General features: G+C 30.5%; 56 protein-coding genes (2 of these 56 cut by a window edge). 28 read left to right on the top strand and 28 right to left on the bottom strand.

The features are described from left to right. The 5 genes from IFB02_RS13910 to IFB02_RS13890 all read right to left on the bottom strand — a co-directional run. Positions 1-231, bottom strand: partial view of an IMPACT family protein gene (locus IFB02_RS13910; RefSeq protein ID WP_106688972.1) — the start only. Its footprint begins 387 nt before the window's first position; 231 of the gene's 618 nt are visible here — the first part of the coding sequence; it begins with the start codon at positions 229-231; the stop codon falls past the left edge of the window. 3 nt (positions 232-234) lie between these two features. After that, positions 235-1098, bottom strand: coding sequence for an EamA family transporter (locus IFB02_RS13905; RefSeq protein WP_106688971.1), 864 nt, complete (start codon positions 1096-1098; stop codon positions 235-237). 123 nt (positions 1099-1221) lie between these two features. After that, positions 1222-1833: an HAD-IA family hydrolase gene (locus IFB02_RS13900; RefSeq protein WP_106688970.1), complete on the bottom strand. Its 612-nt coding sequence runs from the start codon at positions 1831-1833 to the stop codon at positions 1222-1224. Between the two features lie 3 nt (positions 1834-1836). Continuing rightward, positions 1837-2823 (bottom strand): bifunctional diaminohydroxyphosphoribosylaminopyrimidine deaminase/5-amino-6-(5-phosphoribosylamino)uracil reductase RibD, encoded by a 987-nt coding sequence (gene ribD, locus IFB02_RS13895; RefSeq protein ID WP_223878851.1) that lies wholly within the window; start codon positions 2821-2823, stop codon positions 1837-1839. A 1-nt stretch (position 2824) separates the two neighbouring features. After that, positions 2825-3280 carry an LEA type 2 family protein gene (locus IFB02_RS13890; protein WP_106688969.1) on the bottom strand — a complete coding sequence of 152 codons (456 nt, stop codon included), beginning with the start codon at positions 3278-3280 and terminating at the stop codon, positions 2825-2827. Between the two features lie 65 nt (positions 3281-3345). Here IFB02_RS13890 and IFB02_RS13885 point away from each other — a divergent pair, with 65 nt between their 5' ends. The 5 genes from IFB02_RS13885 (at position 3346) to IFB02_RS13865 (ending at position 9358) form a co-directional block, all read left to right on the top strand. Next, positions 3346-3837, top strand: a complete 492-nt coding sequence (locus IFB02_RS13885) for a GNAT family N-acetyltransferase (RefSeq protein ID WP_106688968.1) — start codon at positions 3346-3348, stop codon at positions 3835-3837. A 7-nt stretch (positions 3838-3844) separates the two neighbouring features. Then, complete coding sequence (gene prmC, locus IFB02_RS13880; protein WP_106688967.1) at positions 3845-4735, top strand: peptide chain release factor N(5)-glutamine methyltransferase; 891 nt, start codon at positions 3845-3847, stop codon at positions 4733-4735. 23 nt (positions 4736-4758) lie between these two features. Continuing rightward, positions 4759-6390, top strand: a complete 1632-nt coding sequence (locus IFB02_RS13875) for a hypothetical protein (RefSeq protein WP_106688966.1) — start codon at positions 4759-4761, stop codon at positions 6388-6390. 5 nt (positions 6391-6395) lie between these two features. Further along, positions 6396-8390, top strand: a complete 1995-nt coding sequence (gene ligA, locus IFB02_RS13870) for an NAD-dependent DNA ligase LigA (RefSeq protein WP_106688965.1) — start codon at positions 6396-6398, stop codon at positions 8388-8390. 251 nt (positions 8391-8641) lie between these two features. After that, complete coding sequence (locus IFB02_RS13865; protein ID WP_106688964.1) at positions 8642-9358, top strand: hypothetical protein; 717 nt, start codon at positions 8642-8644, stop codon at positions 9356-9358. Here IFB02_RS13865 and IFB02_RS13860 read toward each other — a convergent pair. Both IFB02_RS13860 and IFB02_RS13855 read right to left on the bottom strand, forming a co-directional pair. Further along, a complete protein-coding gene (locus tag IFB02_RS13860; protein ID WP_106688963.1) occupies positions 9348-10262 on the bottom strand; it encodes a bifunctional metallophosphatase/5'-nucleotidase in 915 nt (304 codons plus the stop codon). The two genes, IFB02_RS13865 and IFB02_RS13860, sit on opposite strands and share 11 nt — an antisense overlap. A 1-nt stretch (position 10263) precedes the next feature. Then, entirely contained in the window at positions 10264-11019 is a 756-nt protein-coding gene (locus IFB02_RS13855) for a 5'-nucleotidase C-terminal domain-containing protein (RefSeq protein WP_106688962.1), read from the bottom strand. A 71-nt stretch (positions 11020-11090) separates the two neighbouring features. Between IFB02_RS13855 and IFB02_RS13850 the strand changes: the two genes are divergently transcribed. The 15 genes from IFB02_RS13850 to IFB02_RS13780 all read left to right on the top strand — a co-directional run bounded on the left by IFB02_RS13850 (position 11091) and on the right by IFB02_RS13780 (position 27203). Then, positions 11091-11606 carry a DUF6913 domain-containing protein gene (locus tag IFB02_RS13850; RefSeq protein WP_106688961.1) on the top strand — a complete coding sequence of 172 codons (516 nt, stop codon included), beginning with the start codon at positions 11091-11093 and terminating at the stop codon, positions 11604-11606. A 2-nt stretch (positions 11607-11608) separates the two neighbouring features. Beyond that, positions 11609-12487 carry a 4-hydroxy-tetrahydrodipicolinate synthase gene (gene dapA, locus IFB02_RS13845; RefSeq protein WP_106688960.1) on the top strand — a complete coding sequence of 293 codons (879 nt, stop codon included), beginning with the start codon at positions 11609-11611 and terminating at the stop codon, positions 12485-12487. Beyond that, on the top strand, positions 12488-13411 hold the full coding sequence (locus tag IFB02_RS13840; RefSeq protein ID WP_106688959.1) for an ion channel: 924 nt from the start codon (positions 12488-12490) through the stop codon (positions 13409-13411). A 108-nt stretch (positions 13412-13519) separates the two neighbouring features. Beyond that, positions 13520-14320, top strand: coding sequence for an outer membrane protein assembly factor BamD (locus IFB02_RS13835; RefSeq protein ID WP_106688958.1), 801 nt, complete (start codon positions 13520-13522; stop codon positions 14318-14320). 4 nt (positions 14321-14324) lie between these two features. Next, entirely contained in the window at positions 14325-14654 is a 330-nt protein-coding gene (locus IFB02_RS13830; protein ID WP_106688957.1) for a DNA-directed RNA polymerase subunit omega, read from the top strand. 4 nt (positions 14655-14658) lie between these two features. Then, positions 14659-15870 (top strand): bifunctional phosphopantothenoylcysteine decarboxylase/phosphopantothenate--cysteine ligase CoaBC, encoded by a 1212-nt coding sequence (coaBC, locus tag IFB02_RS13825; protein WP_106688956.1) that lies wholly within the window; start codon positions 14659-14661, stop codon positions 15868-15870. After that, positions 15863-16750, top strand: coding sequence for a type IX secretion system protein PorD (gene porD / locus IFB02_RS13820; protein ID WP_106688955.1), 888 nt, complete (start codon positions 15863-15865; stop codon positions 16748-16750). Before coaBC ends, porD begins: the two co-directional genes overlap by 8 nt. Before the next feature lie 38 nt (positions 16751-16788). Next, entirely contained in the window at positions 16789-18441 is a 1653-nt protein-coding gene (gene recN, locus IFB02_RS13815; protein WP_191072878.1) for a DNA repair protein RecN, read from the top strand. Positions 18442-18511: 70 nt separating this feature from the next. Next, positions 18512-19333 (top strand): enoyl-ACP reductase FabI, encoded by an 822-nt coding sequence (locus IFB02_RS13810; RefSeq protein ID WP_106688953.1) that lies wholly within the window; start codon positions 18512-18514, stop codon positions 19331-19333. Between the two features lie 199 nt (positions 19334-19532). After that, positions 19533-22223: a T9SS type A sorting domain-containing protein gene (locus IFB02_RS13805; protein ID WP_191072877.1), complete on the top strand. Its 2691-nt coding sequence runs from the start codon at positions 19533-19535 to the stop codon at positions 22221-22223. A 70-nt stretch (positions 22224-22293) separates the two neighbouring features. Then, positions 22294-23295, top strand: a complete 1002-nt coding sequence (locus IFB02_RS13800) for a glycosyltransferase (protein WP_191072876.1) — start codon at positions 22294-22296, stop codon at positions 23293-23295. A gap of 2 nt (positions 23296-23297) precedes the next feature. After that, positions 23298-24260 (top strand): YbbR-like domain-containing protein, encoded by a 963-nt coding sequence (locus IFB02_RS13795; RefSeq protein WP_191072875.1) that lies wholly within the window; start codon positions 23298-23300, stop codon positions 24258-24260. Then, the gene (gene coaE, locus IFB02_RS13790; protein ID WP_106688949.1) at positions 24257-24853 is read left to right on the top strand and encodes a dephospho-CoA kinase; all 597 of its coding nucleotides are present in this window, start codon (positions 24257-24259) and stop codon (positions 24851-24853) included. Before IFB02_RS13795 ends, coaE begins: the two co-directional genes overlap by 4 nt. Positions 24854-24959: 106 nt before the next feature. Further along, entirely contained in the window at positions 24960-26489 is a 1530-nt protein-coding gene (locus IFB02_RS13785; RefSeq protein WP_223878850.1) for a sensor histidine kinase, read from the top strand. A 6-nt stretch (positions 26490-26495) separates the two neighbouring features. Continuing rightward, positions 26496-27203: a response regulator transcription factor gene (locus IFB02_RS13780; RefSeq protein WP_106688947.1), complete on the top strand. Its 708-nt coding sequence runs from the start codon at positions 26496-26498 to the stop codon at positions 27201-27203. Positions 27204-27249: 46 nt separating this feature from the next. On the opposite strand, the gene IFB02_RS13775 is transcribed toward IFB02_RS13780, so the two are convergent. From IFB02_RS13775 to IFB02_RS13735, 9 genes are all read right to left on the bottom strand, one after another. Beyond that, positions 27250-27765 (bottom strand): GNAT family N-acetyltransferase, encoded by a 516-nt coding sequence (locus IFB02_RS13775; protein WP_106688946.1) that lies wholly within the window; start codon positions 27763-27765, stop codon positions 27250-27252. Beyond that, positions 27755-28675, bottom strand: a complete 921-nt coding sequence (gene miaA / locus IFB02_RS13770; protein WP_370520725.1) for a tRNA (adenosine(37)-N6)-dimethylallyltransferase MiaA — start codon at positions 28673-28675, stop codon at positions 27755-27757. The genes IFB02_RS13775 and miaA overlap by 11 nt, the downstream gene beginning before the upstream one ends. Then, the gene (locus IFB02_RS13765) at positions 28675-29532 is read right to left on the bottom strand and encodes an ion transporter (protein WP_106688944.1); all 858 of its coding nucleotides are present in this window, start codon (positions 29530-29532) and stop codon (positions 28675-28677) included. Before IFB02_RS13765 ends, miaA begins: the two co-directional genes overlap by 1 nt. A gap of 12 nt (positions 29533-29544) precedes the next feature. Further along, positions 29545-31512 (bottom strand): DUF3857 domain-containing protein, encoded by a 1968-nt coding sequence (locus tag IFB02_RS13760; RefSeq protein WP_106688943.1) that lies wholly within the window; start codon positions 31510-31512, stop codon positions 29545-29547. Then, a complete protein-coding gene (locus IFB02_RS13755; RefSeq protein WP_106688942.1) occupies positions 31509-32873 on the bottom strand; it encodes an exonuclease domain-containing protein in 1365 nt (454 codons plus the stop codon). Before IFB02_RS13755 ends, IFB02_RS13760 begins: the two co-directional genes overlap by 4 nt. Before the next feature lie 15 nt (positions 32874-32888). Next, positions 32889-33560 (bottom strand): YggS family pyridoxal phosphate-dependent enzyme, encoded by a 672-nt coding sequence (locus IFB02_RS13750; protein ID WP_106688941.1) that lies wholly within the window; start codon positions 33558-33560, stop codon positions 32889-32891. A 13-nt stretch (positions 33561-33573) separates the two neighbouring features. Further along, a complete protein-coding gene (locus IFB02_RS13745; RefSeq protein WP_106688940.1) occupies positions 33574-34812 on the bottom strand; it encodes a DUF1015 domain-containing protein in 1239 nt (412 codons plus the stop codon). A 68-nt stretch (positions 34813-34880) separates the two neighbouring features. After that, entirely contained in the window at positions 34881-35768 is an 888-nt protein-coding gene (locus IFB02_RS13740) for a 3-hydroxybutyryl-CoA dehydrogenase (RefSeq protein WP_106688939.1), read from the bottom strand. 56 nt (positions 35769-35824) lie between these two features. Then, a complete protein-coding gene (locus IFB02_RS13735) occupies positions 35825-36784 on the bottom strand; it encodes a Gfo/Idh/MocA family protein (protein ID WP_106688938.1) in 960 nt (319 codons plus the stop codon). A 161-nt stretch (positions 36785-36945) separates the two neighbouring features. Here IFB02_RS13735 and IFB02_RS13730 point away from each other — a divergent pair, with 161 nt between their 5' ends. Beyond that, positions 36946-37587 (top strand): protein-L-isoaspartate(D-aspartate) O-methyltransferase, encoded by a 642-nt coding sequence (locus IFB02_RS13730; protein WP_106688937.1) that lies wholly within the window; start codon positions 36946-36948, stop codon positions 37585-37587. 44 nt (positions 37588-37631) lie between these two features. Here the strand turns inward: IFB02_RS13730 and IFB02_RS13725 are convergent, their stop codons facing one another. From IFB02_RS13725 to deoC, 6 genes are all read right to left on the bottom strand, one after another. Then, positions 37632-38591 (bottom strand): MAE_28990/MAE_18760 family HEPN-like nuclease, encoded by a 960-nt coding sequence (locus tag IFB02_RS13725; protein ID WP_106688936.1) that lies wholly within the window; start codon positions 38589-38591, stop codon positions 37632-37634. A 129-nt stretch (positions 38592-38720) separates the two neighbouring features. Beyond that, positions 38721-41186, bottom strand: coding sequence for a DUF5686 and carboxypeptidase regulatory-like domain-containing protein (locus IFB02_RS13720; protein ID WP_106688935.1), 2466 nt, complete (start codon positions 41184-41186; stop codon positions 38721-38723). A gap of 104 nt (positions 41187-41290) precedes the next feature. Continuing rightward, on the bottom strand, positions 41291-41749 hold the full coding sequence (gene smpB, locus IFB02_RS13715; RefSeq protein WP_106688934.1) for an SsrA-binding protein SmpB: 459 nt from the start codon (positions 41747-41749) through the stop codon (positions 41291-41293). A gap of 13 nt (positions 41750-41762) precedes the next feature. Then, on the bottom strand, positions 41763-42305 hold the full coding sequence (locus tag IFB02_RS13710) for a SixA phosphatase family protein (protein ID WP_106688933.1): 543 nt from the start codon (positions 42303-42305) through the stop codon (positions 41763-41765). Between the two features lie 10 nt (positions 42306-42315). After that, the gene (gene deoD, locus IFB02_RS13705; protein WP_106688932.1) at positions 42316-43014 is read right to left on the bottom strand and encodes a purine-nucleoside phosphorylase; all 699 of its coding nucleotides are present in this window, start codon (positions 43012-43014) and stop codon (positions 42316-42318) included. A 57-nt stretch (positions 43015-43071) separates the two neighbouring features. Next, positions 43072-43743, bottom strand: coding sequence for a deoxyribose-phosphate aldolase (gene deoC, locus IFB02_RS13700; RefSeq protein WP_106688931.1), 672 nt, complete (start codon positions 43741-43743; stop codon positions 43072-43074). 170 nt (positions 43744-43913) lie between these two features. Between deoC and IFB02_RS13695 the strand changes: the two genes are divergently transcribed. Both IFB02_RS13695 and mqo read left to right on the top strand, forming a co-directional pair. Then, positions 43914-44453 carry a hypothetical protein gene (locus tag IFB02_RS13695; RefSeq protein ID WP_191072874.1) on the top strand — a complete coding sequence of 180 codons (540 nt, stop codon included), beginning with the start codon at positions 43914-43916 and terminating at the stop codon, positions 44451-44453. Positions 44454-44554: 101 nt separating this feature from the next. Then, positions 44555-46036, top strand: coding sequence for a malate dehydrogenase (quinone) (gene mqo, locus IFB02_RS13690; RefSeq protein WP_191072873.1), 1482 nt, complete (start codon positions 44555-44557; stop codon positions 46034-46036). Between the two features lie 2 nt (positions 46037-46038). Here the strand turns inward: mqo and IFB02_RS13685 are convergent, their stop codons facing one another. Both IFB02_RS13685 and clpB read right to left on the bottom strand, forming a co-directional pair. After that, positions 46039-46434 (bottom strand): hypothetical protein, encoded by a 396-nt coding sequence (locus tag IFB02_RS13685; RefSeq protein WP_191072872.1) that lies wholly within the window; start codon positions 46432-46434, stop codon positions 46039-46041. A gap of 213 nt (positions 46435-46647) precedes the next feature. Then, on the bottom strand, positions 46648-49254 hold the full coding sequence (gene clpB / locus IFB02_RS13680) for an ATP-dependent chaperone ClpB (RefSeq protein ID WP_191072871.1): 2607 nt from the start codon (positions 49252-49254) through the stop codon (positions 46648-46650). A 186-nt stretch (positions 49255-49440) separates the two neighbouring features. Between clpB and ytxJ the strand changes: the two genes are divergently transcribed. From ytxJ to IFB02_RS13665, 3 genes are read left to right on the top strand one after another with little or no spacing between them, the layout of a single operon-like run. Continuing rightward, positions 49441-49821, top strand: a complete 381-nt coding sequence (gene ytxJ / locus IFB02_RS13675) for a bacillithiol system redox-active protein YtxJ (RefSeq protein WP_191072870.1) — start codon at positions 49441-49443, stop codon at positions 49819-49821. A gap of 11 nt (positions 49822-49832) precedes the next feature. Continuing rightward, on the top strand, positions 49833-50336 hold the full coding sequence (locus tag IFB02_RS13670; protein ID WP_191072869.1) for a DUF3124 domain-containing protein: 504 nt from the start codon (positions 49833-49835) through the stop codon (positions 50334-50336). A gap of 2 nt (positions 50337-50338) precedes the next feature. Continuing rightward, positions 50339-50944, top strand: a complete 606-nt coding sequence (locus IFB02_RS13665) for a MarC family protein (protein WP_191072868.1) — start codon at positions 50339-50341, stop codon at positions 50942-50944. Positions 50945-50977: 33 nt separating this feature from the next. Here the strand turns inward: IFB02_RS13665 and IFB02_RS13660 are convergent, their stop codons facing one another. Together IFB02_RS13660 and fahA are read right to left on the bottom strand one after the other, a co-directional pair. After that, positions 50978-52159, bottom strand: coding sequence for a hypothetical protein (locus IFB02_RS13660; RefSeq protein ID WP_106688924.1), 1182 nt, complete (start codon positions 52157-52159; stop codon positions 50978-50980). A 119-nt stretch (positions 52160-52278) separates the two neighbouring features. Continuing rightward, complete coding sequence (gene fahA, locus IFB02_RS13655) at positions 52279-53571, bottom strand: fumarylacetoacetase (protein ID WP_106688923.1); 1293 nt, start codon at positions 53569-53571, stop codon at positions 52279-52281. A 110-nt stretch (positions 53572-53681) separates the two neighbouring features. Between fahA and glyA the strand changes: the two genes are divergently transcribed. Beyond that, positions 53682-54953, top strand: coding sequence for a serine hydroxymethyltransferase (gene glyA / locus IFB02_RS13650; RefSeq protein WP_106688922.1), 1272 nt, complete (start codon positions 53682-53684; stop codon positions 54951-54953). Positions 54954-55055: 102 nt separating this feature from the next. Next, positions 55056-55889: a TIR domain-containing protein gene (locus IFB02_RS13645; RefSeq protein WP_106688921.1), complete on the top strand. Its 834-nt coding sequence runs from the start codon at positions 55056-55058 to the stop codon at positions 55887-55889. 7 nt (positions 55890-55896) lie between these two features. On the opposite strand, the gene IFB02_RS13640 is transcribed toward IFB02_RS13645, so the two are convergent. Both IFB02_RS13640 and IFB02_RS13635 read right to left on the bottom strand, forming a co-directional pair. Continuing rightward, on the bottom strand, positions 55897-57453 hold the full coding sequence (locus IFB02_RS13640) for a hypothetical protein (protein WP_191072867.1): 1557 nt from the start codon (positions 57451-57453) through the stop codon (positions 55897-55899). 207 nt (positions 57454-57660) lie between these two features. Next, positions 57661-57671, bottom strand: the 3' portion of a protein-coding gene (locus IFB02_RS13635) for an acyl-CoA thioesterase (RefSeq protein WP_106688919.1). 370 nt of this gene lie beyond the right edge of the window; only the last 11 of its 381 coding nucleotides appear in the window; the start codon falls outside the window, past its right edge — the gene reads right to left on this strand; its stop codon occupies positions 57661-57663.

The raw sequence follows: 57671 nt of genomic DNA, 5'->3' as shown, positions 1-57671 counted from the left end.
TTCGCCATCATCATTGGCGCGGTATATTAAATTAGGTTCTTCAAATCCAATTTGGTACGCATAGCACCAATGTCTTGCACTGTGATGTTGCTTTTTTAGATCTTCGATGTGTGCTTTAACTTCATCTTCATTTTTTACAGGAAATGCATACCCAAAAAACTTAGAGTTTTTGTCTTTAAAAAGTACTTCGTCATTTGGTTTTACAATGGTTTTGTAAGTATCGTTTTCCATAAATTAAGCTAAAGTCACTAATATAATAGATATAATTGCAATAGCAATCCCTGACCAATTTTTTATAGATAATTTCTCTTTAAAAAATAGCAATCCAACTAAGGTTGAAAGCATTACAATAGCTACATTATTAACAGTGAAAATGGTCGAACTTTCAAAATTTTCGGCATCTAAAGCTTTTAATAACATGTAAATAGAGTAGTAGTTTACTATACCTAAAATAAATCCAGAAAGGATTGCTTTTTTATCAAAAGTGAATTGTTTTTGTATCGCTTTCGCGGAAATAAATCCAACACCAATTAATCCAGCCATCATAAATATACATGCCGAAAATATTGGGATATCGCCATCTGGAATAAAATTAGTTTCGATATATTTTATGGATGTATCAATAACGCCAGATCCAAAAAATAACAATAACGGAAGCCAAAGTCCTTTTAATGCAAAACCAGTTTCGCTACGTTTTTTAACCGACGCTAAATACACAGCAACTAATGCTAATAAAATACCAACCGCTTTTTGTAAACCTAAACTTTCATTATAAGCAAAAAGTCCAAAAATTATGGGAATGATCACACTCATTTTACTAGCAACAGACGCAACTGAAATTCCGTTACGTTGCGCTGTTAAAGCCATAACGTTAAAAATTGAAATAAATAAAACGCCTAAACCAATTGCGCCATAAAACCATTTGGATTGTATAATGTTTTGAGTATCTATTGGCTGACTGTAACTAATAACACCTAAGCTAAACGCAGTAAAGTAATTAAATACAATAGTTTGCAGTGTATTTATTTTATACTTACCAACTAAAGTAAAAATGATAAATATTAATGTAGAAGCTAGTATGCTAAGCAGTAAGTACATTTATTTATATTGAATATTTTAAACAAAAATATAATAATGCGTCAGTTCGAGTAATTTTGAGGTACGAAAAATTGTATCGTGAACTAAGAGGTTATAAAAATTCACTCTAACTGACGAATTTTATTAAAATAACTCCTTTTTAATTGTAAAAATATCAACAATATCTTCGGTAGCTGGATTGTTATTCCAAACATTAATTCCTAATTGTTGTGCAGTTTGTGTGTTTTCTAAAGTGTCGTCAATAAAAAGACATTCTTCTGCTTTGAGATTATTTTCAGTTAATACAAAATTGAAAATATCTGCATTGGGTTTTCTTAAATTAATTTCATGAGACAGATAGAATTGGTCAAAACAATTTTTAAATTCTTCATAAAAAGAAACATTCTTTTTGATGTAATCTATGTGAAGCTCGTTAGTATTACTTAATAATATTAATTGATGATTGTTGTCCTTTGCTAATTGTTTGATAAACTTTAGTCTATGTTCTGGGAAATCTCTTAAAATAAAATTCCAAATAGATTTTAATTCGTCTTTATTCAATTTTGGAAAGTTATCAGCGTAAAAGTCTAAAAACTCGTCTGTAGATATTAAACCTTGCTCATACAACGCGTTTATAGATTGAAGTTCTTCGTCTAATTCAGTAATTTCAAATTTTTCTAAAGCTAATTTTAAAGCGCCTTCTTTATCTAAATTGATAAATACGTCTCCAAAATCAAATATGATGGTTTTAATCATTTATTAATTGTTTTCGTTTTTGTAAATAGACAACGTGTCATCTAAAATATGAGACGTTTCAATACGTTGTCTATTAAATTTTGGTGCTTTTACACCAGATTTAAATGTTGTTTTTCCTTTAAATACACGAGCTTCATCCCAAAGATTTTCATCAATAAACAGTTGTAATGTTTTTGCGCCACCTTCAATAATTACCGAATTTATTTCAGCTTTAAATAATTGGTCGCAAATAGCTTTTGCAGTTGTGTCTTTAAAGGTTAAAGTTTTAGCTTCAGCATTAAAAACTGAAAAAGTTTGATCCAAACTTTCGCTTTTATCTAATACAATTCGTGTTGGATTTTTGCCAGTCCAATCTCTTACCGTTAAAGTAGGATTATCTTGTAAAACTGTATTTGTGCCTACTAAAATCGCTTGTTCTTCGGCACGCCATTTGTGCACTAATTGCCTAGAAAATGTATTGGTAATCCAAACTGGTGCTTGTTTATCCCTTTGATTTGGAGCGATAAAACCGTCTTCGGTTTCTGCCCATTTTAAAATAATATAAGGTCGTTTTTTATTATGAAACGTAAAAAAACGCTTGTGATGCGCTTTGCAATCTTCTTCACAAATACCAACTCTAACTTTGCAACCAGCTTCCATTAATTTTTTTATGCCTTTTCCAGCAACTTCAGGATTATCATCTACACAACCAATTACAACATTTGGGATTTTATGATGAATAATTAAATCGCTACAAGGTGGCGTTTTTCCGTAATGGCTGCAAGGTTCTAAGGTTACATAAAGCGTTGATTTTTTTAGCAAATTCTTATCGGCTACTTTATTAATGGCATTGACTTCGGCGTGATTACCGCCATATGCGCTAGTAAAACCTTCGGCAATAATTTTGTCATCAACCACAATAACGCAGCCAACCATTGGGTTTGGACGCGTTGTTCCTAATCCGTTTTTGGCAACTTGTAAAGCGCGTTGTATGTAAAATTGATCGTTCAAATTATAGTTTGATTTTTACGTTATCAATAACATCTATGTGGTATTTGTGCGAAAATCCCATGATTTTATAATCAATATCACCAACGTACTGTACTTTCATATTTTTAGTTAATAAGCTACCTAAAATGCTGCTTAAGTTTTTATCACTAAATAAACTATCTGTTGGAATTTTTGCACGTAAAGGAATGGTGAATTTATCTTTTGCAGGCACGTCAAAACTTTCGGTAGTAACAGACGAGATTTCGTTGTTATTAATAATCACCTTAAGGTCATCGGTTTTTAAAGTTCCACCAATATCGTTAGGATTTAAAAATTCTGCTTCCGCTTTAAGCGTAATAAACTTAGAATTAGAATCTTCAACTTCAATAGTATTAACACCAATAAATTCTGGTGTTTCGTTAACCGTACAGTTAAAAAAACAAGTCAATATTGTTAATAAGAATAACACTTTCTTCATTGCTCTGTGATTAGGTTTGTTGTATCTTCAACCTCTAAAAATTTGTGTAAAAATAGCATTTTAAAGTGAGTAATTCGACTATTGAAATAAGAGAAATCCAACCAGAAGATAATAAGCAAATGGAAGCTGTAATTCGTGAAGTTTTTATAGAGTACAACTTGCCTTTAGTAGGTACAGCTTACGCAGATGCCGAAACGCCAAAAATGTTTGAATCTTACGCAGGCGATAAAGAAGTGTATTTTGTGGTTACTGTAGATGGAAAAGTTGAAGGTGGCGGCGGATTAAAACCACTTAACAATGTCCAAAACGAAGTTTGCGAAATCCAAAAAATGTATTTTTCTAATCGCTTACGCGGAAAAGGTTACGGCAAAAAACTATTTTTAAAATGCCTAGAAACTGCTAAATCTTATGGATTTAAAAACGCGTATTTAGAAACTATTCCAGAGCTTAAAGAAGCGATACATATTTACGAAACCAATGGTTTTAAGTTTTTAGATGGACCTTTAGGTGATACCGGTCATTTTAATTGTGGTATTTGGATGTTGAAAGATTTATAATAGTTTGATGAAATTAAAAGATCTAAAATATAAATTTCATGAGCATTTAGACGCCATTTACGGTAAAGAAGAAGTGCAAACTTTTTTCTTTATGCTAACTGAATACTACAATGCTATTAAGCGACTTGATTTAGCTTTAAACACAGAGTTGACTATTGAAAATGATTGTGTTTTAAAGTATGAAAGTGCTTTAGAAGCTTTAAAAAATCATGAGCCCATACAATATATTATTGGGCAAACTGAATTTTATGGTTTGCCATTTTATGTTAATGAAAACACATTAATTCCAAGACCAGAAACTGAAGAATTGGTTGAATTAATTTTATCTAATACTAATGCTAACAGTCAACTTGAGAATTTTGAAGGTAATAACCAATTTAATATTTTAGATATTGGTACAGGAACAGGTTGTATTGCTATTAGCCTAGCAAAACAGTTACCAAATGCTAATGTGTCTGCGATAGATGTTTCTGCGAAAGCGTTAGAAATAGCAAACAAAAACGCAGAATTAAACCAAGTAGACATTAATTTTATTGAAAACGATATATTAAAAATCTGTGATTCTGAACTAGATTCAGCAAACAAATTTGATATTATCGTTTCCAATCCGCCATACGTTAGACAATTAGAAAAACAGCAAATGCAAGACAATGTGCTTAATCACGAGCCACATTTGGCTTTGTTTGTCGATGATGAAAATCCGCTAATATTTTACAGAGCAATTACGCAATTTGCGACTAAAAATTTAAATCCAAATGGCGAATTGTATTTTGAAATAAATGAATATCTTGGAAAAGAAATGATGTCGCTTTTAGAAGAATTTGGCTTTAAAGACATTCAGTTAAAGCAAGATCTTTTTGGAAAGGATAGAATGGTAAAAGGTACATTGCGTATTTGATGCGAAATCTAGACATAAAAATGATGAGATTTTTACTTTTTTTGTTGGTTTTGTTAGTTGGATTTTCTTGTAAAGAAGAAAATGAAAACACAAATAAACCTATTGCAGAAAAAGTAAAAACTGTTGATTTTTTAAATAGCTATGAATTAAAAACTTCACCTTTAATAGATACCATTTCTTTTTTACAGCCTAAAAACAAATACAACGATTTTGAAGGTCTTGAGTTTAGTCAAAAACTAGCATTGCAGTTAGATACAATAATATCTATTACTAAACGAGGTTTTAGGTTTTATGATTATGATAAATCACATCATCTGTATCATTTATCAAAAGAATACGCTTTAGATAAGCATTTAAAAACAAAAATTATTCACAATTTAAGTGTCTCTAAAAACTATAAAACTTTACTTTTTTACTCGGTACAGGCTAATGTTGGATCGTTTTTTTCGGTGATAAATTACACTAATGATTACAAGTCTATATTAGATGTAAAGGTTGTTTATCCTTACAAAACTAATTCCGAAACGGTATTTTATTTTTATGATAGTAATTTCAATATAAAATCATATTACTATGATGATGGAGTGATGAAAACTACTTACGATTATTTTTTAATGGATGAAAACGGAAAAATTTCATTTAAAGAAAAAAAATCTGCAGTTAGAGAACATACCAGATCAGTAAAAGCAAGTAGCGGATTGATTGTTAGAGATTCAATTGGAAATCAAATAGGTAAATTAAACTTTTTAGACAAAGTCACTATAGAAAAGTCTTCTGAAAATGATACCATTATTTATGATCAAGGTCAACCAATTAAAGGCAAAAAAGCTAAAATTATTTTAGACTATCAAGCGTATTTAAAACATCTTTTAATTCCGACTGAAAGCTATAATCACGGTTATATTTTTGATGGTTATTTATTTGATTCTTACTGTGGACAGACCAATTTTGCTTATAAAAATTCAGGCTTTTCAATTAAAGGTAAAGAAGTGCTTCCTATTTGCATGGATGATTTATTTGAAATCAATGTTGTTGATATAAGTAAATACAAAAACAACATCATTAAAACGCCAAAAATCCAGGATATTACTAAAGATTATAAGCAGGATAATACATTGAAAATAATAGCAGATAATGGTGAAAAGTTGGTTTATAAAGACACGACTTATCATTCAGAATATAGTCCAACAAAAACATTTTCACTTTATCAAGATCAAGATTTTCCTAATACATTTTTGGTTGGATCTTCTATGGTGTTTTCGTATCCAAATTTCATTTTTATAAATAAAGAAAATGGAAGTATTAATGATGTATATGAAGGCGGTTATCCTTATGTGTCGCCAAATAAAGATTATGTGGTGTCTATAGATTATGATTTAGAATGTCTTTCTCAAAGAACAGTATTCATAGATAGGATTAAGAATGATAAAATTGAAAAATCTTTCATGCTTTTTTATGATTTAGAAGACTATTTAGAGAGTGATTTTGATACAAGTCAATTCCTAAATAAAACAGAAGAAGAAATTTATTGGATTAGTAACAAAGAATTTATAATTAAATTTATGTCAAATTCAGATTGTTATGAGTCTAGTGACCATTGCTTTTACTTAAAATATAAACTTAAAGACTCATTTTATAATATTTTAGAAATATAGTTTAAATGACCATACAAGAACAAATTACCCAACTACGTGACGAGCTTCGTCAGCATAACTATAATTATTACGTACTTGATAATCCAACCATTAGCGATTACGATTTTGATATTAAACTTAAAGAATTACAAGCGTTAGAAGAAGCGCATCCAGAGTTTTACGACGCAAATTCTCCAACCTTACGCGTTGGCGGCGAAGTGACTAAAAACTTTAAAACTGTTGTGCATGCACACAGAATGTATAGTTTGGATAATTCGTATTCTTTAGAAGATTTAAAAGATTGGGAAACTAGAATTAAAAAGTTGGTAGATGGTGATGTGCAATACACTTGCGAGCTAAAATATGATGGCGCATCTATAAATTTAACTTACAAAAATGGTGCGTTAGTGCAAGCTGTTACACGTGGCGATGGTGTACAAGGTGATGATGTGACAGCAAATGTAAAAACCATAAATTCCGTGCCATTACAATTAAAACCGCCATTTCCTGAGCAATTTGAAATTAGAGGTGAAATTGTGCTTCCGTTTGAAGGATTTAACAAAATGAATGAAGAACGCATTGCAAACGGAGAAGAACCATATAGAAATCCGCGTAACACAGCTTCTGGAAGTTTAAAACTGCAAGATAGCGCGGAAGTAGCAAAGCGACCATTAGACTGTTTATTATATGGATTGGTTGGTAGTAATTTCAATTTTACAACACAATTTGAAAGTTTAGAACGCGCTAGACAAATGGGTTTTAAAGCACCGAAAGAATCTAAATTATGCAATACAATAGATGAAGTTTTTGAATTTATAAACCATTGGGATCATGCTAGACACGATTTGCCTTACGAGACTGATGGTGTTGTAGTAAAAGTCAATAGTTTATACCAGCAAGAAGAGTTAGGTTTCACTGCAAAAGCGCCACGTTGGGCAATCGCATACAAATTTAAAGCAGAGCAGGTAAGTACTGTTTTAAACGAAATTACTTATCAAGTTGGTCGTACTGGCGCCATTACGCCTGTAGCAAATTTAGAGCCAGTTGAATTGGCAGGAACCATTGTAAAACGTGCGTCTTTACACAATGCAGATCAAATTGAAAAACTTGATATTAGAGTAGGAGATACGGTTTATGTAGAAAAAGGTGGCGAAATTATTCCTAAAATTATATCGGTTAATTTAGAAGAACGACCAGCAGATTCTAAACCAACAGAATACATTACTAATTGTCCAGAATGTAATACACCATTAGAACGTATTGAAGGCGAAGCCAAGCATTATTGTCCAAATTATAATGGTTGTAATCCACAGATTATTGGTAGAATTCAGCATTATATTTCAAGAAAAGCAATGGATATTGAAGGTTTAGGCGGAGAAACTGTTGCGCTTTTAGTTAATGCTGGATTGATAAATAACTTTGCAGATTTATATGAATTAACTAAAGAAGATATCCTTCCGTTAGAGCGAATGGCAGAAAAAAGTGCCGATAATTTAATCGCTGGTATTGAGGCTTCAAAGCAAATTCCATTTGAGCGTGTATTGTTTGCAATCGGTATTAGATTTGTAGGCGAAACTGTTGCTAAAAAATTAGCTAAACATTACAAATCTATTGATGCTTTACAAAATGCGAGTATTGAAGAGTTGGTTAATGTAGATGAAATCGGTACAAAAATAGCAGAAAGTGTAGTCGACTTCTTTTCAAATGAAGAAAATCAAAAAATCATTAGTCGATTAAAATCTTATGGTGTTCAGTTAGAAATTTCAGCAGAAAAATTAGCCAATCAAACCAATAAGTTGGAAGGGAATATTTTTGTGGTTTCAGGAGTGTTTTATCAAGTGTCAAGAACAGAACTTAAAAAGCTTATCGAAGATAATGGTGGTAAAGTGTCTTCATCAATTTCATCTAAAACAAATTATGTAGTTGCTGGCGATAAAATGGGACCAAGCAAAAAGGAAAAAGCAGAAAAATTGAACGTGTCAATTATTTCAGAAGAAGATTTTTTACAAATGATAGGTTAATTTATTAGCCTAAAATTTAAGATTACGGTAAAAACCGTAATTTTATTGAATAATCATTTTATTTTGATATTTTGGTTAGTTTCAATTGAAATTAACAGAATATATTATGTAATATATAATTATACTCAAAAAAACGATGTGATTTTTGAGTATTTTTTAAAATATTGTCTTGCTGTTAATCGATAAAATGCATGATTTTTTGGATTATCTGTACTTTTGTTTAATTTTGTACTCCCAAAATCTGTGTAATAATGAAATTAATAGAATACAAAACCATCACAATGGTGCTTTTTGTATTGATAGTGCTAACTATTTTAGGACATATTTTTCAATTGAAATATATGTCTGATATTTCATGGATTTTAATATTGCCAATACTTATTTATTTTTATTCAAAAAAGAATAAACACAAAAATGTATTCTTTACTGTTTTTTTAATAGGTTTTGCGATTTCAGAATTTTTTAAAATGTGGTTTTTTACTTCAGAATTATTCAATCATTATATCTCATATATATTTATAATGACTGCGTATTGTAGTTTAATTACATTTTTTTTGAAAGGAATGGATGCAAAGCGACTGATTAAAAAATTTAAATTTCATATTTTTATTTTAATCACTTTTAATCTATATATCTTGTATACGCTTAATCAGATGATATTACAAGATGATTCTTTAGAGGTTTTTACATTTCCGTTTTTTTTGGAAGTATTTTATAATCTATTAATCTTACTAATACTTTCTAAATCCTTATTGTATTATTTATATACTGAAACTAAGCAAGCGTTATTGCTATTTTTAGCTTGTGTTTGTATTGTATTTTCAGAAATGATACAAGTAGCCTACTTTTTTATAACAGAAGAAATTTTCTTAAAAATAGGCTACATTGTCTTAATGGCGATAGGCTTTGGCTTTATTTATTTTTATACTCTTTTAGAGATAAAAAGCAAATCGTTAATTAAACAATAATCGAAGTTCCGTTTGCAGATTTACTGTTATCTGCATCAAAATAAAAGTCTATTTTACCTAAGTTAATACCGTAACAACCTACTTGATTTACAAGTACATTTTTACCTTCTAAATTTTGTGCAACCGTTGGTTTTGGTAAAAACGTATGTGTATGACCACCAATAATTAAGTCTATGTTTTTGGTAGCTTTAGCAAGATTTAAATCGCTAATCTTTTCTGGAGATTTTCTATAATGATATCCTAAATGCGATAAGCAGATTACAAGATCGCATTGTTCTTGTTCTTTAAGTATTCTAGTCATTTCTTGAGACGTTTCAATAGGATCTAAGTACACTGTTTCTTTGTACATTTTTTTGTCTACTAAACCATCTAATTTAATCCCAATTCCAAAAACACCTATTTTAATTCCGTCTTTAATAAAAATTTGATACGGTTTTACATGAGTATCCATTACGGTATTTTTAAAATCGTAATTAGCACTAATAAACTGAAAATTAGCATGTGGTAATTGAGCGTAAAGTCCGTCAATACCATTATCAAAATCATGATTACCAATGGTTGCAGCATCGTATTTAAGCTTACTCATAAGTTTAAATTCCAATTCGCCACCATAATAATTAAAATAAGGTGTACCTTGAAAAATATCGCCTGCATCTAATAAAAGTGTATTAGGATTTTCATTCCTAATAGACTCTATTAATGTAGCGCGTCTAGCAACGCCACCTTGATTAGCATTTCTGCCATCTTCTGGTCCAAATGCATCTATATGACTGTGTACATCGTTAGTATGTAAGATTGTAATTTTTTTAGCGCTTTTACTTGTAAACGAAGAAAATCCATATCCTCCAATTGTAGCAAAAGCAGTTGCTGCTGTAGCTTGTTGTATAAAATCTCTACGTTTCATTTTATTTAGTTTGAATAAATCTATTATCTATTACAGGTCGTATTGTGTCTACTTTAGAAAAATAATCAATCATTGCGTTTCTAATTTTATAATCTAAAGAATAAACGGTATCGTTGGTTTTAAAAAAACGCATTCTGTCGCCACCATTATATAAATAATCGTTGGTTGCTACATAGTAGGTTTTGTTAGAGTCTATTGGTTGATTATCAACTAAGGCTTTTGTGATGTTAAAATCCTTGTCTATAGTTAGTTGTAAACCTTCAATTGGATGCGCTTTTTTAGATTGACTTAAGTAATGCGTAAGACTATCTATTTGAGCACCTTTCAAAGCAACAACTACAATGCTATTTTCAAAAGGCATAACTTGAAAAGCAGTTTCTGTAGTTATGTTTCCTTTGTTAATTGGAGCTCTAATTCCACCATGATTTAACAAGACTATATCAATGTTTTCTCCAGTTCTTTTATTAAAGATAGCATTGCCTTCTTTTAAAACAATATGAGCCATTAAATTACCAATAGCAGTGTTGTATTCTCCGTCGTTTTTATGGTACGTTTCTGGAGCATAAGAAAGGACTTTATTCATGTCTTTTTCAAGACTTTCTCTGTAAGGTTTTATAAAGTTGTCTATGTCGCTATCTGCGACTATAGAATCTGTGATTGGTATTTGCTTACCTTCTATTTTAGTTAAGCTTAAGTCTTGTTTACAAGAAAACACTAGACTTAATAATATTAGCAATACTAACGTTTTATTTTGCATAATAAAGTTGAAAAATTTCAAGTTAATTTCTTGTTACAATTAGTACCTTTGTAACAAAGCAATAAAGATAAATGATTTTAAAAGGTTTAAAAGAAAAATCTAATAAAAACTATATTGATAAATGTGTTAAAAATAGAGTAGTAGATTCTAACACAAATAAAATCAATACAGTAGGAGTAATAGTAGATCAAAGCGAATTTAAAGATTTAAATTGGCTGCAATCTTTGTCTACTACACTAAACGTAAATCCAACTAACCTTAAAATTATAGCTTTAGTAAATCCAAAACAAAAAGAAGTAAATGTTTACGACCTAAATTTTACAAAAAAGGATTTAGGTTGGAAAGGAACCGTAAAAACAGATATTTTAAAAACCTTTACAAATACAGATTTTGATTTGCTAATTAGTTTTTACAAAACCAGTAAATTACCTCTTGTTTTCTTATCAGCAATAACAAAAGCAAAATTTAAAGTTGGTGTTTTAGCAGAAGAACAAGTAAACGATTTAATTCTAGATATAGACATAAACAATACAACCATATTTGAAACAGAATTGGTTAAATACTTAAATATTTTAAATAAATTATAGTGATGAATAACCCTTTTTTAGGAACAGGAATAGCAATTGTAACACCATTTAATAATGATGGAAGTGTAGATCACGAGTCGTTAAAAAAAATTGTAAACTACAATATAGAAAATGGTACAAATTACATCGTAATTAGTGGTACAACAGGAGAAAGTGTAACCATTACTAAACAAGAAAAACAAGAAATTATACAAACTATAAAAGAAGCAAATGCAGGACAATTACCTTTAGTTTTAGGTGTTGGTGGTAATAATACAGCAGCTGTTATAGAAGAAATTAAATCTACAGATTTATCTGATTTTGCAGGAATATTATCTGTTTCTCCATATTATTCTAAGCCTACACAAGAAGGTATGTACCAACATTTTAAAGCTGTTGCAGAAGCTTGTCCAATACCTGTAATTCTATACAATGTACCAGGAAGAACTGCCAAAAACATGGAGCCTTCAACAACTTTACGATTAGCTAGAGATTTTGAAAATGTTGTAGCGGTAAAAGAAGCAGGTAATAACGTACAACAATATTTAGAGTTATTAAGAGATAAACCAGAAGATTTTTCAGTGATATCTGGTGACGACGATTTGGCTTTAGGTATTGTACTTGCTGGCGGCGCAGGAGTAATCTCTGTGATAGGTCAAGGTTTACCAAAACCATTTTGTGAAATGATACAATTAGGTCTAGAAGGAAAAGCTAAAGAAGCTTATAAAATTCATTTTAAATTAATGAAAATGATAGATTTAATTTTTGCTGAAAATAATCCAGCTGGTATCAAAGCTGTTTTAAAAGCTTTAAATTTATGTAGTGATAAAGTAAGATTGCCATTAGTAGAAGCAACAGAAGAATTGCAAGCGCAAATCAAAGAAGCGCTTAAAACAATCTAAATGCCAAAAAAAATAAAAGATCCAGGTTTAGGAGAACAATCGTCAGAATTTGCGCAAAGCATTATGAATTCTGACGGTAGTTTTAATGTAAACAGAGTAAATAAAAGGACTAATATTTTAGATACTTATCATTACTTAATAAACATCACTTGGACCAGATTTTTTTTATTAGCAATAGTCGCATTTACAGCAGTAAATGTGTTATTTGCTCTAATCTATTTATTAATAGGTGTAGATCAAATAATGGTGCCAACCAATAGTGTATTAGAAAATTTTATAACAGCATTATTTTTCTCGGCGCAAACATTAACCACTTTAGGTTACGGGTATTTAGCACCAAATGGAATGTTAAGTGGTTTTATATCTTCTTTTGAAGCGTTTTTAGGTCTATCCATGTTTGCATTTTTAACCGGGTTAATTTACGGTCGATTCTCTAAACCCAAAGCATCAATTAGATTTAGTGAAAATTTAATTTTCAGGGATTTTAATACTACAAAAGCCATAATGTTTAGATTAGTAAATAATAGGTCTAATGTTATGATTAAACCTAAAGCAACTGTAACATTAGCTTTATCTAAGTTGAATAATAAAAACGAATATAAGCGATCGTTTTACAACTTAAAATTAGAACGCGAACAAATAAATTATTTGCCAACAACATGGACAATAGTTCATGAAATAGATCAAGATAGTCCGCTAATAGAATATAAAAATGAAGAATTAAATCTTTTAAATGCAGAGCTTGTGGTAATGATAACTTATTTTGATCAATCCTTTAATCAAGAAGTCCATCAAATACATTCTTACAACTTTAAAGATTTAAAGCTAAATTATAAATTTAATCCAGCATTTTATTACAATAAAGACGGTAAACTTATATTAGATTTTGATAAGATAGATAGTATAACACCTTATAAAAGTTAAATTATACTTAAACCTATACTAAAGTACAAGCTAACAATTATTTTAGCAATTAAATAATATTTTTAAAATCCATATAAATAGCGTATTTTTGCGCTTCGTTAAAATTTTATGAAGCATTTAATTTATATTTTAGTCGCATTAGTTTTTTTTAATTCGTGTAGTGAATATCAAAAAGTTTTAAAATCTGAAGATATCGCTGCAAAGTTTCAATTAGGAGAACAATTGTATAACGAAGGTAAGTATACCAAAGCTAACCGTTTATTTGAACAAATTGTTCCTGCTTACAGAGGTAAACCTCAAGCAGAAAAATTAATGTTTCTTTACGCAGATACATATTACCAAACAGGAGAAGAGTACCTTGCAGGTTACCAATTTGAACGTTTTACATCTGCTTACCCAAGAAGTGAAAAGTTAGAAGAAGCGTACTACAAAAGTGCTATGAGTTATGCAGCTTTGTCTCCAGTATATTCTAAAGACCAACATGAAACACAAAATGCTTTAGAAAAATTACAACTATTTGCAAATCTTTATCCAAGCTCTAGTCATATGCCAGAGATAAATAAAACGGTAAAAGATTTAGAATATAAATTAGAATTAAAAGCTTACAGTATAGCAAAACAATATAATCACATTACAGATTATAAAGCTTCAATAAAAACATTTGATAATTTTATAGCAGATTTTCCTGGATCTACATTACGCGAAAAAGCGTTATATTACAGATTTGATTCTGCTTACAGATTAGCAATAAATAGTGTTGAGTATAAGAAAAAGCAAAGATTAGAAGACGCAATTACTTATTACAACGCATTTAAAAGATTATACTCAGGATCAGAGTTTATAGCAGATGCCGATAAAATGAACGAAGACCTGAAAGAACAATTACAAAAATATAGCACAAATATCTAATACTATGGATTTAAAGAAAATCGATGCGCCATCAACAACAACTACTTACAATAGAAATGCTATAGATGAGCCAACAAACAATATTTACGAAGCTATTTCTATCATTTCAAGAAGAGCAGAGCAGATTAATTCTGAAATTAAAAAAGAATTAATTGAAAAGTTAGAAGAATTTGCTACTTATAACGATAGTTTAGAAGAAATCTTTGAAAACAAAGAGCAAATAGAAGTTTCTAAATTTTACGAAAAATTACCTAAACCACATGCTTTAGCAGTTAAAGAATGGTTAGATAATAAAATCTATTACAGAAACACAGAAGAAGATAACAAAAAGTAATCGCATGTCTATTTTAAGTGGCAAGAATATACTGTTAGGCGTAAGCGCTGGTATAGCTGCTTATAAAACAGCAACTTTAGTTAGACAATTTATAAAAGCAGGTGCCAATGTACAAGTAGTCATGACACCTGCTTCTAAGGATTTTGTAACTCCGCTTACATTATCTACACTTTCCAAAAATCCTGTATATTCCACATTTACAGACGAAGAAGACGAAAACGCTACTTGGAATAACCATGTAGAGTTAGGGCTTTGGGCAGACTATTTTGTGATAGCGCCAGCAACAGCAAATACATTATCAAAAATGGCTAATGGAACTTGCGATAATTTATTATTAGCAACGTATCTATCGGCAAAATGTAAAGTATATTTTGCTCCAGCAATGGATTTAGATATGTATAAACATCCATCTACTTTAAATTCATTTAGTAAATTACAAGCATTTGGTAATGTAATGATACCTGCAACTTCTGGTGAATTAGCTAGCGGATTAGTTGGACAAGGAAGAATGGCAGAGCCAGAAGATATCGTATCGTTTATAGAAAAGGATATTTTAAACGGACTACCGTTAAACGGAAAAAAAGTTATGATTACTGCTGGACCAACGTATGAAGCTATAGATCCAGTTAGATTTATAGGAAATCATTCTTCAGGAAAAATGGGATTCGAGATAGCCAAAGCAGCAGCAAATTTAGGTGCAGAAGTTATTTTAATTTCTGGTCCAACACATCAAACAGTAAATCACAATTTAATTACTATAGTTCCTGTTGTTAGTGCTTTAAATATGTACGAGGCTGCACATAAATATTATTCTAATAGTGATATTGTTATAGCAGCAGCAGCAGTTGCAGACTACAAACCAAAAAATGTAGCCAATCAAAAAATAAAAAAGAAAGATGCTACGTTAACTTTAGAGCTAGAAAAAACAAAAGATGTGTTAGCATCTTTAGGAGAAATAAAAACAAGTCAGTTTTTAGTAGGATTTGCTTTAGAAACTAATAATGAAGTAGAAAATGCAAAAAGCAAACTAAAAAGAAAGAATTTAGACTTAATTGTATTAAATTCGTTACAGGACAAAGGTGCAGGTTTTAAATCAGACACTAATAAAGTTACGTTAATAGATAAAGACGAAAACATTAGTACATTTAAGTTAAAATCTAAAACCGAAGTCGCAACAGATATAATAAACACTATAATAACTGCAATAAATGCGTAATTTTCTTTTTGTATTAATTTTACTTACTCAATGTATTAGTTTTGCTCAAGAGTTTAATGCAACTGTAGTTGTAAATGCACAATTAACGGGTAATGAAAATTTACAACAATTTAAAACTCTAGAGAACCAGCTAACCGAATTTATTACTAATACAAAATGGACAAATAAAGAGTTTAAACCTCAAGAACGTATTAATTGTAATTTAGTAATAAATATCACAGAGTATTCTGGAAATAATTACAACGCAACGTTACAAATACAATCTTCTAGACCAGTTTTTGGAGCCTCTTATACAACACCAATCTATAACATAAATGATAAAGACTTTTCTTTTGATTATGTCGAGTTTCAAAATATAATTTACAATCCAAATCAATATGTGTCTAATTTAATTTCGGTATTATCCTTTCATGTATATATGATATTAGGTATGGACGCAGATAGTTTTGAAGAAAATGGAGGTGATGTATACTTCAAACAAGCACAAAATATTAATAACTTTTCTCAACAAAATAATTATAAAGGTTGGAAATTAGAAGACGGTTTACAAAGTAGATTTGCTTTAATAGATAATTTGATGTCGCCAACTTATAAAGAGTTTAGACAAGTCATGTACAGTTATCACCGTAAAGGCTTAGATCAATTTAGTACGAATTTAAAAGACGCAAAAAACCAAATTGCAACATCGCTTTTAAATTTTAAAGAGATGAACAGAAGACGACCAAATTCTTATTTAGCTAGAATATTTTTTGATGCCAAAGCAGAAGAAATCGAACAAATCTTTTCAGATGGACCAAGTGTAGAAATCGTAGAATTGGTAGATGTTTTAAATAAAGTTGCGCCAATGCATTCTTCAAAATGGCGAAATATTAAGTTTTAGGATTAGTTATTAAATAACCATCAATATATCTTACTTATATGTTAACAGGATTAACTATAAAAAACTATGCATTAATAGATCAAATGCAAGTAAATTTTAATGACGGTTTTACTATTATTACTGGCGAAACTGGTGCAGGAAAATCTATATTACTTGGTGGATTATCTTTAATATTAGGAAAAAGAGCAGATTTGTCAAGCCTAAAAAATCCTGAAAAAAAATGCATAATAGAAGCAACTTTTAATATTTCTAACTATAAATTAAAACCATTATTTGCTTCAGAAGATTTGGATTATGAAGAGCAAACAATTGTTAGAAGAGAAATTTTACCATCAGGAAAATCAAGAGCTTTTGTAAACGATTCGCCTGTAAATCTTTCAAGCTTACAAAAGCTAGGAGAACAATTAATAGATATTCATTCACAGAATGAAACATTACAATTAGTAGATGATAGTTTTCAGTTTCAAGTAATTGATGCTTTAGCAAAAACAGAAGCAGATTTAAAGTCTTATACTACGACATTAAAAACATATAAAATACTTCAAAAGGAATTATTAGAATTAAAACAATTTCAAGCAGAAGCTATAAAAGAACACGATTATAATTCTTTTTTACTTAAAGAGTTAGAAGAAGCAAAACTTAAAGAAGGCGAGTTGCAAGATTTAGAAGAAGAATATGAGGTTTTAAGTAATGTTGAAGCAATACAAGAAAAGTTAGAGAGTTCTAATCAATTACTAACAGAAGAGCAAGTAGGAATTATAGAAAACTTAAGAGAAGTAAAAAACAATCTTCAAAAACTTTCAACAATTTCAGATAAATATATAGATATTTTTAATCGCGTAAATAGCTGTTTAATAGAGCTTGATGATGTGGTGACAGATATAGATAATTATCACTCTATTTTAGAAGTTAATCCATCTAGATTAGAACAAGTAGATGCTAAACTTGCACTTATAAATAATTTGATGCAAAAACACGTTGCGCAAAATGTGTTAGAATTAATAAAAATTAAAGAAGAATTATCAATTAAAGTTGAAGCTACAGAAAATGTAGATAAGGATATAGTAGATAAACAAAACCAAATAGAAGAAATAAAACAAACACTTAATAATCAAGCCAAAATTATTACAGAAAAACGCAATAAAGCAATACCTAATTTAATTCGACAATTGCAGAATATTCTTGCTAAACTAGGAATGCCAAATGCACAATTTGAAATTACATTAATACCTGCATCAGACTTTTTAAGTAATGGTAAAGATCAATTAAGTTTTTTATTTTCAGCAAATAAAGGCGGACAATTTAATACATTAAAAAAGGCGGCTTCAGGTGGAGAATTATCGCGAATAATGCTAGCAATAAAAGCTATATTATCACAATACATAAAACTACCAAGTATTATTTTTGATGAAATAGATACTGGCGTTTCTGGCGAAATCTCAAATAAAATGGCAGATATTATGTCACAAATGAGTAAGCAAATGCAAGTATTTAGCATTACACATTTACCACAAATAGCAGCAAAAGGAAATACACATTTTAAAGTGTATAAAGAAGATATTAATAATGTAACTACTTCAAATTTAATTAAATTAGATTATGACGAAAGAGTAGTAGAATTAGCTCAAATGCTTGGAGGAACAAAAATATCAGATTCAGCAATAGCTCATGCTAAACAATTATTAAATTAATATCACTTAAAGTAAAAAGTTATTTTATACATTTGAAATCTCATAACAAAAAAACGAAACAACTATTAATATGTCATTCAATTTATTAAAAGGAAAAAAAGGAATCATATTTGGAGCATTAGATCCAAACTCAATAGCATGGAAAACTGCAGAACGTGTACATGAAGAAGGCGGAGAATTTGTGTTAACTAATGCGCCTATAGCTATGCGTATGGGACAAATAGATCAATTAGCAAGTAAAACAGGATCTCATATTATTCCAGCAGATGCTACTAATTTAGAAGATTTAGAAAATTTAGTAGAAAAATCTATGGAGTTATTAGGCGGAAAAATAGACTTTGTTTTACACTCAATTGGAATGTCTGTAAACGTTCGTAAAGGTCGTGCTTACACAGATCAAAATTATGATTGGACACAAAAAGGAACAGACGTATCTGCAATGTCTTTTCATAAAACAATGCAAACTTTATATAAAAAAGATGCAATGAATGAATGGGGAAGTATCGTAGCTTTAACATACATGGCTGCACAACGTGTTTTTCCAGATTATAATGATATGGCAGATAATAAAGCTTATTTAGAAAGTATTGCCCGCAGTTTTGGATATTTCTTTGGAAGAGATAAAAAAGTAAGAGTAAATACAATTTCGCAGTCTCCAACACCAACAACAGCTGGTCAAGGTGTAAAAGGATTTGATGGGTTTATTGCTTACGCAGAAAAAATGTCTCCTTTAGGAAATGCTACAGCTTTAGATTGTGCTAATTATACAGTAACGTTATTTAGTGATTTAACAAAAAGAGTTACATTACAAAATCTGTATAACGATGGTGGTTTTAGTAATATGGGAGTAAGTGATGCTGTGATGGATACTTTTGTAGAAAATCAAGAATAATTATAATTTATTACTTAAATATAAGCGCTTTACATTTTGTAAAGCGCTTTTTTTATGAATAAATATTTGATCATAATAAAATGTTAACACTTTAACTATTTTATTTGTTTTTAAACGATTTGATAACAGTTAAGCATAATACTTAACATTAAATTAATATTTTTATAAGGTATATAAATAAATACTAAACTTAATTAATATGAAAAAAATTACTTTTATGATTTTTGCATTTCTAGCTTTGTTTATATGGCAAGCAAATGCTCAAGTAACGACATCAGAAAATTTTGGAACTAGTGGTACAGATTCTGCGCCAACAGTTTTAACAATTAACTCTGGTGATATTACTGTAAATGGAGCAGCTCCAATTGATGCTGTTTCTTTAGGTACTTTTACAACTCACTATAATTCTGCTACGGGAAGTACTGCGTATTGTGGCAGTTGGTATGCATTTGATTTAGCTGTTACTGGAGGAGTTGCAGATGGTACATCAATTTTAGGTGGTTGTGATGCTGAATTTAACGGTTTAGACGTTACAGGTTTTACTACTATAACAATAACAAGTGAGGATATTGACGCCTATAATGATTTAGTATTCTTTGATATAGATTTAGATGTTACTTATACACCGTCAACACCACCAAATTGCGATGCAGTTATGACATCTCCTGCAGATGCTTCAATTGATGTGCCTGTTACTGGTGATATTTCATGGTCTGCTGCAACTGGAGGCGCTTCAGGTTATGACATAACTGTAGGTACAACAACTGGGGCTTCTGACGTTTACTCTGCTTCTTTAGGCGACGTAACAACTGTAAATGTTGGTTCATTAGCACCTGGAACAACTTTTTATGTTAACATCGTACCAACTAATGCTAATGGAGCTGCATCAGGTTGTACAGAATATAGTTTTACTACTATTAACGCACCTGAAGTATGTCCAGAGGTAACAGCAGTAACTGATCCAGCTTGTGGTAACTATGATTCTCAAATCTCTTGGTTAGCTATTGATGGAGCAGATGGCTATACAATAACTGCAGGAACTACTCCAGGAGCTAATGATATTGAAGATGCAACAGATTTAGGAACATCTTTGTCTTATACTTTTACCAACCAAGTTGCAGGAGCCAATTACTACTATACAGTCAATGCATATAATACAGCAGGTCAAACATCTGGATGTGCTGAAGGGTCTTTTACTACATTTTCAACTTCTTGTTATTGTGAATCAATACCTTCAAGTAATGATGGTACTGGGATTGGAAGTTTACAAGTAGGAACTACAGACTTTACTAGTGGAGGTGATGTTACATACGAAGATTTTACAGGAACTCCAGTAGACTTAGGACAAGGTTTAACAGCTAATGTTCAAATAGTATTTCAAACAGGTTGGACATATGATACTAATATTTGGATAGATTTTAATGATGATTTTGTTTTTGATTCTTCTGAACAAGTATTTGATGGTGTTTCTCTTGCTGATAATCCAACAACATTAGATGCTTCATTTATGATGCCTGCTACAGCTGCTTTAGGTCAACACAGAATGAGAATTGGTACTGCAGATTCAGGACAAGCAACACCAAACTCATGTTATAATGGAGCGTATGGTGTAACTATGGATTTAGATGTAAATATAATTGTTGTTACTTGTTCTTCACCAGTTGCAACTACGACTGTAAACGACGATTGTGCTAACAATCAATTTAGTGTAGATGTTGAAATTACAGACTTAGGTGATGCAACTTCATTAACCATTTCAAATGATGGTGGAGTAGCAGCTACAACTGGAATTAACGCAACAGGTACATATACAGTAGGTCCTTTTGCTCAAGGTACTCCTGTTAATTTAGTATTAGAACACGAGCAAAATGCAGCTTGTAATGTTAATTTAGGATCTTTTGAAGATAATTGTCCTCCTCTAACTATAGCAACATTAAATTTAACAGGAGACTGTGGTCTTGCAAATGATTCTGCAGTAAGTGAATTACTTGCAGGTGAATTACATTGGTATGAGTTGGTTTATGATGCAACATGTACAGACTTTACAATTGATACAGAAGGTGGTGCGTTTGACACTGAAATAGGAATTTATGATGCTTCAGGAAACTTAATTGGTAATAATGACGATGGTGGAACAGGTACTTTAAGTTCTTTAACATTATCCGGTCAACCAGCAGGTACATATTATGTAGTTGTAGGTTCTTTTAATATGACATTTGGTGCAACAGGTTGGAATGTAACAACTACTGGTACAAACACAGGAGATTTATATTTAAATGCTAGTACTGTTCCAGAAAACGACGAATGTGCTGGTGCATTCCCATTAACATTAGGTGTAGAGATGTCTGGTGATAATACAGGCGCTACAGATTCTGGTGTAACATCTGCTTGTGATTCAGGAATTATTTCTGATGTTTGGTATTCATTTGTTGGACCAGCTTCAACAGAAGTAAGTATCGAATGTACAGCTGCTAATTTCTCTGTATTCTCAGACTGTACTACAGAATTAGTTTGTAACCAACAAACAGTAACTGGACTGGTAGATGGACAAACGTATTATGTAAGAGTAACAGACGACGGAACAGCAAGAATGCAAGCTCCAGGAGCATTTACATTAACTGTTTCAGAAGTTGCGCTTTCTACTGCACAATTTGATCAAGAATTAGGATTTAGCTATTATCCTAACCCAGTTAATAACAATTTAACTTTAAAGTCTCAGAAAGAGATAAATAATGTATCTGTATTTAATATGATAGGTCAAGAGGTTTACAGAAATGTACCTAATACAATGACAGAAGTTGTAGATATGACTAATTTACAAGCTGGTGCATATTTTGTTAAAGTTACTATTGGTAATTCTACAAATACAATTAAAGTAATTAAAAATTAATTTTTATTACAATAAATAAAAGAGCCACCATTTGGTGGCTTTTTTTATGTGTTTAACTTAAATTTGTTTTATGAAGTTAAACTTTTCATTTATTGTACCTGTTTATAATAGACCTAATGAGATTGATGAACTATTGCATAGCTTATCAAATTTAATAGGTGATATTCCTTTTGAGGTTGTAATAATAGAAGATGGATCTACCATTACTTCTAAAGCTGTTGTAGAAAAGTATAACACTACTTTAAATATTTCCTATTATTTTAAAGCCAATTCTGGTCCAGGAGATTCTAGAAATTTTGGGATGAGAAAGGCAAAAGGAAATTATTTTATCATTTTAGATAGTGATTGTATTTTGCCAAAACAATATTTAAAAAAGGTCTTAAAAAGCTTAACCGAGAATTTTGTTGATTGTTTTGGTGGTCCTGATGCAGCGCATAAAGATTTTACAACATTACAAAAGGCAATAGATTTTAGTATGACTTCTTTTATTACTACTGGCGGAATACGAGGAAGTAAGCATGCTGTAAATCGTTTTCAGCCTAGAAGTTTTAATATGGGTTTATCTAAAGCTGCTTTTGAAGCTTCAAAAGGTTTTGGCAATATTCATCCTGGTGAAGATCCAGATCTAACAATTAGATTATGGCAATTAGGTTACCAAACCAAATTAATTGAAGATGCATTTGTGTATCATAAAAGACGTATATCTTGGACAAAATTTTACATCCAGGTGTATAAATTTGGATCGGTTAGACCAATTTTAAATTCGTGGCATCCTTCAACTAAAAAGGTAACTTATTGGTTTCCTTCGTTATTTATTATTGGACTTTTATTTAGTTTTATATTATATATTCTAGGGTATAAAATATTTTTAATGTGTTATGTTGGGTATTTTATTCTAGCTTTTTTACTAGCATGCTATAAGACTAAAAATTTAATTGTTGCTATACAAAGCTTAATAGCTATAATAATTCAATTTTCTGGTTACGGTTATGGTTTTTTAAAATCTAATATTAAATTACTTTTTAGTAAAAAGCAGCCTGAGCAATTGTTTCCTAAATTATTTTTTAAGTAAAGATGAAATCTTTAAAAGCCAAAATCTTGTCATTATTTAGAAGTAAAAAACTTAATGTGTTTTTTGTCTTTTTTATGATTGCTCTAAGTATATTGGTGTTAACTAAATTATCTCAGACTTATCAAGGTACTTTAGTATTTAATGTCAAGCCAACAGATGTAAAAGAAACACAAGTCATTCTAAACGATTCTGCCAACCAATTAATTATTACTTTAGAAACACATGGGTTTAATTGGTTAAATTATGCTTTTAATAAACCTGAAGTAAAAGTTAATCTTCAAAATGATGTCTTACAAAAAGATTCAACTTTAATATGGACAGAACGTAAAGGATTTTCTAGCATAAGTAAACAATTTGGTAAAGACACTAAAGTATTAAGTATAAACCCAGACACTTTAGTCTTTAATTTTGATGTAAATCAAGTTAAAAAAGTACCAATAAAAAGTAATTTTAAAATAGCTTTTAAAGAAGGATATAACACTTTAGATCTAATTACTGTAAAGCCAGAATCTATAAATATAATTGGTCCTGCAACACTTCTGCAAAAAATAGATTTTATCACAACCGAATCTAAAACTTACGAAGAAGTAAAAACTAATATTAATAAACCTATACAGTTAATTTTAGATAATATAAGTAAAGAGATTAAAGTATCGCAAACCCAAGTCAACTTCAAATTGGAAGTTTCTAAATTTACAGAAGGAATAATTACTTTACCTGTCACAATTACTAATGTGCCAGAACATTTATCAATCAATTATTTTCCTAAGCAAGTCAATGTAAAATACTCTACAACTATAGAAAATTTTAATACTATTAGTAAAACCGATTTTGTTGTACAATGTGATTATAAAAAAGTAAAAAACAACTCTTTTTTAATTCCCGAATTAATCCAACAACCTAAAAACGTTAAAAATGCTAGAGTAGAAGAGCAGCAAATCGAATTTATCATAACTCAAAAATGACAAAATTAGTAGGATTAACTGGCGGTATAGGAAGCGGTAAAACAACTGTAGCTAAATATTTTGAAGAACTTGGCGTACCAGTCTACATTGCAGATTCAGAAGCTAAAGCGCTTATGAATCGATCAAAAGTTATTCGAAGAAAACTAATAGCTTTATTTGGTAATGAAGCCTATTTAGAAAACACGTTAAATAGACTATTTATAGCTCAGCAAATTTTTAATGATAAAAAATTGCTTAACGCTATGAATGCTATTGTACATCCAAAAGTAGCAAGTCATTTTAAGCGTTGGGTAAACAAACAAGATTCACCTTACGTAATTAGTGAAGCAGCAATTCTTTTTGAAAACGGAAGCTATAAAAAATACGATTTCATAATAACTGTTACAGCTCCAGAAAATATAAGATTGCAACGTGTGATAAAACGTGATAATAGTAATAAACAAAAGGTAGAAGCTATAATGGCAAACCAATGGTCTGATCAAGAAAAAATCAAACGATCGGATTTTGTAATAGAGAATATAGATTTAGAGCAAACAAAAATTCAAGTAAGAAAAATCCACAAAAAAATATTAAAATTGACCTCTAAGCATTAAATTTTAACATTTTTGTTAATGTAAGGTTAAAAGGATATAAGGATAAATGTTAAAATCTTAATTTTGGGCAATGAACAAAAGGATTTTTCTAGCATTAGTTATATTAATGAGCCTTTCTTTGATAGGAATTATCTTAGTACAAGCCTATTATATTAACAATTCTCTTCGCAATACAGAAGAGCAATTTAACTTTAACGTTAGAAAAGCCTTAAGTTTTGTATCAAAAACAATAGAAAAGCAAGAAAAAGAACAACACATTTTCTGGCTATCTAAAGCGATACAAGAAAGCGGAACAAAAGCAGACACAACTGCAATTTTAAACTTTTATGTAGAGCAAAAAAACAACGATACAAACGAAACATTAATATATCGTAACGGTATACTAGAAGAAAACTTTAAGTTATCTTCTGCGCTCTTTGACATAGGTTTAGATAGTATAAACGTAAAAAGAATTTTAAGCGAAAAAGAAACTAAAGTCATAGAAGATGGATCTGTAGATGGTGGCACAAGCCTTACAGCATTATTATCGCAAATCGCAACACAAGAATTTGCAGATATATTCTCAGAATCTTCTTATAACGAGTTTGCTTACCGTAGACCAATACATAAACGAGTATCTGTAGAAGAAATAGATAGACTATTAAGTTTAAAACTATTAGAAGACGAAATAGATATAGACTACGAATTTGCAATTTACAGTAACGGATTAGCAACAAAAGTTAAAACTGAAAATTTTGAACTAAAAAAAGGAGCAACCTTTAGTGCACCATTTTTTAGTAACAAAAAAGACAAAAGTAACTACAGACTATTAGTTAATTTTCCAGATAGAAAAGAATTTATTTTATCTTCTATATTAACAATGCTAATACTTTCAATAGTATTTACATCTATCATCATATTAGCATATTCTAGTGCTATTTATCAATTAATTAAGCAACGTCAAATTTCAGAAATCAAAACAGATTTCATAAATAATATGACGCATGAATTTAAAACACCAATAGCAACAATTAATTTAGCATTAGACTCTATAAGAAACCCTAAAATTATTGAAGACAAAGAAAAAGTGCTACGATATTTAGGCATGATAAGAGAAGAAAATAAAAGAATGCATGCTCAAGTAGAAAACGTTTTAAGAATATCTAAACTAGAAAAAAACGAACTAAATATAAGTAAAGAACGATTAGATTTACACAGCTTAGTAGAAGAAGCAATAACACATGTAGAGCTAATTGTAGAAGATCGTGGTGGAGAAATAACAGCCAATCTAAATGCAGAAAAAACATCTGTTTTAGCAAACGACTCTCACTTTACAAACGTATTAGTGAATATTTTGGATAATGCTATAAAGTATTCTCCAGAAGCACCAAAAATTATAGTTACTACAGAAGTAGTAGGAAACAATATATTAGTGCATGTTAAAGATCACGGAAGTGGTATGAGTAAAACAGCACAAAAACGTGTGTTCGAAAAATTTTACAGAGAACATACAGGAAATATACATAATGTAAAAGGTCATGGGTTAGGATTAGCCTATGTAAAAAGAATAATAGAAGACCATCAAGGTCACATATCAGTAGAAAGCGAAAAAGACAAAGGAAGTACTTTTACCATAAAGCTTCCGTTAATATCATAAGTTACTATGGAAGAACAACAAAAACGAATTTTATTAGTAGAAGACGATCCAAACTTTGGAACAGTCTTAAAAGATTATTTAACCATGAATGATTACGAAGTAACACATGCCAAAAACGGTATGGAAGGCTTCGAAAAATTTAAAAGAGGTGATTTTGATTTATGTATTTTAGACGTCATGATGCCTTATAAAGATGGTTTTACTTTAGCTAAAGAAATTAGAGAAAAAAACGAAGATATTCCTATTGTTTTCTTAACAGCAAAAGCAATGAAAGAAGACGTTTTAAAAGGTTATAAAGTAGGAGCAGACGATTATTTAAACAAGCCTTTTGATAGCGAAGTTCTTTTAATGAAAATTAAAGCTATCATGCAACGTAAAGCAACAGACTCTTTAGCAGATAGCAAACAATTTGAATTTAAAATTGGTGATTTTGATTTAAATTCTAAACTAAGATTTTTAACTTATAAAGATCAAGAACCAATTAAATTATCGCCTAAAGAAAACGAATTATTACGTTTACTTGCTTTACATGAAAACGATTTAATGCCTCGTGAATTAGCATTAACAAAAATATGGAGAGACGATAACTACTTTACGTCAAGAAGTATGGATGTTTATATTGCTAAATTAAGAAAGTACTTAAAAGTAGATCCTAACGTAGAAATTTTAAACATTCACGGTGAAGGATTTAGATTAGTAATAAATCAAGGATAAAAAACTACGTTTTATAATATCAAAAGCTAGCAAATTGCTAGCTTTTTTATGCTTTTAATTCATAAAGCATAAGGGTTTCTTCGTCATTTGGTATGTTAATTAAAGACTTAAAGGTAAATCCTAAACGCTCTAATAATTTTTGAGAAGATGTGTTGTTAGGCAAAGTTATAGCTTTAATAAAAGTAAGATTAAAATCTTCAAAAGCAGCTTGTTTTAATCTATTTGCTGCTTCAAAAGCATATCCTTTTCCTTCATATTCTGGTAAAAACGCAAATCCAATATCTACACCTTCAATATCTTCTCTGTTATATAGTCCACAAGTACCAATTATGGTATGATCGTCTTTTTTAATTACACTATAGGTCGAGTAACCGTATTGTTTTAAGTGTGGATTAAATTTATCTTTAATGTATCGTACGGCATCTTCAATGGTGTGTACATTTCTATCTCCAATATATTTTAACCACTTTGGCGTATTTAATAATTCGACTATAAAACTAGCATCATTAACTGTTGTTGCACGTAAAATTAATCGGTTTGTCTCAAATGTTTTAGTACTCATTAATTTGATTATTTATAGCAGATGTTATGTCATCAAGATTGGTTGTATAATCAAACCAAAGTGTTTCATTATTTTTTTTAAACCACGTTAATTGGCGTTTGGCAAATCTTCGGCTATTTTTTTTAATTTCAGAAATGGCAAAATCTAAAGTCCATTTTTCATCTAAATAATTAAAAATTTCTTTGTAACCAACCGTATTTAATGCGTTTAAATGTTTGTATTCAATTAAAGATTTTACTTCTTCAATTAAACCATTTTCTATCATAATATCTACACGTTGGTTTATTCTGTCGTAAATAATCTCACGATCTGCAGTTAGTCCAATAGTTATTGTTTTAAACGGTCTTTTATTTTTGTCTTTATTTAAAAAGGAAGAATATGGTTGCTTTGTGCCAATACAAATTTCTAAAGCACGAATAACACGATGCGGATTATCAATTGCTATGGTATTATAGGCAACTTCATCTAAATTTTTAAGTTGAAGCTGAAGCGATTCCAAACCTTCTTCTTCAAGTGTATTATTAAGTTGTTCTCTAATGTTTGGATCTACATCCGGAAAATAATCTAACCCTTTAGTCACCGCATCTACATACAATCCTGAGCCGCCAACCATAATTACGATATCGTGTTTTTGATGTAATTCTTCAATTGTTTTTAGCGCATCTTTTTCAAAAGCACCAACATTATAATTTTCTGTTATAGATTTATGATGAATAAAATGATGTGGCGCAGCAACTAATTCTTCTATGGTTGGCGCAGCAGTACCAATACTCATTTCTTTAAAAAACTGTCTAGAATCTGCTGAAACTATTTCGGTATTAAAATAATTTGCTAGTTTGATACTAAGCGACGTTTTGCCAATTGCTGTAGGACCAACAATAGATATTAAATACGTTGTGTTACTCACAATTAATGAAGGTTATTTCCGCAGATTTTACAAAAATTAGCATCGTCGTCATGTGTTCTATGATGGCAATTACTACAAATCTGCGTGTTTAATCGTATTTTTTGTATTGGTTTTTCTTCTAAATTCTCTTTATCAGAATAGTTTTTAGAATACTCTACAGATACTATTCCTGTTGGAATAGCAATAACGCCATAACCAATAATCATAATTATAGAAGAAATAAATTGGCCAAGTGCTGTTGCAGGAGCAATATCACCATAACCAACTGTAGTTAGTGTTACAATAGCCCAATATACACTTCGTGGTATGCTTGTAAAACCACTATCTTGACCACTTTCTACAATGTACATTACTGCACCAAGTATGACGCAAATGATTAAAACAAAAAATACAAAAACAGCTATTTTTGCACGACTTGCTCTAAGCGCTTTCATTAAGTTGTTAGATTCGCCAACAAATCTAGCTAGTTTTAAAATTCTAAACACGCGCATTAATCGTAAAGCTCTTAACGCTACTAACGAATGTGAATTTAGAATGAAAAATGATAAGTATTTTGGTATGGTTGATAAAAAATCTACGATACCATAAAAACTGAAAATATATTTTTTGGGTTGATTAACTACAATTATTCTTGCAATATATTCTATTGAAAATAATATTGTAATTACCCATTCAGAGATGTTTAAAAAGTCGTAATGTTTTTCGGCAAAAGATGTAACACTTTCTAGCATTACTAGAATAATACTAGCAACAATTAATAAAAGTAATACAATGTCAAAAATTTTACCAGCAGGCGTATCTGCTTCATAAATTATTTCATGAAGATTTTCTTTCCAGTTTTTATGTTTGTTAATACTCATTAATTATAAATCTTAACCTTTTTTCTCTAGAACTAATATAGAGTTAGATTGTAAATCTACTAAGTTATCAAAAAAAGACTTTAATTCCTTATAATAAAAATGATGATAACTTTTTTCATAAAAGTTAGCTTTAAAATAAAATTCAACTATTCCAGATTCTTTTTTTGATTTAAATATTGAAAGTGCAGAACTTTGGGGTAATTGTTTTGTGTTTTCTTTAGATATATCATTGACTACAAAATTATCACTAAAGAAAATTTTAATTCTATTTGTATACATATCCTTATAACCAAAATCTACTGGATAAGACCGTTCTTGTAATTTTAATGGATTTTCTGTAAAGTTTTTAAAAATAAAAGGGTCAAAAAACACTTTATTCCCAATTGTATTTACAGGACCAGAAAAAGTGATTATTTCATTAACTTTTAAGGTGTCTTCATCTATTAAAACATCAATATTATCAAAGGTAAAATCTGGGAATGCTTGTGTATAATAATCTATAAATTTTTGATTATTTTTATTGAATTCTTTCTTAATATCTAAAGCTTTAAAACCTAAGCTAGTTATATTTATTGTTGCATTAAATGTATAGTCATCATTTATTGTGATTTCAGATTTTTGAATTATTGAAGATTTTGTTTGCGGCTCTAAATCAATCCACTTGCTACCATTATTAAAGTCTATTTCTCGACCATAATCATTAAGACATTTAAATGGTATTTGACCAAATACTAGATCTTTATCTGTAGCATCCAAAAAGTATGATTTACCTTCAATTTCTAATTTTAAAATAAGGTAATTAAATTCTGAAATTACAGGAAATAACTTTGTTACTAGACCATGATCTCTAGTACTTAATAAAACAGGATTTACCTTTAAATTATTTGATTTTAGTAGGTTGTATAAAAGAAGATTAATTTCGGCTGTGTTTCCTGATTTATCATCAATTACATCTTTAATAGAGATATCTTTAAAAATTCGATGTTTATTATTCCATGTGTAATTGTTTTTTACAAAATCATAAATCAATTTTGCTTTATCTAAAGTTGAATTTTGTTTTAATATTTCTTCTTCAGGTATTAATTTTTTAACTAAGCTTTCTTTTTTTAACTGTTTACCAAAATTTTGATTAGTTTTTAATTCTTTATCAGCTGTTTCCCAACTCTTAGTGATGTTTTCTACTACACCATCAAACCTGTTTATAGTTTTTAATTCATATTCAATTCTAGAAATGTAATTTGAAGCAGCTCTCATATAACTTTCTTCTCTAAAAGCAGGAATATTAGTCATAACATATTTAGCTACTGTACAATGAGCTGATCCACCGTTACTTACTTTTATACAATATTTGTCTAAAGTCATATCATGAGTCTTTAGCTCTAAGTCTCCAACTAATTTAATATGATAATCATAATTACCTGGAATACTAGTTATATATTCACTATATAATTTTGGTAGGTCTTCTTGAAAATACCAAGGTTGATATTTATAAATAAAAGGAGTTCTTAACTCATAGGTATATGTTATAACAGAGCCTTCTTTAATATCTGGTAATGTAAATTTTATATACGTGTTATTTTCATCAATTTTATCTTCGAATATTTGAGAAGGTTCTAAGTTAGTTCTTTTAATTTGTCCGTTTACTAGGTTAGTTGTAGAACCTTTAATATTGTTTATTTTCTCTTTATTTCTGTCTGAATTGTAAAGTCTTAAACTAATATTTGAATGTTTAAATCCTTCACGATTTAAAATTTTGACTTTCTTTTTGTATTCAAAAACTAATTCAAAAGTTCTTTTGTCTATGTAAGCATTTCCAAACTCATATAAAATAACAGCATTTGCTGTAGTGTCTTGTTCAAAAGTGTTTTTTTCTAAATCAGATTTAGTAACAATAATGTTTTCTGAATTAAATTGAATTTGTGCAATTAGGAGATTAGTAAATAAAAAAGTTAGTAAGGTTAGTAATGATAATTTCCTCATGGTAATTGAATGATTTTTAGACGTTTATTACGTCTTAAATAGCTTTGGATTATATGTTGTTGGTCTCTATTATTTTCCATTGGTGTGATAATAGATTCCAAAATTTCTAAATTATTAATTTGATAGTTTAAACTGTAAAAGCCAAACCCTTTAAAAATGCCATTTTTAATTAAAATAGCGCTACGTTCGTCAACATCACGACCTCGATCTATAATCACCATATTTTGTTGGTCGTAACTATGTTTTTTTAATAATTGATTAACGCGATTATTGTAGTCTTCTGCAGATTCTTCTTGTATACAAGCGCCTTCACATTTTTTAACTTCGTAGTTAAAACAGCTAGTGTTGGTTTTATAAATTCCTGTTAGTTTTTGGCAAAGATTATAGTCTTCTATAGCTTTTTCTAAAAAGTGCTTACCGCTTTGTCTATTACTAAACGTTGTAATATTAGCTTTGTCTTTATAGGCTTTATCAATGGTTAGATTTATATACCCTTTATGGTCTGTAAAGCTGTAAAGTGCATGCGTAAAAATATTACGTCTTAACGCTCTATTAAAAGCAGGTTTTGTTTTTTTAATTTCTTCACTTTCTTTTAAAAGCGCAACTAATTCGCTTCCTGTTTTTTCAAAAGTAACAGCAGCAACTAAGCTTTGTATTTTTTTTGACTTTGGATTTGTGCCAGTAAAATGTTGATTAACGCGGTTTTTTATGTTTTTACTTTTACCTATGTAAATAATTTCTCCGTCCGATTTATGAATGTAATACACGCCAGTTTCACTAGGTAAATCTTGTACAATATCTATTAACCTTGGTTCCATTTGAAATTTAGGCTCTTTTCTAACGGACTCTTGTATAATGTTTTTATTAGTGTCTTTATCTAATAATAACTGAAATAATTTAACCGTCGCTTTTGCATCTCCTGCAGCACGATGCCTATCGCTTACTGGTATTCCTAAAGCGCGTACAAGTTTACCTAAACTATAGCTTTTTTGGTCTGGAATCAAATCTTTAGAAAGCTCTACAGTGCATAAGGTTTCACGTTCGTAATCAAAACCTAATCGTTTAAATTCTGTACGAAGTATGCGATAATCAAATTTTGCATTGTGAGCTACTAAAATGGTGTTTTCGGTAATTTCTACAATACGTTTAGCAACTTCATAAAACTTAGGTGCATTTTTAAGCATATTGCTATTAATCCCAGTAAGGTTAACCACGAAAGGTTGAATTTCTCTTTCGGGATTAACTAAACTTATAAATTGATCTACAACTTTATGTCCATCAAATTTATAAATAGCAATTTCGGTAATACCTTCTTCATTGTATTTACCGCCTGTAGTTTCTATGTCGACTATCGTATAAATAGAAATATATGTTTTTTAATTATTATAATTTCTAGCGCCAAAAATACTACTTCCAACGCGAACCATTGTACTACCGCATTCTATAGCTAATTTGTAATCGCCACTCATTCCCATACTTATGGTTTGTAAGTTGCAATTTGAGGTCTTAATAGTTTTTAAATCTTCAAAAGCAGATTTTAGGCGTAAAAACTCTTCTTTTATTTGGTCTTTATTATCTGTAAATGTTGCCATTCCCATAAGACCAACGATGTTTATATTTTTTAATTCTGAAACGGTTTCAGAAAGCAATAATTCTTCTGCATCTTTAATGCGCATTCCAAATTTACTATCTTCTTCTGCAATTTTAATTTGAAGTAAACAATTAATAATTCTATCGTGTTTTAAGGCTTGTTTATTAATTTCTTCTAACAATCTTACCGAATCTACACCATGAATTAAATCCACAAACTCAGCCATATATTTTACCTTATTACGCTGTACATGACCAATCATATGCCATTTGATATCTTTTGGCATTTCTTGATACTTATCTGCCATTTCTTGGATTTTATTTTCTCCAAAAATGCGTTGTCCAGCGTTGTAAGCTTCCATTAGATCACTTACAGGTTTTGTTTTAGATACAGCTACAAGTGTAACATGTTCTGGTAAGGATTGTTTTATAGTATCTAAGTTATGTTTTATGCTCATAGATTAAATTGAATTAAAACTCATAAATAGTAACGCCACTTCTTAATTTAGGTTCTATATATGTGCTTTTTGGTGGCATTGTTAGATTTTGATCTGCGATAAGTTTCATTTGCTCGATAGTTGCAGGAATCATACCAAAGCCAACTTCAAAAGCTTTACTATCTACCATACTTTTTAAATTAACAATGTCTTTTTTACCGCTTAAATACATAATGCGATTATCGTTTCTTAAATCTGTAATGCCTAAAATAGGTTGTAAGATGGTTTTGTATAGTATTTGCGCATCTAATTGATCTAAAGCGGTATTAAAAATATAATTAGATTTTCTTAAATACAAGGAATAAAACTCGCCATCTAAATACATACTAAAATGATGTTGTTTAGAAGGTTGATAAGGCATAATACCTCTGTTTTCTATTCTAAACATCGTATCTAACTGAATTAAAAACTCTTCTTTAGATAATCCGTTTAGATCTTTTACCAAACGGTTAAATTGATTAATTTTTAATTCTTCTTCGCAGATTAAATAACTCATAAAATAATTATAAGTTTCGTTTCCAGTATGTTGTAGATTGTTAGATTTTAAATCTTCACAAAGTAATTTTGAAGACGAAGATCTATGATGTCCATCTGCAATATATAATGTTTTTATGTTGCTAAACGCATCGCTAATAGCGTTTATATCTTCTGGATTATCAATTAACCAAAGGTAATGCGTATCGCGGTAAGTTGTAGTAAACTCAAACTCTGCACGTTCCTTTTGTTTTTCCTTAATAATCGCACTAATGGTATTATTTTTAGGATAAGTAAGTAGTACAGGCTCTGCATTAAACCCAACTGTTTTTAAATAGTCTTTAAAAATAACTTCTCTAGACGCAATGGTATCTTCGTGTTTTTTTATAACGTTGTTGTTATAATCTTCAACACTTGCAGCAGCAACAATACCATTAAACTCTTGATTATCTCTATCTACAATTTTGTAAATGTAATAACAAGGTGATTGATCTTGAATAAAAATACCATCTTCTTTAAACTCTAAATACCTGTTTTTTACAAGATTGTATCTCGCTTCTCCAGAAATTTCTTTATCATATTTATAACCTGGATTAACAATATGTAAAAAAGAAAACGGATTATAATCTAATCTTGCTTCACGTTCGGCTTGCGTATAGCTTTGATACGATCTTGAAGCAACTAGACTTACCTTGTCTCTTGTTGGTCTTACAGCTTTAAATGGTAAAATTTTACTCATAAACAAAAACAAAATAAGGTAAACATCAACTTTAGTTGAATTTACCTTATTGTTTGATTATTATTTGATTAACTAAATTGTTTTGAAACGTTTTCAGCTTTTCTACTTTCTGAATAATCGTAAAAACCTTCACCAGATTTTACACCTAATTTACCAGCACGTACCATATTTACTAATAATGGGCAAGGTGCATATTTAGGGTTTTTAAATCCGTTGTACATCACTTCTAAGATGGATAAACACACGTCAAGTCCAATAAAATCTGCTAATTGTAATGGTCCCATTGGATGCGCCATACCTAACTTCATTACGGTATCAATTTCGGTAACACCAGCAACACCGTTGTATAACGTTTCAATAGACTCGTTAATCATTGGCATTAAAATACGATTGGCAACAAAACCTGGATAATCATTAACTTCTACAGGAACTTTACCTAAGGTTTTAGATAATTCCATAATGGTATTTGTCACTTCATCTGTCGTGTTGTAACCTCTAATAATTTCTACTAATTTCATGATTGGCACAGGATTCATAAAATGCATACCAATCACTTTGTCTGGTCTGTTGGTTACAGCAGCTATCTGTGTGATAGAAATAGAAGATGTGTTTGTTGCTAAGATGGTATCTTCAGGACAAACATCGCTTAATTGCTTAAAGATTTTAAGTTTTAAGTCTACATTTTCGGTAGCTGCTTCTACAACTAAACCTACATTTTTAACGCCATCTTCTGTTGTTGTAAACGTGGTAATGTTCGCTAAAGTTTCAGCTTTATCAGCTTCTGTAATTTTTTCTTTAGCGACCATGCGATCTAAATTTTTTGCAATGGTATCCATTCCTCTTTTTAAAGATGCGTCGCTAATATCTATTAAGTTAACTTTAAATCCTGATTGGGCAAAAGTGTGGGCAATACCGTTACCCATTGTTCCTGCGCCAATAACTGCTACATGTTTCATGTTTGTATGTTGAATTTTATTTCCGCGAAAGCGAAATTTTTAAATTATAAATTAGTTTAAAATTGATCGATAATCATTGTGGCTACACGTAAAGCTTCTGTACCATCGTGTAACGTTACAACTGGTTTTGTATTGGTGTTTATGGCGTTGGCAAAACTTTCTAGCTCGTCTAAAATGGCGTTGTTAGCTGATATTTCTGGATTGTCAAAATAGATTTGCTTTTTGATACCTTCGGCATTTTGTAAAATCATATCAAAATCGCCAGGTTGTTCTGGTGCATCTTTCATTTTTACGACTTCACATTTCTTTTCTAAAAAGTCTACCGATATGTAAGCATCACGCTGGAAAAAACGTGTTTTACGCATGTTTTTAAGTGAAATTCTGCTTGCTGTAATATTGGCTACGCAACCGTTAACAAACTCGATACGTGCATTTGCAATATCTGGCGTGTCACTAATTACCGAAACGCCACTTGCCGAAACGTTTTTAACTTTAGATTTTACAACGCTTAAAATTACGTCTATATCGTGAATCATTAAATCTAAAACTACAGGAACATCTGTACCACGTGGATTAAATTCGGCCAAACGATGCGCTTCAATAAACATTGGGCTATCTAATTGGTCTTTTACTGCTGTAAAAGCAGGATTAAAACGCTCTACATGACCAACTTGACCTTTAACACCATGTTCTGCAACCAAAGTTCTTATTGTTTCGGCTTCTTCAACGGTGTTTGTAATAGGTTTTTCTATAAAGATATGTTTACCTTTTTTAATGGCTTGTTTTGCACAATCGTAATGCGATAATGTTGGCGTTACAATGTCTACAACATCTACAGCGTCTATTAAGGCTTCAATGGTATCAAAAAACTTGTAACCAAATTCGGCTTCTACTTTTTTTCCGTTGTCTTTATCGGCATCGTAAAAACCTACAAGTTCAAATTTTTCGGATTGTTTAAGTAGTCTTAAATGAATTTTACCAAGATGTCCAGCACCTAATACTCCAGCTTTTAACATAGATTATTCTGTTTTTTTCAAAAATAAGTTTTTTAAATAGTATTTAAAATGAAATTGATAATAAAAATAGATGTTTTTTGAATAAATTTTAAAAGGCATAAATTTTGTTTTTCAGCTTTAAATTTTTGCCCTATTTTTAGCCTTCTAAACTAGCCCATATTTTGAAAGATACGTTTAAACATAAAGGATTGCGACAGAAACTAGTAGCTGTTTTAAAAGCTAAAGGTATTACTAATAACGATGTTTTAAATGCTATTGGTAAGATACCTAGACACTTATTTATGGATTCTAGTTTTTTGGATCATGCGTATCAAGATAAGGCGTTTCCTATTGCGGCAGATCAAACCATATCGCAGCCTTATACGGTAGCTTTTCAAACCGAATTAATGCAAATAAAACGTGGCGATAAAGTTTTAGAGATTGGTACAGGTAGCGGTTATCAAACTGCTGTGTTATGCGAGCTTGGCGCAAAAGTGTATAGTATAGAAAGACAACATGAATTATTTAAGCTAACCAGTCGTTTTTTACCAAAAATAGGCTATCGTGCTAAAAAACTAATTTTTGGTGATGGCTACAAAGGATTGGTAGAAGAAGCACCTTTTGATAGTATTATTGTTACTGCTGGCGCTCCATTTGTGCCAAAACCATTATTAGCGCAACTTAAAATTGATGGTCGTTTAGTGATTCCTGTTGGAGATAACGTACAAACCATGACACTTTTTGTTAGAAAAGGGCAAACCGATTTTGAAAAAACTGAGTTTGGCGAGTTTAGATTTGTACCGCTATTGGAGGATAAGAATTAGGCAAGAACAAGTAATTACTTAAGAAATTGTTGCCAACTGTTTTTTTAGCATTTTTTCAGGTCTGAAGTCAATTCTGGGTTTTTGATTGCAAAAGTTAATATGTTTTTTGTTAAATCCCTTAAAAACTCCTGTATAAAGCTTTGGCTATTTTTAAAAATTTTCAGTTGTTTTTCAAAATCAGATTTGTTTCCGTGTGCAATATCATTTCTATATTGATATAGTTTTGCAATGATAATTTCTAATGTATTTGTATTTGAACCACCGAAATACTCTCGAAAGTTCATTGGATTATTAATTTGATTATTTATTAAATTTATTTTAGTCTGAAGTTGATTATTTATTGAATTTTCGTTTGGTTTATAATTAGTTAATAAAAGTTCCAATATCGAAAAGTATCCAAGTATTCTAAATGTAGACTCTTTCGATATATTTTGTAAGTTCAGATAGTCTTGTAAAGCCTTATCTATAAATTCAAAATTATGTTTATCCTTTTGGAACTCTGTTAGTGAATAGAATAGACTATTGATTTCATTGACATCAGTTTTAGTGATTGGTTTATTTTCTAATTTATCAAATTGCGTGTTATAGAAAAAATTTAATGTTTTCAATTGATTACTTACAATACCTGGAATTTCTTTTCCATTTATGGTTTTAATACCAGTATAAGCTACTGAAAATAAAATTGTCAAATCAATTTTAGATAGTCCTAAAGCAATTGGTACAACATCCGACATATTGATTTCAGGATATTCAATTATCCAGTATTTCCAATCTTTTTTTTTAAGTGTATGGAATGTGAGTCCGTTCTCTTTTGGTTCAGAATAGTATTCGTAACGATTTACATCATGATGTAAAATTTTTGTGTAATCAGCAATGAAGTTCTGAATAATTTTAATTTGTTCATTATTTGCCTTTTTCAGAACATAATTCTCAAATAATTCAATATTATCTTTTCGAAATGGCACGATTAAATCTCCAAAAAATAAAAAGGACTTTCTGTTCATTCTGTGCTGTTTCTAAAATTGTACTTATTAAAAAGATAAATCAAATTTCCAATTCGCCTTATCATTATCAAACGAAGTTAATTGATTTATTATTCAATATCAAATCTAGATTTACAGTGTAATATTCAATTAAAAACTAAACCCAAACAAAAAGGTATCATTAACCAATCCGCTTCCAGAATAAGCGCGCACGTAATCTACACGTAAAAACCTAACTTTTCCCCAACCTAAGTTGCTTAAACCTATAGAAAACTCGTTGTAAGGCTTGTTTTCTTTAGTTAATGCAGCGTTGTAACCTAATACCAAATTGTAGTTTAGCTTATTTATTAAAGGGATTTTATTTAAAATATAGCCTTTAAAATTGTGCTCTGCATGGATTTCGGCATAGTTGTTATTGGTGCTTAAATCGTAATACGGTAAGATTTTAAAGCTGTTAATATAATTACCATCCATAACAATATTGGTTTGGTTACCGTTAAAGTGATGGTAATCCATAAACGCAATGTTTTCTGCATTATTAAATACGCCAGCTTTTAAAAAGTAAGTTAAATCTCCTTTGTTACTTAAGTTAACGTTTTGATACAATTGTGCTTTAAACAAATCAAAATTGTAGTTGCTAATGCTACTGCCAAACCCTTTTTCGTAACCTAAAAATAGCGTCGGAATTTTACTGTTCGGGATGTTGTATTTTCCGTTAGGATAACTTAAATAGTTTTGACCAAAATTAATACGCGTGTTTAAATTTAACTTATAAATATGATGGTTTGCAAAAGAAGACACGCCATAAGCAGTAGGATTTACAGGATTATTGCTCGTGTATACTCTGTCTGCTTTTGGGTACCAAGCTTGGTCTGTGGTATTGAAAAGCGATTTTCGGTTATTGTAACTTAAATTAGAGTAGAGGTGAAGCCCATTGACTAATTCTTGATTATAATTTAACTGTACAAAACTACGGTCGTAAAGCTTTAAATAATTTTTTTCAAACCATAAAGAATACGATGTGTTTAATAATGGTAAACTAGTTAAACTTGGATTAAATTGTTCTACTTTACTACCACCAGAAAGCGATACAAATGCACGATTTTTATTGTTGAATCTATAGTTTATAGTTCCTGTACCACGTAATCTATCGTCTGCAAAACCATAATTAACATCAGATTTTATGTTGAAATATTTTTCGCTGTCTTTATAGCGTTTTGTATAATTTGCGGTTACTGTTCCGTTCCAACCTTGCACAGTATTAAATTGAATTGCTGATATTGGAGATGAAATTGAAAAACGTTTCTTTTTAAACGAATTTTTATACGTGTAACCGCCTAAAATATCACCAAGTTTAAATTTGTTTTCTGCTTGATCTACCGAATCTAAGTAAGGCTGAGATTCTCTAACCAATTGTATGCTATCTTTTTTTATGTAGTCTTTAACCTCTGCATCTGTAAGTGGTACAGGTCGTTTTTCTTGCCAATATAAGCTGTCTTTTTTGTTGGCGTTATCTTTAAATGAAAGAATCTCGCGCGAGAAATTGTTCTTATCTAAATTAGGGTTAAAATCAAAGTCGCTGTACACTGCGGTAAAACGTCCGCTACCATTAAAGCCCATAAAACCAAAGGTGAAATCGAAAATTTGAGAAATTTTTCCCCAAACCTTTTCGTTTTCAAAATATGAAAAGGACTGATTTATTGTAAATAAATCTACAGGTGCAATTTGCGCTTGTTGCCCAGTAATATTAAGTTCTAAACCAAATAAACTCCATTGGTCTTCTACAATATAAATGAAACCATCAAAGGTTTTGTCGTTTTTACGCTTTGGCAAAACTTCAATTTTATTAACTAAATGTCCTGAATCGTCATAAAACGTACCAACTAACTTGTAATTATAATAATTAAAGGCAAAGTCTGCAATTGGTGAGACGATTTCGGTTTCAAGACTTATGGTGTTTTCGTAAAAATTAAAGTCGACATCTGTCGCGTTATTAAAACTAAAACCATTGCTGTTACCACTAACTTTAGAAGCTGTAATGGTTTCTTTTAAAGGTTTAGGCGATAATTTTTCTAGTTTAGAAATAGTTTCAGAAAGATAGATAATACCACTTCTTGTCGAGTCTAAGCTACCTTCAAGATCGCCAACTTCTTGACCAAAAATCTTTTCTGGTGCATCTTTAAGTTGTAATAATCCTCTGGAATAAAAGTCAGCAGTATACGTATTGTATTTTTCTAGGTTTTCTTTTCTTTTGGCAATCGTGTTTCTAATAATTTGAATAGCAGGATCTTCTTTTGCGTTTAAAACGACTTCATCTAAATTAATATCTTCTTCTTCTAAAACAACGTCTAAAGTAAAAGGAAAACTGTTAATAGTCACAGTTTTTTTTAATGTTTTAAAACCTAAATATTGAAAAACAATAGTGTAATTTCCTGTGTTTTTTATATCTAACTGGTAATAACCGTCGTTGTTTGTGGTTGTTCCTTTTCTAGTGTTTTCAACAAAAATATTGACTACAGCAAGTGGTTGGTTTTCTTTAGAAGTTACAGTTCCTACAACTTGTGCAGAAAGTTTAATACAAAATAATAGGAGTAATAGAAGTAAAGATTTTTTCATTATGATGGTTTTATAGTATAGACGTCATTTTTACATAAATGGTTGCCTACATAAAGCCAAACATAATTTTTTTTACTGAATTATGTAATTATCAGAGACTTAAATTAATTATAAATTTTCTTGATACGATCTAGATTACGCTTGTTATCGCGGTCTTTAATAGTTTCTCTTTTGTCGTAAAGTTTTTTACCTTTAGCTAAGGCTATATCTAGCTTTGCAAGACCTTTTTCGTTAATAAATAGACGTAACGGAATGATAGTTAAACCAGATGTATTGACTTCTTTTTCTAACTTTTTAAGTTCACGTCTGTTAAGTAATAATTTACGCTCTGCTTTAGGTTTGTGGTTGTAATAATTACCATACATATATTCTTGTATGGTCATATTGATTACAAATAATTCGCCATGATCATTAAACTCGCAAAAGCTTTCGGCAATAGAAGCCTTGCTGTCTCTAATGGATTTAATTTCGGTACCAGTTAGGACAATTCCAGCAGTGTATTTGTCTAAAATTTCATATTGAAATTTAGCCTTTTTATTAAGTATGTTTATTTTCTTTTGCATTAAGGCAAATGTACTAATTAAAGTTTAATAATATATCTGTTACATGGTGTTTATCTACATTAACGATATATAAATTACCATTTATAGAGTCGTTTATATCGGTATATTTATTTTGATCTAAAATGGAATTTACAAATTTAGGTGTAGTATTGCTGTGACCAACAATTAATACTGTTTTACCATTTGTATCGTCTTTAAATGTTGCGTTATATAAGTTATTAGCTTGGTAATATTTTAAAGGTATATTTTGTTGTGTTGCTGTAGGTTGTGCTGTTTGAATTGTTCTGTTATAATTAGTTGTATAAATAGCATCAAATTTTATATGTTTAAATATATTACTCCAATTATTAGCTCTTTCTTTTCCTTTGTTTGTAAGGTTTGGATTGTTGATTAAGCTATCTGTACGGTTTTTTTCTGCATGTCTAATTAAGTAATATGTAGTTGTTTTACTTTGGTTTTTAGTAGTTAAATTAGGGTTAGCAGCTATAGAATTTTCCTTGTCTGGCTTGCAACTAAGAAGACAAAACGTTAAACAAATTAGAAGTAACTGTTTCATTTATATTAATTTAAGCTAGTTCTAATGCTATGTTTATCATATCTGAAAATGTAGTTTCACGTTCGGCACTAGTTGTTCTTTCACCTGTCACTAAAGAATCAGAAATGGTTAAAATTGTAAGCGCATTAACTTTGTGTTTTGCAGCAACTGTATATAAACCAGCAGTTTCCATTTCGACACATAACACTCCAAATTTTGACCATTTTTTGTAGGATTCAAAATCGTCTGCATAAAACTCGTCACTAGTAAATACATTACCAGCTTTAATCTCAATATTTTTTTCTTTAGCGATGTTAACCGCTTTATTAAATAAGTCAAAATTAGCAGTAGGCGCATAATCTGCACCACCAAATCTAAGCTCGTTTACACCAGAATTAGAAGATGCCGCCATAGCTAAAACAATGTCTCTAATTTTAACATGTTCTTGATACGAACCAGCACTACCAACTCTAATCAAATTTTTTACGCCATATTCTGTGATTAATTCGTGTGCATAGATAGAAATGCTAGGTACGCCCATTCCTGTTCCCATCACAGATATTTTTTTGCCTTTATAAGTACCAGTGTATCCAAACATGTTTCTTACACGGTTAAAACAAACTGCGTTTTCAAGAAAAGTTTCTGCAATCCATTTAGCACGTAATGGATCACCAGGAAGTAATATGGTTTCTGCTATTTCGCCTTTTTTGGCTTCTATATGTACGCTCATTTTTGTAGTTATAAGTATTTAAAGTGTCTAAAGTATTTAGAGTATTTAGAGTTGTGATTAATAATTACCTTCTTCGGCTTTTTGACCAGTTACAATTGCAATTCCGTTAGAAGTGCCAATACGTTCTGCACCAGCTTCTATATAGGCTTTTGCGGTTTCGGTATCTCTAATTCCGCCAGAAGCTTTAATTTTTACATTGCATTTTTGGGCAACACTTTTCATTATTTCAACGTCATGTATTGTTGCGCCACCAGTACCAAAACCGGTAGATGTTTTAATAAAATCTGCTCCAGAGTTAATGGCTAACTCACTAGCCTTTATAATTTCAATTTCTTCTAAATAACAAGTTTCTAAAATAACTTTTAGTATGTTATTGGGCATAACTTGTTTTACGGCTTCTATGTCTTGCCAAACGGCATCAAATTTTTTACTTTTTAAGAATCCAACGTTAAGCACCATATCAATTTCATCTGCACCATCTTTTAGGGCTTGTTTGGTTTCTTCAACTTTTGCTTTTGTACTCATAGCGCCTAACGGAAATCCTATAACGCTACATACTTTAACATCTGAGCTGTTTAATTGGGTTTTAGCTAAACTAACATAGCAACTATTAACACAAACGGAGAAAAATTTGTGCTTTTTTGCTTCGTTGCAGAGGTTAATAATATCTTGCTCTGTAGCTGTAGCTTTTAGAAGTGTGTGGTCTATATATGTGTTTAAAGAATTCATTTAAATTAGTATTATGATATAAAGTTATAGAAATTTTACACAGAATAATAATCTAATGGATGTTCATTTTTAAGATGAAGTAAAAACTTTTGAAAAGCATGATAAAAGTCAGTTTTTAAGCTCTAAGACTGCTATAAATTTGTGTCAGTAACTAAAACAAATATTACGACATGAAAAAATTATTATTACCATTAGCATTAATTTTATTAATATCATTTAAAGTATCTGCTCAAGAAGATAACCAAGGATTAAAAGGTGCTTGGTGGGCATTAGGACAACTAGAGTTTAATGATGATGAAGCATCAGATACAAGTACTTTTGGAATTATGCCTGTAGTAGGAACATTTGTTTCTCCTTCTGTTACAGTTGGTTTAGGTGTAGGTTATAGTTCTGTAAAAGTAGCAGATGCAGATGCTGTAGATGCAGTAACAGTAATGCCTTTAGCAAGAAAATACTGGAATATTAATGAGAAATTTTACATTTTTGGTCAAGCAGATGTACCATTAACTTTTTATGATGGAGCAACTGGTTATGGTTTTAATTTAAGACCAGGAGTAGACTTTTTTGTGTCTAACGTATTAACATTAGAAGCTACTTTTGGACAATTTGGATACAATGCAATATCACCAGACGAAGGTGATGCAGTAGGATCTACATCTTTAGGATTTAACTCTATGGATGTTAATTTTGGTATCAAATTATTATTTTAAGAGTTAGTTAGTTTTAACCAAAATTAGAAAAAGCCACTTTTTAAGTGGCTTTTTTTATTTGTAAACTTTTAATCTATAATTTAGTTGAAATTTTATTTTTTATGTTAACCAAAGAGACTTTACAAACAGAATATGATTTAATCTGTATTGGTGGCGGAATTATGAGTGCTAATCTAGCATTATTAGCCAAAATATTTAATCCAGAACTTAAAGTTTTAATTCTAGAACGACTTGATAAAGTAGCACAAGAGAGTAGTGCAGCTTGGAATAATGCTGGAACAGGTCATTCTGCGTTATGTGAATTAAATTATTGCCCAGAAGAAGATGGTAAAGTAAACATAGATAAAGCCATTCAAATTTGTAAACAATTTGAAGTCTCTAAACAATTTTGGGCTTATTTAGTAGAAAATAACCTAATTGAAGATACGTCTTTTGTAAAGCAAGTACCTCATCATAGTTGGGTTTTTGGTAAAGACAATGTGGATTACCTAGAAAAACGATATCAAACCATGAAATCTCATTTTATGTTTGATACTATTCAATTTACTAAGGATAAGCAAAACATGTCCAAATGGTTTCCTTTAATAATGAAAAGTAGATCTGATGATGAAGCATTAGCAGCTTCTAGAATAGATAGAGGAACAGAAGTAAATTATGGACAATTAACAGAAACTCTTTTTGAAGTTTTAGAAACACAATTTAATACACCAGTACATTGTAATGTTGAAGTTACTGATGTAGATCCAAATCCTGACATAGATTGGACAGTAGAAGCAAAGGATTTAAATACAAATACAGTATATAATTTAGAAGCAAAGCACGTGTTTATAGGTGCTGGTGGCGGTAGTTTGTTGTTATTGCAAAAGGTAGAAATAGAAGAAAAAGAAGGTTATGGCGGTTTTCCTGTAAGTGGTGCTTGGTTAGTATGTAAAAATCAAGAAATTATAAATCAGCATTTAGCAAAAGTTTACAGTAAAGCAGGACCAAACGATCCACCAATGTCTACGCCACATTTGGATACAAGATTTATTAATGGTAAACAAGAATTATTATTTGGACCTTTTGCTGGTTTTAGTCCTAAATTTTTAAAAGAAGGTTCTAATCTAGATTTATTTAAGTCTATAAAAATGGATAATTTATCTTCTATGTTTGGAGCTTTTTGGCATAATTTACCACTTACAAACTATTTAGTTAATCAACTATCTATGTCTTTTGAAGATAGGATGGAAGAGTTAAGAACATTTGTAAAAGATGCTAAAGATGAAGATTGGGAATACATTACAGCCGGACAACGTGTTCAAATAATTAAAAAAGATGAATATGAAGGCGGAAAACTACAATTTGGTACCGAAGTAATTAGTAGTAAAGACGGATCTATTACATGTTTACTTGGTGCATCACCTGGTGCTTCTACAGCGACTTATATTATGCTTGATGTTTTAAATAAGGCGTTTCCAGAACTGTTAAATACTAAATCTGGTAAAGAGAAATTACAACAAATGGTACCATTTTACAATGCAGATTTAGATGAAGACTTATTTAAAACAACTTTAAAAGACGTTGAAAAAAAATTAAAGCTATAGGTTTATACTATAGCTTCTTTGTTTTCATTCAAAATAATTTTTTGTACCCATTGTATAGCATCCGATAGATTTTCAAAAATTTCAAAAGGCTTATTAAAGAACTGTCTTTCAAATTCTGCACTTTGTCTCATAGTTTCATCTTTTGGTATTATAGCTATAGCAACTAGATTTGACATTTTTTCAACCTCTTTGTAAACTAAAGGGTTAACAGAATAAGATGTTACTCTGTTAGAAATGTATGCCATTTTCTTGTTTTTAAAATGTTCTTTTAGAATTAATTTTAATTCTTTCGTTTCTTCTAAATCAATCTTTACACCTTCTTTTACTTGTTTAATTAAAAAATCATCAAAAACTAAAACTTCGGCGTGACTGATATTGTAATAGTTAATAATGCCCATATTGTTTTGATTTATAGTAAGTTACTTACTTATGAAGATACAAAATAATATGTTACTATTGTGTTAAAAAAAAGCAACGCGCCACTTGTAAGAAAAGTATTGCGTTGCTTTTTCAACTAACCAACCAATTATGAAAACGGTCTTGGTATTTTATTATTTTATTGATTTTTTGAATTAACAAAACTTTGTGAGTTTTGCTGAAAATGTGAACATTTAAAATTCTTCTTGAACTAAATCGCCTTGATTTCTAAACACTAATTCTCCATCAAAAGCATCCAATAAAATGATACTGTCTGTATTTATTTTTCCAGCTAAAATCTCTTTACTTAATTGATTTAAAACTTCTTTTTGTATGACGCGTTTAACTGGTCTTGCTCCGTATTCTGGATTATAACCTTTTTGAGCTAAATACGCTATTGCTTCTGGTGTCGCATCAAAAGTTATACCTTGTTTTCCGATCATTTTTGTAACACTTTTTAACTGTAATCCAACAATTTGGGTAATGTTGTCTTGTGTTAATGGTGTAAACATAATAGTATCATCAATACGGTTTAAAAACTCTGGTCTAACCGTTTGTTTTAGTAAACCTAATACTTCAACTTTTGCTGCTTCCATTGCAGATTCTACATCTTTGGTAGCTTCAAAACGCTCTTGTATAATGTGACTTCCCATGTTTGAAGTCATGATTATAATAGTGTTTTTAAAGTCTGCTAATCGTCCTTTATTATCTGTTAAATGACCTTCGTCTAGAACTTGTAATAAAATATTGAACGTATCTGGATGTGCTTTTTCAATTTCGTCTAACAATACTACAGAATAAGGTTTACGTCTAACGGCTTCTGTTAATTGTCCACCTTCGTCGTAGCCAACATATCCTGGAGGCGCACCAACTAATCTGCTAACAGCGTGACGTTCTTGATATTCGCTCATATCAATACGTGTCATTGCGTTTTCGTCATCAAAAAGATATTCGGCTAACGCTTTAGCAAGTTCTGTTTTACCAACACCAGTTGTTCCTAAAAACAGGAATGTACCAATTGGTTTTTCTGGATTTTGTAAACCTGCGCGACTACGTCTAACAGCATCACTTACTGCTTCAATAGCTTCTTCTTGACCAACCACACGTTTGTGAAGTTCGTCTTCTAACTTTAAAAGCTTTTCGCGTTCGCTTTGAAGCATTTTTGTAACAGGAATACCTGTCCATTTTGCAACAACTTCTGCAATATCATCATAGTTAACTTCTTCTTTAATCAAACTATGTTCTGATTGCGATTGCAAGTCTTTTTGAAGGCTTTCCAGTTTTTCTTGCGCTTCTTTTATTTTACCATATCTAAGCTCGGCTACTTTACCATAGTTACCTTCTCGTTCAGCACGTTCAGCTTCAAGCTTAAAGTTTTCAATATCTTGTTTTGTGTTTTGGATATTGTCTACAACTTCTTTTTCGCTTTTCCACTTGGCATTAATTTCATTACGTTCTTCTTTAAGGTTAGCTAAATCACTTCTTAAAGATTTCAGTTTTACTTCATCTTTTTCGCGTTTAATGGCTTCGATTTCAATTTCTAACTGCATGATTTTTCTATCCAAAACATCTAATTCTTCTGGTTTTGAATTAATTTCCATACGCAGTTTTGAAGCTGCTTCATCCATTAAATCGATAGCTTTATCTGGTAAAAATCTGTTGGTAATGTAACGTTGAGATAACTCAACAGCACCAATAATAGCTTCGTCTTTAATACGTACTTTATGATGCGTTTCGTATTTTTCTTTAATACCTCTAAGTATAGAAATGGCGCTTTCTGTATCTGGCTCGTCTACCATTACTTTTTGAAAACGACGTTCTAGAGCTTTGTCTTTTTCGAAGTATTTTTGATACTCGTCAAGTGTTGTTGCACCAATAGATCTTAACTCACCACGCGCTAATGCAGGTTTTAGGATGTTTGCTGCGTCCATTGCACCTTGTCCGCCACCAGCACCAACAAGCGTATGTATTTCGTCTATAAAAAGTACGATATCACCTTCGCTAGTCGTTACTTCTTTGATTACAGCTTTAAGACGCTCTTCAAATTCACCTTTAAATTTAGCACCAGCAATAAGTGCGCCCATGTCTAGAGCAAAAATTTGCTTTTCTTTTAAGTTTTCAGGTACGTCACCATCTACAATACGATGCGCTAAACCTTCGGCAATAGCGGTTTTACCAGTACCAGGTTCACCTACCAAGATAGGGTTGTTTTTAGTACGACGTGACAAGATTTGTAAAATACGTCTAATCTCTTCGTCACGACCAATTACTGGATCTAGCTTACCGTCTTTTGCTAATTGATTTAGGTTTTTTGCGTATTTGTTTAAAGAATTATAAGTGTCTTCTTGACTTTGAGACGTTACGCGATCACCTTTTCTAAGCTCTTCTATTGCAGCTTTTAGACCTTTTTCTGTCACGCTTTGGTCTTTAAGCATTTGTGCAATCTTGCTGTTAGATTTTAAGATGGCTAAGATTAAATGCTCTATAGATACAAAATCGTCTTTCATGTTTTTAGCAATGATAGACGCTTCGTTAAGTGTTTTTCCAGCTTCGCGCGATAACATTAGATCTGCGCCAGACACTTTAGAAAAGCTTTCTAGTTGTTTGTCTAAAGCTTGTTTTAGTACTGTTGTGTTAACATTTAGTTTTTTTAATAAAAATGGTAACACGTTTTCATCAACTTCTAAGATACCTTTAAAAAGGTGTTCGTTTTCTATTTGTTGATGCCCATAACTTTGCGCAATTTGTTGCGATTGTTGTATGGCTTCTTGCGATTTTATTGTATAATTGTTTAAGTTCATTTTTTTTAAAATTTAGCAACGTTTGATTGCTATATTTCAATTATCTTACCAATAGTATTTTAGCGACAAAATGTCTGTTATCTACTGGTTTTTAATGACTTTTAGTCAGTTTGTAAGTTTTAAAAATGAAGTCGACTTACTATATAAATTTAACTTTCGCTTTAGCGGAAAAACGAAGTATACAATATGTTTGGAAAACTATTTGGAAACAATAAAACGCCTAAAGAAGAGAAAGTACTTCCTTGGCAGAATTTAACAACTATTGATCAATTAGATGAAATAGAACTTTCATCTAAAGGAAAAACACAACTAATCTTTAAACATTCTACCAGATGTGGTATAAGTAGAATGGTGTTAAACCAATTTACTGAAGCCTATGATTTAGACCTTAATGCAGATTTATATTATTTGGATTTGTTGAGTTATAGAGATGTATCTAATGAGGTTGGTTATAAATTTCAAGTTATGCATCAATCACCACAATTATTAGTGATAAAAAATGGAATTACTGTTGCAAATGCAAGTCATGGTGCTATTAATGACTTAGATTTAAGTAACTTTGTTTAAAATTAATCTACATGAAAAATATTCTTGTTTTATTAGCAATTGTTAGTCTTTGTGCTTGTCAATCCAAACAAGCAAACGAGCCTAAACCATCAAGTAATTTACAGTCTATGGTGTTTAATGGTACTGTATCCGATTCTTTAATAACAGGTCATACCTATTTATCTGTGTATTCTCAAATTTATAGCACAACAGAACATAAAACACACGATTTAACAGCTACAGTAAGTATAAGAAATGTTAGCACAACAGATACAATTTATATTAAGAAGGCAGATTATTACAATACAAAAGGTGACTTAATAAGACATTATATCAAACAAACTATTTTTGTAAAACCAATGCAAACTATAGAAATTGTTATTGATGAAAAAGATAAAGAAGGCGGAACAGGCGCAAATTTTATGTTTGAATGGCAAGTAGATCATCAAACATCGCAACCTTATTTTGAAGCTGTAATGATATCTACATCTGGACAACAAGGTTTATCATTTACAACAAAAGGTGTTGATTTATAATAATGAAAGAATTTATTACAACCATATTATTTTTAATCGCAGTAATTGATCCATTAGGATCTGTACCTGTGTATTTGGAAGCAACCAAACATTTAGATGTCAAATACAAAAAACGTGTAGCTATTAGAGCTTGTATTATAGCATTTTTTGTACTTCTATTTTTTATTGTAATCGGACAATTAATTTTAGAAGGAATGAATGTAACATTAGATGCCTTTCAGATTTCTGGTGGCGTCATTCTGTTTTTGTTTGCTTTGACAATGATATTTGGTAGTGGTAAACCAGAAAGCGAAAAACATTTAATTACAGATTATAAACACGTAACTATTTTTCCTGTAGCAATTCCTTCAATAGCTTCTCCTGGCGCAATTATGGCTGTAGTATTAATGACAGACAATCATATTTATACTATAAATCAACAAATTGTAACAACATTACTTGTTATGTTTGTTATTGCTCTAACAGGTATATTATTATTGGCTGCAAATGGAGTGCAAAAAAAAATAGGCGAGTATGGTATTACCGTAATTAGTAAAATAATGGGACTAATTTTGGCGTCTTATGCCGTACAAAGTATTTTAACTGGTTTAAAAGACTTTTTTACATAAAAAAACTCTCAATTGTTATTGAGAGTTTTGTGATTAGGAGAACGTCATTCGCCTTATTATATCTTTTAATTTTAGCTTTAAATCTTCGCCGGTATCAAAGACCATTTGTTCGTTTGAAGGGAATGGTACTGCACGATTACCAAGTAATTGTATATCGTCTTCATTTAAAGCTCTACGGTCTCCATTTACTCTACCGTAGAAGTTTTCAAAAATAAATTCTGAATCTATTGGAAAACTTTCCAATATTTGGTTCAGTTTTAAATCTGTAAAAACAACTTTACCAATGACTTGTGTAGATTTTACTTGCTGAATTTCAAAAAATCTAGCTCTAACTGTAACTATTTTATCTTGTTTTATATCGTTTCCTAAACTGTCTTTGGCAACGTTACCGTTTTCATCTAAAACATATCCCCAACCATCTACAACTTCTAATTCTCTTAATTGTTGTTTTTCGTAAACATGTTCTGGAGAAATGTTAATTCTTTTTAGCTCTAAATCCATGCTATAATCATAGCTTATATCACTTAAAGGTGTAGAATGGTAACTTGTCCAAAATTTATTATTCAGTCCGTAAGTATCAAGATTTAATAAATCGTCTTCTAATCGTGTTGGTACAATTTGATTAGTTTCATTTTTAACAGCTACTAAAACAAAGACTGTTCCAATAAAATGGGCTTGATCCATTAATTCTCTAATGTCTTTAAAGTTAGGGTTTATAGCTTCAATATCTTCTAAAAGCGTATAAGCTTGTCTAGCATCATATTTTGCATTAGTTGCTAATAATTGTTTTGCCTGCTCGTATTTATAATCTGATACTTTGTTTTTATAAGCAACAATATTAGACGTATAATTATTAAATTTAAATTTAACTTCTTTACCATTTAAATGTAGTGGCAAAACACTTTTTATTGAGTTTTGTCTACTATCTAATTGTCTGTAAATATTAAATATGTCTTGATAATATTCTGGATTACCATCTTTAATTAATTGATCTATTCTGTAAAGATTATCTTCAACAACTTTGTAATATGCTTCTCTTAGCATATACACATAATCTTGTTTACGCTTTACATTTTTATTGGTTTCTAATTTTTTTAAAGCATTATTAATTGCCTGATCATAATTACCAGTATTAAGTTGCTTTTCGATTTGTTTTCTTCCAACGCAAGATGATAGCACCAGAAAAAGTACTGTAATAATTGTAAAGTTTTTCATCTTTTATAGGTTTTTGGGTTTGTAGGTTAAGTCTAATTTCAAGATGTGTGCCAAAACTAAAAAAATAAACCCTTTAGTTTTCTAAAGGGTTTAAAAAATGTATATTTAAGTAACTTATTTTATTTATTTTTTTTTGGTTCGAAAACAGGAAGTAGTTTTGTTTTTACTTCACCAAAACCAATTCTAGTACCATCTTTTTCGCAATAACCTCGCATTATTACGGTGTCATTATCGTTAATAAATTTACGTTCTGTACCATCTGCCATTTTAATTGGTTTTTCTCCTCGCCAAGTTAATTCTAGCATAGATCCAAAACTATCTGGAGTTGGTCCTGATATTGTACCACTTCCCATTAAATCTCCAGAATTTACCGGACAACCATTTACGGTGTGATGCGCTAATTGTTGCGACATACTCCAATACATATATTTAAAGTTAGATTTACTAACCACTTTTTCTTTAGCTTTTTCTGGTTGAATAGCAACTTCTAAATTAATATCGTAACTTTTTTGACCTTTTTGTTGAAGGTATGGTAATTGTTTTTTTAGCGGTTTAGGACCATCTGTTTTGAAAGGTTGTAACGCATCTAAAGTTACAATCCAAGGAGACACAGAAGAAGCAAAGTTTTTAGCTAAAAACGGACCTAATGGTACATATTCCCATTTTTGGATATCACGTGCAGACCAATCATTAAATAACACTAATCCGAAGATGTATTCTTCAGCTTCGTCTACAGGAATAGGTTCACCTAAATCATTCGCATCTGTAGTAATAAATGCCATTTCTAATTCAAAATCTACTAATTTACTTGGTCCAAAAACAGGCTCAGTTTCGCCAGCAGGTAAAGTTTGTCCTTGCGGTCTATGTACAGGAATACCAGAAGGTATTATAGAGCTACTTCTACCATGATATCCAACAGGTATGTGAAGCCAGTTAGGTAGTAACGCATTATCTGGATCTCTAAACATTGTTCCTACATTAGTTGCATGTTCTATACTTGAGTAAAAATCTGTATAGTCACCAACTTGAACAGGTAATTGCATTTCTATTTCATCTAATCTAAATAGAACAATTTCTTTATGTTTTACATTGTTTTTTAAAGCATCATTGTCTGCGTCAAAAATTTCGGCAATTCTATTTCTTACAGCGCGCCAAGTTTGTCTGCCATCTGCGATAAAATCGTTTAATGTATCCTGAAGAAAAATATCGTCTGTTAATGGTATACCGTCAAAATATCCAAGTTGGTGTAAAGCTCCTAAATCTATCGCTGTATCACCAATTCTAGTACCAATGGTAATAATATCGTCTCTTGTTAAGAAAACACCAAAAGGTATGTTTTGTATTGGAAAGTCTGAGTTTTTATCGACGTGTAACCACGATTTTCTATCTGGATTATTAGCTGATAAAGGCATATAATATTGTTGATTTGTTGTTTATAAATTATTAGTAAATATATGTTTTTTCAATTATTTACAAGGCATATTTCTTATTTTTGATAAATTTTTAACGAGTATCAATAAATATGCAACGCGACGAACAAATTTTTGAACTAATAAGAGCTGAAAAAGATAGACAGCTACACGGTATAGAATTAATAGCATCTGAAAATTTTGTTAGCGACCAAGTTATGGAAGCTGCAGGATCTGTTTTAACTAATAAATACGCCGAAGGTTATCCAGGAAAACGCTATTATGGCGGTTGTGAAGTAGTGGACGAGGTAGAGCAAATAGCAATAGATCGTGCTAAAACTTTATTTGGAGCAGCGTATGCTAATGTGCAACCACATTCTGGAAGCCAAGCAAATACTGCTGTTTACCATGCGTGTTTAAAACCTGGTGACAAAATTTTAGGTTTTGATTTATCACATGGAGGACATTTAACACACGGTTCTCCTGTTAACTTTTCTGGTAAACTTTATAATCCTGTTTTTTATGGTGTAGAAGAACAAACAGGCGTTTTAAATTATGATAAAATACAAGAGATAGCAACAAAAGAGCAGCCTCAATTAATAATTGCTGGTGCTTCTGCTTACTCTAGAGATATAGATTTTAAACGTTTTAGAGAGATAGCAGATAGCGTTGGCGCAATCTTACTAGCAGATATTTCTCATCCTTCAGGATTAATTGCCAAAGGGATTTTAAACGATCCTATACCACATTGTCATATTGTTACTACTACAACACATAAAACATTACGTGGACCAAGAGGCGGATTAATACTAATGGGTAAAGATTTTGAAAATCCGTTTGGCATTACACTTAAAAACGGAAAACCTCGTATGATGTCTTCTTTATTAGACTCTGGTGTTTTTCCTGGTAATCAAGGTGGACCATTAGAGCATATTATTGCAGCTAAAGCAATTGCTTTTGGCGAAGCGCTAAGTGACGACTTTTTACATTACATGTTACAAGTAAAGAAAAACGCAGCAGCTATGGCAAAAGCGTTTGTAGATCGTGGTTATAATATTATTTCTGGTGGAACTGATAACCACATGATGTTAATAGATTTACGTAACAAAAATATTACCGGTAAAGATGCAGAACAAGCGTTAGTAAAAGCAGATATTACCGTAAATAAAAATATGGTGCCTTTTGACGATAAAAGTCCGTTTGTTACTTCTGGAATAAGAGTTGGTACACCAGCTATTACTACAAGAGGATTAAAGGAAGAAGATATGGAAGGTATTGTAAGTTTAATAGATGAGGTAATTACAAATTACCAAGACGAAGAAAAGTTAGACGAAATTGCTGTAAAAGTAAACGCAATGATGAGTGATTTACCATTATTTGCTTAAATAGATAATTTCGCTTTCGCGGAAAGAAAAAGCTCACTGAAAAAGTGAGCTTTTTTTGTGAATCTTATAAAAAAGAATGAAATTGGTTAAAAATTAAAATTTATGAAAGCATTTGTGATTATTCCATTTAATCCCAATTTTGATGATATTTATCAAATAGGAATTAAAGAAACAGCTAAAAGTTTAAATGTTGAAGCTTATAGATTAGATGAGGAACTTTTTGATGAAGGTATGTTAGATAAGATATATTCAGAAATTGAAAATTGTGACTTTATAATAGCAGATCTTTCTGATAAAAATCCAAATGTATTTTATGAATTAGGATATGCTCATGCATTAGGTAAGAGGTGTATTTTAACTACGCAAAAGGCTGATAATATACCTTTTGATTTAAAGCATAAAAGACATATTGTTTATGAAGATTCTATTGTTAAACTTAAAGAAAGCTTAGAGCGAAATATAAAGTGGATTGTAGAAGAATTAAAAGAGGAGAATAATAACCCTTTTGAAATTTCATCAAAAACTGAGGGAGATTTATCAAAGACTGAAGATTATGCAAAAGCTAAAATAGATTTGTATATAGATATTGAGAATAAATCCAATAAAATGAGTCCTGAAATTCATGCAATTTACTTACACACTAAGAGTAAATGGGATATTACACAAAACGGTAAAAAAGTAACAAATAGGAAATCAGAAACTAATGAATTTAATTATAAATATAGTTTAACAGTAGATAGAAATAAAATACCTGATAATGGTTGGATTGAACTTGTCCTAATTTCTACTAAATTTTTAGCAAATGCTTGGGAAGGAGATGAAATTAAAGATAGTTATTTAGTAACTGGAAATAATTTAGTAGAAATCATAACTGAATCAGGTGTTTTTTCAAAAATAATTCCAATAAATATAAGAATAGATAGTTTAGCTTTTTAAAAAGTTTTTACTCAAAAATAACATGCTGATAAGCACCTAAATCTGGACTTGCTGTACGATTAACACCTAAAATATCATTTGGAACTTGCGTAGCAAAAGTAGTATTACCTTGGTTATTTGCAGCAGATGTTTCGCCAATTATTAAATCGTTAGCAGATGGATTTCTAAAATTTGGATCTTGATTAAAGATTATATTTTCATAATGCGTTGTGTTGGAAAAATCGTAATTATTTCCTGAGAAGTTTCCGCTGTTATTATCAAATCTAAGTAAACAGTTGGTTAATTTAAAATTGAAAATTACGCTGTTGTCTTCAATTTCATCTACAATTAATTCTGGATTATCATTTCCGTAAATTATACAATTGTTAAAATTAGCTTCTGTTAAGTCTGCTAAAAACGCTGTGTTGTTTTCGTCTAAAACAAAATTGTTAATTAGTAATGCCGGAAATTGTCTAAAACTATTACTCCAATAATTAGCAATTGTACTGTGTGTTACATTGTATTTACCGCCTAAAGTTGCACCAAAACTAGACTGTCCTGCATTATTAATAACTATATTTTGCGCATTTATAGAAGTATTTCTACCTAAAATCCCAAAGGTGCTAAAGTTGTAGATTTGAGAATTTGTGATAGTTAGTTTATCTGTCACAGCATCTGCATTACCATCGGATAAAATTCCAACCGTTCCGTTTTTTATTGTGGCGTAATTAATGGTATTGTTTTGGCTATTTTCAAAAAGCCAAATTGTTCCCCATTGTCCTGGTACATCACTGTAAATTGGTTCCAAGCGATCGCTTTCAAAAATCACTTGATTTTCCAGTAATTCTTCATCATTACTTAATGCGCCATTTACATTTAAAGAAGCATTTTCTTGAACGATCAATCCAGAATTTGCGTGAAAATGAATGCGTGCACCAGCATCTATTGTTAAAGTTTCGCCAGCTGGTACAGCTGCGTAACCATAAATTACATATGGTTTTTGGTTGGTAAAGGTTAATTCTTCAGGTAACAACTCGCGACCTTGAAGTTCGGTTTCAACAGGTTCGCCATCTACTGTTAAAGTAAGCGTTTCTATAACCTGTGTTGTGTTGTCTCTATCCGGATATATAAAAATAGCGTCCTTTACTAGTGTGACTAATTCTACTTTTTGAAGGTTATTGCCTGAGTCAAACTCTATAGCATCTGTATATAAAAATTCTGTTGTTGGTAAAGGATTAGTTGTTGTATTGTATGTAGTTTCTACAAAAACAAACATGCTGTCTTTTGCTAGTAATTGTACATTTTCGAAGCTTTTACCAGAAATTCCATCGACATTTAATCTATAACCAGAGTTTTCTCCGTTACTTAATTGTATGGTAGGTATAGAAATGTCTTCATCTGAATTATTGTAAACTTTTAAATTATATGTACTTGATCCAATGTTAGCAAAAATGGTATCTAAGTACACTGTATCTTTAGAAAAGGTTAGATTACCGGTGCTTGGAGAAAACTCAAAATCATTTCGACAAGAGCTCCATGTTAATATAATTATAAACGTTGTAATAAGATAGAGTAGACGTTTCATGTAATGGTTAGGTCGTTATTATTGGACTAAAATATAACTTTTTTAAAGGCTATTTAGTATGTGTGATTAAAATTAATAAAATCTAAGGTAGAATTTTTAATTCAAACAAGTTCTCGATACAATTTTTTTGTGCCTCAAAATCACTCGAACTGACGCTTAATTATTATTTTGAAATCTGAATGTACATTGGGTTTAAACTGACATAAATTAAAACAGGT

Source organism: Mesoflavibacter profundi (genome assembly GCF_014764305.1).
Classification (GTDB): domain Bacteria; phylum Bacteroidota; class Bacteroidia; order Flavobacteriales; family Flavobacteriaceae; genus Mesoflavibacter; species Mesoflavibacter profundi.
This window is presented reverse-complemented; position numbering and strand designations above follow the sequence as displayed.

Coding starts and splice junctions, on each gene's coding strand:
- IFB02_RS13905 (WP_106688971.1), bottom strand. CDS start 1,098: ATGTACTTACTGCTTAGCATACTAGCTTCTACATTAATATTTATCATT.
- IFB02_RS13900 (WP_106688970.1), bottom strand. CDS start 1,833: ATGATTAAAACCATCATATTTGATTTTGGAGACGTATTTATCAATTTA.
- IFB02_RS13890 (WP_106688969.1), bottom strand. CDS start 3,280: ATGAAGAAAGTGTTATTCTTATTAACAATATTGACTTGTTTTTTTAAC.
- prmC (WP_106688967.1), top strand. CDS start 3,845: ATGAAATTAAAAGATCTAAAATATAAATTTCATGAGCATTTAGACGCC.
- IFB02_RS13875 (WP_106688966.1), top strand. CDS start 4,759: ATGAGATTTTTACTTTTTTTGTTGGTTTTGTTAGTTGGATTTTCTTGT.
- ligA (WP_106688965.1), top strand. CDS start 6,396: ATGACCATACAAGAACAAATTACCCAACTACGTGACGAGCTTCGTCAG.
- IFB02_RS13865 (WP_106688964.1), top strand. CDS start 8,642: ATGAAATTAATAGAATACAAAACCATCACAATGGTGCTTTTTGTATTG.
- IFB02_RS13860 (WP_106688963.1), bottom strand. CDS start 10,262: ATGAAACGTAGAGATTTTATACAACAAGCTACAGCAGCAACTGCTTTT.
- IFB02_RS13855 (WP_106688962.1), bottom strand. CDS start 11,019: ATGCAAAATAAAACGTTAGTATTGCTAATATTATTAAGTCTAGTGTTT.
- IFB02_RS13850 (WP_106688961.1), top strand. CDS start 11,091: ATGATTTTAAAAGGTTTAAAAGAAAAATCTAATAAAAACTATATTGAT.
- dapA (WP_106688960.1), top strand. CDS start 11,609: ATGAATAACCCTTTTTTAGGAACAGGAATAGCAATTGTAACACCATTT.
- IFB02_RS13840 (WP_106688959.1), top strand. CDS start 12,488: ATGCCAAAAAAAATAAAAGATCCAGGTTTAGGAGAACAATCGTCAGAA.
- IFB02_RS13835 (WP_106688958.1), top strand. CDS start 13,520: ATGAAGCATTTAATTTATATTTTAGTCGCATTAGTTTTTTTTAATTCG.
- IFB02_RS13830 (WP_106688957.1), top strand. CDS start 14,325: ATGGATTTAAAGAAAATCGATGCGCCATCAACAACAACTACTTACAAT.
- coaBC (WP_106688956.1), top strand. CDS start 14,659: ATGTCTATTTTAAGTGGCAAGAATATACTGTTAGGCGTAAGCGCTGGT.
- porD (WP_106688955.1), top strand. CDS start 15,863: ATGCGTAATTTTCTTTTTGTATTAATTTTACTTACTCAATGTATTAGT.
- recN (WP_191072878.1), top strand. CDS start 16,789: ATGTTAACAGGATTAACTATAAAAAACTATGCATTAATAGATCAAATG.
- IFB02_RS13810 (WP_106688953.1), top strand. CDS start 18,512: ATGTCATTCAATTTATTAAAAGGAAAAAAAGGAATCATATTTGGAGCA.
- IFB02_RS13805 (WP_191072877.1), top strand. CDS start 19,533: ATGAAAAAAATTACTTTTATGATTTTTGCATTTCTAGCTTTGTTTATA.
- IFB02_RS13800 (WP_191072876.1), top strand. CDS start 22,294: ATGAAGTTAAACTTTTCATTTATTGTACCTGTTTATAATAGACCTAAT.
- IFB02_RS13795 (WP_191072875.1), top strand. CDS start 23,298: ATGAAATCTTTAAAAGCCAAAATCTTGTCATTATTTAGAAGTAAAAAA.
- coaE (WP_106688949.1), top strand. CDS start 24,257: ATGACAAAATTAGTAGGATTAACTGGCGGTATAGGAAGCGGTAAAACA.
- IFB02_RS13785 (WP_223878850.1), top strand. CDS start 24,960: ATGAGCCTTTCTTTGATAGGAATTATCTTAGTACAAGCCTATTATATT.
- IFB02_RS13780 (WP_106688947.1), top strand. CDS start 26,496: ATGGAAGAACAACAAAAACGAATTTTATTAGTAGAAGACGATCCAAAC.
- IFB02_RS13775 (WP_106688946.1), bottom strand. CDS start 27,765: ATGAGTACTAAAACATTTGAGACAAACCGATTAATTTTACGTGCAACA.
- IFB02_RS13765 (WP_106688944.1), bottom strand. CDS start 29,532: ATGAGTATTAACAAACATAAAAACTGGAAAGAAAATCTTCATGAAATA.
- IFB02_RS13760 (WP_106688943.1), bottom strand. CDS start 31,512: ATGAGGAAATTATCATTACTAACCTTACTAACTTTTTTATTTACTAAT.
- IFB02_RS13750 (WP_106688941.1), bottom strand. CDS start 33,560: ATGAGCATAAAACATAACTTAGATACTATAAAACAATCCTTACCAGAA.
- IFB02_RS13745 (WP_106688940.1), bottom strand. CDS start 34,812: ATGAGTAAAATTTTACCATTTAAAGCTGTAAGACCAACAAGAGACAAG.
- IFB02_RS13740 (WP_106688939.1), bottom strand. CDS start 35,768: ATGAAACATGTAGCAGTTATTGGCGCAGGAACAATGGGTAACGGTATT.
- IFB02_RS13735 (WP_106688938.1), bottom strand. CDS start 36,784: ATGTTAAAAGCTGGAGTATTAGGTGCTGGACATCTTGGTAAAATTCAT.
- IFB02_RS13725 (WP_106688936.1), bottom strand. CDS start 38,591: ATGAACAGAAAGTCCTTTTTATTTTTTGGAGATTTAATCGTGCCATTT.
- IFB02_RS13720 (WP_106688935.1), bottom strand. CDS start 41,186: ATGAAAAAATCTTTACTTCTATTACTCCTATTATTTTGTATTAAACTT.
- smpB (WP_106688934.1), bottom strand. CDS start 41,749: ATGCAAAAGAAAATAAACATACTTAATAAAAAGGCTAAATTTCAATAT.
- IFB02_RS13710 (WP_106688933.1), bottom strand. CDS start 42,305: ATGAAACAGTTACTTCTAATTTGTTTAACGTTTTGTCTTCTTAGTTGC.
- deoD (WP_106688932.1), bottom strand. CDS start 43,014: ATGAGCGTACATATAGAAGCCAAAAAAGGCGAAATAGCAGAAACCATA.
- deoC (WP_106688931.1), bottom strand. CDS start 43,743: ATGAATTCTTTAAACACATATATAGACCACACACTTCTAAAAGCTACA.
- IFB02_RS13695 (WP_191072874.1), top strand. CDS start 43,914: ATGAAAAAATTATTATTACCATTAGCATTAATTTTATTAATATCATTT.
- mqo (WP_191072873.1), top strand. CDS start 44,555: ATGTTAACCAAAGAGACTTTACAAACAGAATATGATTTAATCTGTATT.
- IFB02_RS13685 (WP_191072872.1), bottom strand. CDS start 46,434: ATGGGCATTATTAACTATTACAATATCAGTCACGCCGAAGTTTTAGTT.
- clpB (WP_191072871.1), bottom strand. CDS start 49,254: ATGAACTTAAACAATTATACAATAAAATCGCAAGAAGCCATACAACAA.
- ytxJ (WP_191072870.1), top strand. CDS start 49,441: ATGTTTGGAAAACTATTTGGAAACAATAAAACGCCTAAAGAAGAGAAA.
- IFB02_RS13670 (WP_191072869.1), top strand. CDS start 49,833: ATGAAAAATATTCTTGTTTTATTAGCAATTGTTAGTCTTTGTGCTTGT.
- IFB02_RS13665 (WP_191072868.1), top strand. CDS start 50,339: ATGAAAGAATTTATTACAACCATATTATTTTTAATCGCAGTAATTGAT.
- IFB02_RS13660 (WP_106688924.1), bottom strand. CDS start 52,159: ATGAAAAACTTTACAATTATTACAGTACTTTTTCTGGTGCTATCATCT.
- fahA (WP_106688923.1), bottom strand. CDS start 53,571: ATGCCTTTATCAGCTAATAATCCAGATAGAAAATCGTGGTTACACGTC.
- glyA (WP_106688922.1), top strand. CDS start 53,682: ATGCAACGCGACGAACAAATTTTTGAACTAATAAGAGCTGAAAAAGAT.
- IFB02_RS13645 (WP_106688921.1), top strand. CDS start 55,056: ATGAAAGCATTTGTGATTATTCCATTTAATCCCAATTTTGATGATATT.
- IFB02_RS13640 (WP_191072867.1), bottom strand. CDS start 57,453: ATGAAACGTCTACTCTATCTTATTACAACGTTTATAATTATATTAACA.